Annotated in this window: 53 protein-coding genes, 1 tRNA gene and 1 pseudogene (2 of these 55 only partly in view); 36 read left to right on the top strand and 19 right to left on the bottom strand. The window is 62.8% G+C overall.

Annotated elements, in window-relative coordinates; all coding sequences use genetic code 11:
- On the bottom strand, positions 1-2499 hold the 5' portion of the coding sequence (locus GLL_RS03580; RefSeq protein WP_011140689.1) for a glycogen/starch/alpha-glucan phosphorylase. The gene continues 27 nt to the left of window position 1, outside the view; 2499 of the gene's 2526 nt are visible here — the first part of the coding sequence; the start codon lies at positions 2497-2499; its stop codon lies beyond the left edge, outside the window.
- Between the two features lie 436 nt (positions 2500-2935).
- The gene (locus GLL_RS03575; RefSeq protein WP_011140688.1) at positions 2936-3304 is read right to left on the bottom strand and encodes a PadR family transcriptional regulator; all 369 of its coding nucleotides are present in this window, start codon (positions 3302-3304) and stop codon (positions 2936-2938) included.
- Between the two features lie 22 nt (positions 3305-3326).
- Here GLL_RS03575 and GLL_RS03570 point away from each other — a divergent pair, with 22 nt between their 5' ends.
- Positions 3327-3671, top strand: coding sequence for a hypothetical protein (locus GLL_RS03570; protein WP_164928574.1), 345 nt, complete (start codon positions 3327-3329; stop codon positions 3669-3671).
- 182 nt (positions 3672-3853) lie between these two features.
- Here the strand turns inward: GLL_RS03570 and GLL_RS03565 are convergent, their stop codons facing one another.
- Positions 3854-4723, bottom strand: a complete 870-nt coding sequence (locus tag GLL_RS03565) for a CPBP family glutamic-type intramembrane protease (protein WP_164928573.1) — start codon at positions 4721-4723, stop codon at positions 3854-3856.
- A 93-nt stretch (positions 4724-4816) separates the two neighbouring features.
- Between GLL_RS03565 and GLL_RS03560 the strand changes: the two genes are divergently transcribed.
- From GLL_RS03560 to ggt, 5 genes are all read left to right on the top strand, one after another.
- A complete protein-coding gene (locus GLL_RS03560; protein ID WP_164928572.1) occupies positions 4817-5683 on the top strand; it encodes a DUF72 domain-containing protein in 867 nt (288 codons plus the stop codon).
- A 196-nt stretch (positions 5684-5879) separates the two neighbouring features.
- Positions 5880-6692, top strand: a complete 813-nt coding sequence (locus GLL_RS03555; protein ID WP_164928571.1) for a superoxide dismutase — start codon at positions 5880-5882, stop codon at positions 6690-6692.
- 71 nt (positions 6693-6763) lie between these two features.
- Positions 6764-8908: a prolyl oligopeptidase family serine peptidase gene (locus tag GLL_RS03550; protein WP_011140683.1), complete on the top strand. Its 2145-nt coding sequence runs from the start codon at positions 6764-6766 to the stop codon at positions 8906-8908.
- Positions 8909-9437: 529 nt separating this feature from the next.
- Positions 9438-9575 carry a hypothetical protein gene (locus tag GLL_RS03545; RefSeq protein WP_164928570.1) on the top strand — a complete coding sequence of 46 codons (138 nt, stop codon included), beginning with the start codon at positions 9438-9440 and terminating at the stop codon, positions 9573-9575.
- A 105-nt stretch (positions 9576-9680) separates the two neighbouring features.
- Entirely contained in the window at positions 9681-11417 is a 1737-nt protein-coding gene (gene ggt, locus GLL_RS03540; protein ID WP_011140682.1) for a gamma-glutamyltransferase, read from the top strand.
- Here ggt and GLL_RS03535 read toward each other — a convergent pair.
- Both GLL_RS03535 and tmk read right to left on the bottom strand, forming a co-directional pair.
- Complete coding sequence (locus tag GLL_RS03535; RefSeq protein WP_011140681.1) at positions 11414-11959, bottom strand: NADPH-dependent FMN reductase; 546 nt, start codon at positions 11957-11959, stop codon at positions 11414-11416. The two genes, ggt and GLL_RS03535, sit on opposite strands and share 4 nt — an antisense overlap.
- A gap of 25 nt (positions 11960-11984) precedes the next feature.
- Positions 11985-12623, bottom strand: a complete 639-nt coding sequence (tmk, locus tag GLL_RS03530; protein ID WP_011140680.1) for a dTMP kinase — start codon at positions 12621-12623, stop codon at positions 11985-11987.
- Between the two features lie 106 nt (positions 12624-12729).
- Here tmk and GLL_RS22885 point away from each other — a divergent pair, with 106 nt between their 5' ends.
- Positions 12730-12924 carry a hypothetical protein gene (locus tag GLL_RS22885; protein ID WP_011140679.1) on the top strand — a complete coding sequence of 65 codons (195 nt, stop codon included), beginning with the start codon at positions 12730-12732 and terminating at the stop codon, positions 12922-12924.
- Positions 12925-12984: 60 nt separating this feature from the next.
- Here the strand turns inward: GLL_RS22885 and GLL_RS03520 are convergent, their stop codons facing one another.
- A complete protein-coding gene (locus GLL_RS03520; protein WP_011140678.1) occupies positions 12985-13326 on the bottom strand; it encodes a hypothetical protein in 342 nt (113 codons plus the stop codon).
- Between the two features lie 103 nt (positions 13327-13429).
- Between GLL_RS03520 and GLL_RS03515 the strand changes: the two genes are divergently transcribed.
- Positions 13430-14350: an ABC transporter ATP-binding protein gene (locus tag GLL_RS03515; RefSeq protein ID WP_011140677.1), complete on the top strand. Its 921-nt coding sequence runs from the start codon at positions 13430-13432 to the stop codon at positions 14348-14350.
- Positions 14347-15138 (top strand): ABC transporter permease, encoded by a 792-nt coding sequence (locus GLL_RS03510; protein ID WP_011140676.1) that lies wholly within the window; start codon positions 14347-14349, stop codon positions 15136-15138. Before GLL_RS03515 ends, GLL_RS03510 begins: the two co-directional genes overlap by 4 nt.
- A 185-nt stretch (positions 15139-15323) precedes the next feature.
- Here GLL_RS03510 and GLL_RS23610 read toward each other — a convergent pair whose 3' ends face one another.
- Both GLL_RS23610 and GLL_RS03500 read right to left on the bottom strand, forming a co-directional pair.
- Positions 15324-15731 (bottom strand): pentapeptide repeat-containing protein, encoded by a 408-nt coding sequence (locus tag GLL_RS23610; RefSeq protein WP_407920011.1) that lies wholly within the window; start codon positions 15729-15731, stop codon positions 15324-15326.
- 249 nt (positions 15732-15980) lie between these two features.
- Entirely contained in the window at positions 15981-16511 is a 531-nt protein-coding gene (locus GLL_RS03500) for a hypothetical protein (protein ID WP_011140674.1), read from the bottom strand.
- A 93-nt stretch (positions 16512-16604) separates the two neighbouring features.
- On the opposite strand from GLL_RS03500, the gene GLL_RS03495 reads away from it, so the two are divergent.
- From GLL_RS03495 to GLL_RS03485, 3 genes are all read left to right on the top strand, one after another.
- A complete protein-coding gene (locus GLL_RS03495; RefSeq protein WP_011140673.1) occupies positions 16605-17219 on the top strand; it encodes a TetR/AcrR family transcriptional regulator in 615 nt (204 codons plus the stop codon).
- A gap of 101 nt (positions 17220-17320) precedes the next feature.
- Positions 17321-17821, top strand: coding sequence for a carboxymuconolactone decarboxylase family protein (locus tag GLL_RS03490; RefSeq protein ID WP_164928568.1), 501 nt, complete (start codon positions 17321-17323; stop codon positions 17819-17821).
- A gap of 1 nt (position 17822) precedes the next feature.
- The gene (locus tag GLL_RS03485; RefSeq protein ID WP_011140671.1) at positions 17823-18725 is read left to right on the top strand and encodes an RNA polymerase sigma-70 factor; all 903 of its coding nucleotides are present in this window, start codon (positions 17823-17825) and stop codon (positions 18723-18725) included.
- A gap of 86 nt (positions 18726-18811) precedes the next feature.
- On the opposite strand, the gene GLL_RS03480 is transcribed toward GLL_RS03485, so the two are convergent.
- From GLL_RS03480 to GLL_RS03465, 4 genes are all read right to left on the bottom strand, one after another.
- Positions 18812-19540, bottom strand: a complete 729-nt coding sequence (locus GLL_RS03480; protein ID WP_011140670.1) for a TIGR04283 family arsenosugar biosynthesis glycosyltransferase — start codon at positions 19538-19540, stop codon at positions 18812-18814.
- A gap of 56 nt (positions 19541-19596) precedes the next feature.
- Entirely contained in the window at positions 19597-19929 is a 333-nt protein-coding gene (locus tag GLL_RS03475; protein WP_011140669.1) for a TerB family tellurite resistance protein, read from the bottom strand.
- 81 nt (positions 19930-20010) lie between these two features.
- Positions 20011-20541 carry a molybdopterin adenylyltransferase gene (gene mog, locus GLL_RS03470; protein ID WP_011140668.1) on the bottom strand — a complete coding sequence of 177 codons (531 nt, stop codon included), beginning with the start codon at positions 20539-20541 and terminating at the stop codon, positions 20011-20013.
- Positions 20542-20563: 22 nt separating this feature from the next.
- Positions 20564-21724, bottom strand: coding sequence for a serine/threonine-protein kinase (locus GLL_RS03465; protein WP_011140667.1), 1161 nt, complete (start codon positions 21722-21724; stop codon positions 20564-20566).
- A gap of 164 nt (positions 21725-21888) precedes the next feature.
- On the opposite strand from GLL_RS03465, the gene GLL_RS03460 reads away from it, so the two are divergent.
- The 3 genes from GLL_RS03460 to GLL_RS03450 all read left to right on the top strand — a co-directional run bounded on the left by GLL_RS03460 (position 21889) and on the right by GLL_RS03450 (position 23298).
- Positions 21889-22302: a DUF3119 family protein gene (locus tag GLL_RS03460; protein ID WP_164928567.1), complete on the top strand. Its 414-nt coding sequence runs from the start codon at positions 21889-21891 to the stop codon at positions 22300-22302.
- A complete protein-coding gene (plsY, locus tag GLL_RS03455) occupies positions 22299-22916 on the top strand; it encodes a glycerol-3-phosphate 1-O-acyltransferase PlsY (protein WP_011140665.1) in 618 nt (205 codons plus the stop codon). The genes GLL_RS03460 and plsY overlap by 4 nt, the downstream gene beginning before the upstream one ends.
- A 130-nt stretch (positions 22917-23046) precedes the next feature.
- The gene (locus tag GLL_RS03450) at positions 23047-23298 is read left to right on the top strand and encodes a hypothetical protein (protein ID WP_011140664.1); all 252 of its coding nucleotides are present in this window, start codon (positions 23047-23049) and stop codon (positions 23296-23298) included.
- Between the two features lie 7 nt (positions 23299-23305).
- Here GLL_RS03450 and GLL_RS03445 read toward each other — a convergent pair whose 3' ends face one another.
- A complete protein-coding gene (locus GLL_RS03445; RefSeq protein WP_011140663.1) occupies positions 23306-24460 on the bottom strand; it encodes a hypothetical protein in 1155 nt (384 codons plus the stop codon).
- A 112-nt stretch (positions 24461-24572) separates the two neighbouring features.
- On the opposite strand from GLL_RS03445, the gene GLL_RS03440 reads away from it, so the two are divergent.
- Positions 24573-24645 (top strand) — tRNA-Pro (locus GLL_RS03440).
- A gap of 30 nt (positions 24646-24675) precedes the next feature.
- On the opposite strand, the gene GLL_RS03435 is transcribed toward GLL_RS03440, so the two are convergent.
- Positions 24676-25212, bottom strand: a complete 537-nt coding sequence (locus GLL_RS03435) for a general stress protein (RefSeq protein ID WP_011140662.1) — start codon at positions 25210-25212, stop codon at positions 24676-24678.
- A 104-nt stretch (positions 25213-25316) separates the two neighbouring features.
- Positions 25317-26249, bottom strand: a complete 933-nt coding sequence (locus tag GLL_RS03430) for a phosphate/phosphite/phosphonate ABC transporter substrate-binding protein (protein ID WP_011140661.1) — start codon at positions 26247-26249, stop codon at positions 25317-25319.
- 121 nt (positions 26250-26370) lie between these two features.
- On the opposite strand from GLL_RS03430, the gene GLL_RS03425 reads away from it, so the two are divergent.
- The gene (locus GLL_RS03425; RefSeq protein ID WP_011140660.1) at positions 26371-27273 is read left to right on the top strand and encodes a c-type heme family protein; all 903 of its coding nucleotides are present in this window, start codon (positions 26371-26373) and stop codon (positions 27271-27273) included.
- A 9-nt stretch (positions 27274-27282) separates the two neighbouring features.
- On the opposite strand, the gene GLL_RS03420 is transcribed toward GLL_RS03425, so the two are convergent.
- Positions 27283-28653, bottom strand: a complete 1371-nt coding sequence (locus GLL_RS03420; RefSeq protein ID WP_011140659.1) for a serine/threonine-protein kinase — start codon at positions 28651-28653, stop codon at positions 27283-27285.
- Positions 28654-28768: 115 nt separating this feature from the next.
- Between GLL_RS03420 and nth the strand changes: the two genes are divergently transcribed.
- Complete coding sequence (nth, locus tag GLL_RS03415; protein ID WP_011140658.1) at positions 28769-29467, top strand: endonuclease III domain-containing protein; 699 nt, start codon at positions 28769-28771, stop codon at positions 29465-29467.
- Between the two features lie 3 nt (positions 29468-29470).
- Here nth and GLL_RS03410 read toward each other — a convergent pair whose 3' ends face one another.
- Entirely contained in the window at positions 29471-31261 is a 1791-nt protein-coding gene (locus GLL_RS03410) for a PrsW family intramembrane metalloprotease (protein ID WP_011140657.1), read from the bottom strand.
- 133 nt (positions 31262-31394) lie between these two features.
- Between GLL_RS03410 and ndhI the strand changes: the two genes are divergently transcribed.
- The 15 genes from ndhI (at position 31395) to GLL_RS03335 (ending at position 48856) form a co-directional block, all read left to right on the top strand.
- Positions 31395-32024 (top strand): NAD(P)H-quinone oxidoreductase subunit I, encoded by a 630-nt coding sequence (gene ndhI, locus GLL_RS03405; protein ID WP_011140656.1) that lies wholly within the window; start codon positions 31395-31397, stop codon positions 32022-32024.
- Entirely contained in the window at positions 32021-32614 is a 594-nt protein-coding gene (locus GLL_RS03400; protein ID WP_011140655.1) for an NADH-quinone oxidoreductase subunit J, read from the top strand. The genes ndhI and GLL_RS03400 overlap by 4 nt, the downstream gene beginning before the upstream one ends.
- A gap of 16 nt (positions 32615-32630) precedes the next feature.
- The gene (nuoK, locus tag GLL_RS03395; RefSeq protein ID WP_011140654.1) at positions 32631-32939 is read left to right on the top strand and encodes an NADH-quinone oxidoreductase subunit NuoK; all 309 of its coding nucleotides are present in this window, start codon (positions 32631-32633) and stop codon (positions 32937-32939) included.
- Between the two features lie 68 nt (positions 32940-33007).
- Positions 33008-33526, top strand: a complete 519-nt coding sequence (locus tag GLL_RS03390) for a hypothetical protein (RefSeq protein ID WP_164928566.1) — start codon at positions 33008-33010, stop codon at positions 33524-33526.
- Between the two features lie 136 nt (positions 33527-33662).
- A complete protein-coding gene (locus GLL_RS03385; protein WP_011140652.1) occupies positions 33663-34388 on the top strand; it encodes a WecB/TagA/CpsF family glycosyltransferase in 726 nt (241 codons plus the stop codon).
- A complete protein-coding gene (gene ftsE, locus GLL_RS03380) occupies positions 34388-35116 on the top strand; it encodes a cell division ATP-binding protein FtsE (RefSeq protein WP_011140651.1) in 729 nt (242 codons plus the stop codon). Before GLL_RS03385 ends, ftsE begins: the two co-directional genes overlap by 1 nt.
- 13 nt (positions 35117-35129) lie before the next feature.
- On the top strand, positions 35130-36011 hold the full coding sequence (locus GLL_RS03375) for a cell division protein FtsX (RefSeq protein WP_011140650.1): 882 nt from the start codon (positions 35130-35132) through the stop codon (positions 36009-36011).
- Between the two features lie 946 nt (positions 36012-36957).
- Positions 36958-37977, top strand: coding sequence for a BPSS1187 family protein (locus tag GLL_RS03370; protein ID WP_011140649.1), 1020 nt, complete (start codon positions 36958-36960; stop codon positions 37975-37977).
- Entirely contained in the window at positions 37974-39521 is a 1548-nt protein-coding gene (locus GLL_RS03365; RefSeq protein WP_011140648.1) for a sulfatase family protein, read from the top strand. The genes GLL_RS03370 and GLL_RS03365 overlap by 4 nt, the downstream gene beginning before the upstream one ends.
- Positions 39522-39549: 28 nt before the next feature.
- Complete coding sequence (locus tag GLL_RS03360) at positions 39550-41079, top strand: hypothetical protein (RefSeq protein WP_011140647.1); 1530 nt, start codon at positions 39550-39552, stop codon at positions 41077-41079.
- 63 nt (positions 41080-41142) lie between these two features.
- Positions 41143-42318 (top strand): hypothetical protein, encoded by a 1176-nt coding sequence (locus GLL_RS03355; RefSeq protein WP_011140646.1) that lies wholly within the window; start codon positions 41143-41145, stop codon positions 42316-42318.
- Between the two features lie 30 nt (positions 42319-42348).
- Complete coding sequence (locus GLL_RS03350; protein WP_011140645.1) at positions 42349-43350, top strand: BPSS1187 family protein; 1002 nt, start codon at positions 42349-42351, stop codon at positions 43348-43350.
- Positions 43351-43388: 38 nt separating this feature from the next.
- Positions 43389-44795, top strand: coding sequence for an FG-GAP-like repeat-containing protein (locus GLL_RS03345; RefSeq protein ID WP_164928565.1), 1407 nt, complete (start codon positions 43389-43391; stop codon positions 44793-44795).
- 41 nt (positions 44796-44836) lie between these two features.
- A complete protein-coding gene (locus GLL_RS03340) occupies positions 44837-46294 on the top strand; it encodes an FG-GAP repeat domain-containing protein (protein ID WP_011140643.1) in 1458 nt (485 codons plus the stop codon).
- Positions 46295-46351: 57 nt separating this feature from the next.
- Complete coding sequence (locus GLL_RS03335) at positions 46352-48856, top strand: sulfatase family protein (protein ID WP_011140642.1); 2505 nt, start codon at positions 46352-46354, stop codon at positions 48854-48856.
- A gap of 10 nt (positions 48857-48866) precedes the next feature.
- Here the strand turns inward: GLL_RS03335 and GLL_RS03330 are convergent, their stop codons facing one another.
- Positions 48867-49193, bottom strand: a complete 327-nt coding sequence (locus GLL_RS03330) for a hypothetical protein (protein ID WP_011140641.1) — start codon at positions 49191-49193, stop codon at positions 48867-48869.
- A gap of 105 nt (positions 49194-49298) precedes the next feature.
- Entirely contained in the window at positions 49299-51053 is a 1755-nt protein-coding gene (locus GLL_RS03325; RefSeq protein ID WP_164928564.1) for an iron uptake porin, read from the bottom strand.
- Positions 51054-51286: 233 nt separating this feature from the next.
- Between GLL_RS03325 and GLL_RS03320 the strand changes: the two genes are divergently transcribed.
- From GLL_RS03320 to GLL_RS03310, 3 genes and pseudogenes are all read left to right on the top strand, one after another.
- On the top strand, positions 51287-52057 hold the full coding sequence (locus GLL_RS03320) for an LmeA family phospholipid-binding protein (protein WP_011140639.1): 771 nt from the start codon (positions 51287-51289) through the stop codon (positions 52055-52057).
- A 71-nt stretch (positions 52058-52128) separates the two neighbouring features.
- Positions 52129-54945 carry a DNA polymerase I gene (gene polA / locus GLL_RS03315; RefSeq protein ID WP_011140638.1) on the top strand — a complete coding sequence of 939 codons (2817 nt, stop codon included), beginning with the start codon at positions 52129-52131 and terminating at the stop codon, positions 54943-54945.
- 288 nt (positions 54946-55233) lie between these two features.
- Positions 55234-56000, top strand: a pseudogene (locus GLL_RS03310) (response regulator); its annotated part runs 3319 nt beyond the window's last position; the annotation flags it as partial.

The raw sequence follows: 56000 nt of genomic DNA, 5'->3' as shown, positions 1-56000 counted from the left end.
GATCACCTGCTGGCTGTAGGCATCGAGGTGGACTTTGACCGGTTGCAGCCGCCAGATGCGGCTGCAGTACTCCCGCGCCGTCCGGTCACAGCAGACGGCCCCGAGGCGGCTGACGCTCTCGATCGAGAGTCGCGTCCACAGGGCCAGGTCGCGGTAGGCGGCATCGACGCTCCCTTGACCGTCGACATAGGACTGGTAGTCGACCAGATTCAGCGCTTCGTCATCCTCTACCATTGCCGCGACAATGGGCTTGAACTGTTCGCTGTCGCCGTGGCTGAAGTAGCCGGTGGCGATCTGGTCGACTACCTGCCGCAGGAGCGGGTTGCTGTGGTAGAAAGCCATCGGCTGGTACTCGGTGAGTTTGAGCGCCTGACCCTCGCCGGTACTTAGACCGAACTCGAAGAAACGCTCGCGGCCGACGGTCCGTTCGATCTCGAGATTGATCCCGTCGGGGCTGCCCAACAGCAGGGCGCCGTTGAGGGCTGCGCAGAGGCTGCCGGTGTCGCCGGCCTGAAAGCCCGGCAGGGCGTCCTGCTCGGCCAGATCCGCCGCGGCGAAGATTTTTTGGGTCAGGGCGACGGTGGGTTCGGGCACGAAGACGACCCGGATCCGCCCGGCCACGATCGGATCGGCGTTGACGACCGCGCCGACGGCGTGGATGAGTTTGACAGTCAGGCGGCCGAGCGGATCGCCGGGCCGGGGCCATCCCGAAAAGATGAACGCGCGCGGGACGATATTAGCCCCGGGTTCGCTCTGGAGGCGATTGAAAAGGGTGACGATGTACAGCGCGCTGAGCAACTGTCGGCGACACCCCTCGAACGGTTCGAGCCGAATATCGAAAAGGGCCTCCGAAGAGAGGGCGACACCGCTCGTGGCGAGCAATTGAGCGGCAAGGGAACGCTTGTGGGCCTGCTTGATTTGCCGCCAGCTCCGTTGAAAGTCCGGGTCGGCGGCGTGCCGACGCAGGGCGTCGAGTCCCTCCGGGTGCGTCAGCCAGTGGGGGCCGATCCGCTCGCCGATCAGCCGGGCGAGGGGCGGATTGGCCAGCACCAACCAGCGGCGGGTCGAGACGCCCGCGCCGATGGTCTGAAATTTTTGCGGCCAGAGCCGGTGAAAATCGGCAAGTACGGTCTGCGCCAGCTGCCCGGTAGCGCTCTCGGAGGTGCCGACCACCGTGTGACAGGCAATGCAGGCCAGGTGAGCCAGGCGCACCTGATCGTCCGCAAAAAGCGACAGGCGGGCAATTTGCGCTTCGTCCACCAGAAGTGCTTGCAACTGCAGGCGGAATCGGCGGTCGATCTCGCGCAAAATCTCCAGGTGCCGGGGCAGCCAGCGCTCAACCAGCGCCACCGGCCAGCACTCAAGCGTCTCCACCGCCCAGGTGTGGGCGGTGGCCGAGAACATTCGGCCGGTCATCTCCCAGGCTTCCTCCCACCCCAGGTCGTGGCGATCGACCAGGATCCGCATCCATTCGGCAATGGCGATGGGCGGGTGGGAGTCGTCGATGTGGATGGCCGCGCGCTCGGGCAGCTCGCCGAGCGGGCGGCCCGTCTGGGTAAAAAGCCGCACGATGTCGTGCACGGAGCAGCAGGCGAGCAGATACTGCTGTTGCAGGCGCAGCCGCTGGTGGTGGGGACCGTCTCCCGCCGGGTAGGGTACCCGGGTGATCAGCTCGCAGTCGAGTTTCGCTTCGACGGCGCGGGCGTATTCTTCCGGATTGGCCACCGGCGCATCGAACTGCTCGCTGGCCCGGGCGCTCCAGAGACGCAGGGTATTGACGGTGTGGGTGCGGTAGCCGGGCACCAGCCGGTCGTAAGGTTCGCCTATCACGGCGCCTTCGGGCAGCCAGCGCACCCGGTAGCGGTTCTCGCCGTCGAGATGGGCCTCGGTCCGCCCACCCAGGGGGACTTCCACCCGGTACTCGGGTCGGGGGATCTCCCAGGGGTCATCCGCGAAGCGCCAGGGGACGGGGCGCTCGAAGGGCCAGCCGTCGCGGATCACTTGCTCTGAGCCGAATTCATAGCGCAGGCCGTAGCCAATCGCGGGCATCTGCTGGGTGGCGAGCGCCTCGGCAAGGCTCGCCGCCTGCCTCGAACCCTCCCGCCGCCCCAGCTGCGGCTCGCGCTCCAGCGCCAGCAGATCCTCCAGACGCACACCGAGCCCGGCGAGCGCCTCGACGGAGCGCGCGTAGAGGCCCGCGCTCACCAAATTGGCCACCAGTTGCGGTCCCGGGCGGTATTGCGAGGCCAGATAACACACCACCCGCGCTCCGCAATCGAAGTAAGCCTGGCGGGTATTGCGCCAGCGATGCAGCAGCGGGTCGCGCACGGTATGGGCGAGGGCGGCCAAAAAATCCTGGGCGCCGGCCTGGGAGGGATCTTTGCCCAGAACATAGCGGAGGTTATCGACGATGGCCTGGCGCAAAGCCTCGACGCCGGGGGCGGCACTCGGCTCCTCCAGCGGCATATCCGGCGGTGTTTGGGGTGGAGGCGGCTGCATGGGAAGAGGCCTCGTGCGATGGGAAAGTGCCTGTCCGGGCTCATATTGAAGCTAAGCAACAAAGGTGAAAAACCCGAGAAGCAACTTTGCAGGTTCATCCCAAGCCGCCCAAAAAAGCCCGGTTCCGCGCATTGGGAACCGGGTGCCAGCAGGCCGATTGGTGAGCAATTCCGCCGACATCGAAGCGGCTGGATGAAGGGGGACCGTCGGGGGGAAGGGCGAGGGCGGCGCTGCTGTCTTGGAAACTGGAAGTCGTTTATCGCGGAAGGGAAACGCTAGGAATCGATACCGCCTGCAAACTGGCCTCCGCCCGGTTAATCAATATTTTGAAGAACACTTTTGAGCGTAAAAGGTGATGGTGAAGAATTCGGGAAGGTCGGTCAAGATTTTCCACGGGCCTGCGAACCTCCCGTGTGCCTTGAGTCTGGTGAAGGTTCTAAGCCGGATCCGCACCAGGGAGCAGCCGGCGGGCGCGGGCCAGGTCGACTAGATCCGCAAGCCGGGCGGCCTCGGCGGCGGCGATGCGCCGCCCCAGAGGCGAAAGCCGGTAGTAGCGTCGGCGCTGATCGTCGAGATCCGGGTCAGCCCGCTCGTCGGACTCTTCGATCCACCCATCGCCCAACAGTTGCTTGATCGAACGGTAGAGCGTCCCCGGCCCCAGCCGCACTGCGCCGTCGGTACGATCTTTGACTTCTTTGCTGATGCCGTAGCCGTGGCGCTCGCCCTCGGCGAGGGCCAGCAGGATATGAAAGGCCGCCGGGGTCAGCGGCAAAAACGATCTCGGGTCCGGCGCAGGAATGCTCATGAATGCAGGAACTTTATCCGTTATGGATATATCTGATATGGACAATTTATCGGCTGAACGGTTTTCCGTCAACCGCTCCAACCTTGAGCAGGCTGAAGACGGCCGGCTACAAGGAATTTCCTTGGAAGCCTCCGAGGCGAGCCGGGGAGGCGCCTCGGGCCGGCGCGGGTGCACCCCGGCGGCGCTTGGCAGTGACGACGACTTCAGGAAGAGTATAGGTTTTTGTGGTCGCCGGTTGCGGGCGGGAGTCGAAGCGCGCCTGGCCTGCCGCCTGCTGCAAACCGAACGCGGCAGCAGCCAGGATAGCGAGGGCGAGGACGACCTGCAGCCCCCACCCAAGGGCGAACCGAACGCGGCGGGCCGGTGAAAAGACAGGCGCGACAAAACGGGAAGCACAGAGCATGGCACATCCTCCAGATTTAGTGAATTGGCAAACGATGGATTCCACGAGCCGGACTGTGGGAAGGCCCGAGGGCAGGAACCGACTCCAGAAACTATCCACATCGGATATATCCGATGTGGACACTCTATCCATTCTGGATAGAGATGTCAACGGTGCTTCGGCAATTTTTCTGGGGTGGGCAGCGGCAGACGGGCAAGCAGCAGGGCGACGGCGGCCAAAAGCAGCACCCCGGCGGCTCCGGCCAGGGGATGTCCCCCCAGGCCAGTGAGCCACTGGGGCACTTCGGGTCGGTCGTACAGGGCCATACCCTGGGTGCTCACGACGTAGTAGGTCCACACCCAGCCGGCGTGCAGTCCGACGGCAAGCCCCAGACGACCGGCGCTCCGCAGGCGGGCGAATGCGAGCAGCAGCCCGGCTGCGAACAGCGCCGGAAACTGCGGCCAGGTGGCGAGGATGATTTCGGGGGCTTTGATGAAGTGCGCAGCAGCAAACAGCGCCGCACTCGCTACCGCTCCCGCCCAGGCCCCATAGCGCTGGGCGAACGTTTGCAGCAAGAACCCCCGAAAGAGCAGCTCTTCGATAAAGCCGACCGCCAGGCCGACTGCGAGCCCCTCGGCAAGGGGAATAGCTAGCCCGGCGATTTTTTCGGGATGCCAGCTCACCCAGCCCAGGGCGGCTTCGGCCGCGACCAGTAGACTGAGTCCCACCACCCCGATGACAAGACCGATGCCTGCGAGGAGGAGATTGGCCCAATCGCGGGCCAGGCCGTACTGGGCGAGGGAGCGGCCGTCAAGGCGGTGAGCCAAAAGCCGCAACACCGCCAGAATAGCCGCGTACAAGATCACGGCTGCCCCAAGGGTCTGAGAGGTGCTGAGCGTCTCGAAGGGCATCCCCGGTCGCCACCCGGTCACAAAAAGCCACACCAACACCCCCGGCAGCCACAGCGCCAAAAGCCCGGCCAAAAACAGTGCAATGCGAACGAGTGGGCGTTCACTAAATCGCAGAACGGTCGCCATTATCCGACATGAATGGACCACAGGCGATCCTATCAGCCCGACGGCTAAGATCTGGGGCAAGGCAAGTGCACGTTCCACCGGGGCATGGCTTCGATGTCCGAGGACACACTCATTTACGTCGGCTGCCAGGGCTGGCGCTACCCGGATTGGCGGTTGGCTTCTGCGGAAGCGGTGGGCGATCTGAGTGCCCCGTTCTACCCGCCCAGGCTGCCCGCCGCCCGCGAACTGAAGCATTACGCCCGCACATTCGATCTGGTGGAGGTTGATTCGACCTTTTATGCGGTTCCTCAGATTCGGGTGGTCAAGAACTGGGCGACCCAGGTGCCTGAGACCTTTCGCTTTACCCTGAAGTTGCCCCGCACCCTTACCCACGAGTACCGTCTTGCGCGGGGAAGGGCGACCCTTTCGGCCTTTTGTGAATGCGCCCGCCCCTTGGGAGTCCAATTGGCAGCTATTCTCATCCAGTTGCCTCCGTCATTTGCAACGGACGAATTTGCGGCGCTGGAGCGCTTTTTGCCCCATCTGCCCGCGGATTTGCCTTTTGCCGTTGAATTTCGCGATCCTGCCTGGCTCAGTGAGCGCACGGTCGAACTGCTGGCGGCCCACCGGATCGCCCTGACCCTCGGGGATACCCCCTGGATACCGACACCACTGGCGCTCGCCTGGCTCGACAGGCTACCTACCGACTGGCTCTATCTACGGCTGATGGGATCCAAATCCAACGGTCTGGAGCACTTTACCCACCGGCAATTCGACCGCACGGACACCCTCGATGCGTGGGCGGCGGCCGTTTGGCGCCTGGCGGAAGGCGGCAAACGTGTCTATGTGCTGCTTGACAACCATTTCGAAGGTTTCTCGCCGGGGTCGGCGACGCTGCTTGTGCGCAAATTGGGGCTGGCAGAGCGCCCCTTTCCCCACGACTGCCCTGCCGAAAGCGAGCAACTCGGCCTCGAATGGTAGAGCGGTTCTCGAAGGACTAGACCAAAAGCCCGATCGATTCGCCGGGGGGAGGCGCAAGATGGTTTTGGGTGTTTTGCTTACAGGTAAGGCGCGATATTCTCCGTTACTAAAGGCTGCCTGCAATTTTCCAGCCGGGCGTGCCCCTTGCGGTTCACCTGAGGCAAAAACCGGTTCACTCTGCCAGGAGTTCGTCTCGATGAAATGCTCCGTATCCACGCTGGTCGGCACCCTTTGCCTTACCGCTGCCGCGTTGTTGTCCACAGCTGCCGAAGCCCAGATCAACATCCCGACACCGACGATTACCCCGCCCACCGTCACTGTACCGTCGGTGCAACCGCCTTCGGTCACGATGCCGTCCGCCACCCAGGCGTCGACAACGGCGTCGGGCTATCCCTACAAACTTGCTCCCCTCCCCTACGACTACAGCGCTCTTGAGCCTTATATCGACGCAGAAACCATGAAGCTTCACCACGACAAGCACCACCAGGCTTACGTGGACAATCTCAACAAAGCGCTCGAGAAGTATCCGGATCTCCAAAAAAAATCGCCCGAACAACTCCTGCGCGATCTTAAGCAAGTACCCGAGGACACCCGTGCCGCCGTGCGCGGCAATGGCGGCGGCCACGTCAACCACACGATGTTCTGGGAGATCATGAAGCCCAAAGGGGGCGGCGAGCCCGCCGGTCCGATCGCCGCCGCCATCCGCACCAACTTCGGCAGCTTCGACGCCTTCAAAACCCAGTTCAATGAAGCGGGCACCAAGCGCTTCGGCAGCGGTTGGGTGTGGCTTGTGAGCAATCCCGGCGGCAAGCTTGAGATCGTGAGCACCGCCAATCAGGATTCGCCCATTGCCGACGGCAAGTACCCGATCATGGGCAACGACGTCTGGGAGCACGCTTACTATCTCAAGTACCAGAACCGCCGGGCCGATTATCTGAGCGCCTGGTGGAACACGCTCAACTGGGATGAGATCAATCGTCGTTTCCAGAAAGCCTCCACCGGGTTGTAGGGCGGTTTTGCCGCCTGGCGGGGCGTTCGGTTAGCCTGGAGCGTAATCTTTACCGCGCTGGGGATCTGACCATGAACGCCCTGTTCGGATTGTGTGCTGTCGCTCTTGCGATATCGCTGGATGCTTCTTGTGCCCTTGCCCAGAATCTGGCGGCGAGCGCTCCGAGACTGACTTATCCGCCTACCGAGCGGGTCGAGCAATTTGACGACTACCACGGCACCCGCGTAGCCGACCCGTACCGCTGGCTTGAAGATCCCAATTCTCCCAAAACCAGAGCCTGGGTGGAGGCGCAAAACAAAGTCACCTTCGCTTACCTGGAAGGCATTCCCTACCGCGAACCCCTCAAAGAACGGCTCACCAAGATCTGGAACTACGAGAAGTACGGCATCCCCAACCGCGAAGGGGACCGGTTCTTCTTCACCCGCAACAGCGGCCTGCAAAATCAGAGCGTCCTGTACAATGCGGCGAAGTTGGGTGATGCGCCCCGGGTACTGCTTGATCCCAATACACTCTCCAAAGACGGCACGGTGGCGCTCACCGGCATCGACATCACCGACGACGGCAGGTACCTAGCCTATGGCACCGCTGCTTCCGGCTCCGATTGGCAGCAGTGGCACGTGCGCGAAGTGGCGACCGGCCGCGATCTGCCCGATGTAATTAAGTGGGTCAAATTCTCTGAGGCGTCCTGGCTTAAGGACGGCAAGGGCTTTTTCTACAGCCGCTACGACGAGCCGAACGCCGCCACCCAGTTTCAGGATGTCAATTATTTTCAGAAGCTCTACTTCCACCGCCTCAGCACCCCCCAGGCTCAAGACGTGCTGGTCTATGAGCGCAAAGATCAAAAAGAGTGGGGCTTCGGCGGCGAAGTCAGCGAAGACGGACGCTACCTCGTCATCAACGTCAGCCAGGGCACCGACCCCAAAAACCGGGTCTTCTACAAAGACCTGCAAAACAACTCAGGCAGGGTGATGGAGCTATTGCCCGACGCCGACGCCGCTTATACGTTTATCGGCAACGACGGGCCGCGCTTTTGGTTTGTTACCGACAAAGAGGCGCCCCGCGGTCGCCTGGTGCTTATCGACACGACGCGACCTTTGCAGTTGCAGGAGGTGGTTCCCCAGACCGACGCCACTTTGCAGAGCGCCGATATTGTGGGGGAACGGTTGTTCTTGCGTTACCTCAAAGACGCCCGCAGCCAGGTAAAAGTCTTCGATCTCAAAGGCAAGTTCCTGAGCGAAGTGGCCTTCCCCGGCCTTGGCACCGTCACGGGTTTTGGCGGCAAGCGCACGGACACCGAGACGTTTTACGCCTTTACCAGCTTCACCACCCCCACCACCATCTACCGCTACGACATCCCCACTGCCAAAAGCACCGTGCTCTTCCAGCCTAAAGTCGACTTCGACCCCACCGCCTACACCACCGAGCAGGTCTTCTTCAACAGCAAGGACGGCACCCGCATCCCGATGTTCATCACCTATAAAAAAGGCACCCCCCGCAACGCCCTCAACCCTACCTACCTCTATGGCTACGGCGGCTTCAACGTTTCTATTACCCCCACTTTTTCACCCGCCAACCTGCTGTGGTTGGAAATGGGCGGCCTCTACGCCGTCCCCAACCTGCGCGGCGGCGGCGAGTACGGCGAGGATTGGCATCAGGCGGGCACCAGGCTCAACAAGCAAAACGTCTTCGATGACTTTCTCGCCGCGGCCGAATACCTGATCGCCAATAAATACACCTCGCCGGAGAAATTGGCGATCGGCGGCGGCAGCAACGGTGGTTTGCTGGTGGGAGCTGCCATGACCCAGCGCCCGGAGTTGTTTGCTGCTGCGCTGCCCGCGGTCGGGGTGATGGACATGCTGCGCTTTGAGCAGTTCACGATTGGCTGGGCGTGGGTGTCCGATTACGGCTCTTCGCAAGACCCCGAGCAATTCCAGGCGTTGTATGCCTACTCGCCTTTGCACAACTTGAAGGCAGGGACACGCTACCCGGCGACGCTGGTGACGACGGCGGACACCGACGACCGGGTGGTGCCGGGACACAGTTACAAGTTCACAGCGGCGCTACAGGCGGCGCAGGCGGGCGAAGGACCGGTGTTGATCCGCATCGAGACGAAGGCGGGCCACGGAGCGGGCAAGCCGACCACCAAGCTGATCGAAGAAGCGGCGGACCGCTGGGCGTTTCTGGTGGCCAACCTCCGCATGCAACTGAAGTTTTGACCTCTCTCCCGCTTCTTTATCTTGGTGGGAAGCAGACCGGGAATCGGTACGTACTGCGGTACGATTCTGAATACCTGTTACAGAGTTTGCCGATAACATTGCAGCGCCCATGTCCAGCCCCACAAAGATAAAAGCTTACGCGGTTCTCGATGGCGGCGGCGTCAAAGGCGCGGCGCTGGCAGGTTGGAGACCGCTTGGCAGCCTGTCTCCGCGTTTTTCTACTGGCAGGTTTTTAACTCTTTCAAAAGGGAACTGGGTTTGTACAACGCCCAGAAGCTCAAAGAGTTTCTACTCCAAAAAATCAAATCCCAACTGCCTGCGCTATCGGCGTTCTATCGGTGGATACCGACGCTTCCCTTGATGCTACGAGTTGGGTGCGAGAGCATAAAAGGTATGTCAACGACACGGCCTGGAGCTGGTCGGCGATCCTGGCGAAGCTTTTGGACAAGGGGTAACGGCCACGTACAACCCGGGCGGCATTCGTCTTCCAAAGGGTGCAGATATCGAGATCAAGTCCCTGGGGGGCGGCATGTTTTCCTTTGCCAACGCCTACGACGGCAACTTCGAATACTTCGAGGGCCGGCCGTTGCACGCGGAAGACGGCCTCTGTGAAGTCCAAGTCCAGATCGAACTCGAAGAAGACGCCCCTGCTCCGCGCGAACCGTAGTTATTGAACTGCTGCAGGCGCATGGGCGATGTCTGTAACGCCCGGTGCAGTTACGCCACACCGACGGTGATATCTTTTTTAACTGCCGTTTCGGATGATTAGGCGATGAAATTGCACTCGGCCCTGCTGCTCGCTTCGCTGCTGGTGCTCAGTTGTGCCGCTACGGCGGCAGCCCTGCCCGGTGGAGATCGAGGCGGAACCTATTTTTCGACGCGCAGCCCGGTGATTGCCAAAAACGGCATGGCTGCCACCAGCCACCCGCTGGCCACCCAGATCGCCGTCGACGTGCTTAAAAAAGGCGGCAGCGCTGTCGACGCCGCCATCGCCGCCAACGCCGCCCTGGGATTGATGGAACCTACCGGCAACGGCATCGGTGGGGATCTATTCGCCATCGTCTGGGATCCGAGAGCGCGCAAACTCGCGGGCCTCAACGCCAGTGGCCGCTCGCCGCTGGGACTCGACTACGAACGACTCAAAAGCGCGGTTGGGGGGAGCCCGACGATCCCGATTTTTGGGCCGCTGCCCGTCACGGTGCCGGGGGCGGTGGACGGTTGGTTTATGCTGCACGGCCGCTACGGCCGATTGCCCATAGCCGAACTGCTTGCTCCTGCTGTCCGTTACGCCCGCGAGGGGGTGCCGGTGCCGCAGATGATCGCCGGTTACTGGCAGTCCAACCTCCGCCGCTTCGAGCGCGACAAAGACCAGATTCCCGAACTGGCCAATTTTCGCAAGACCTACTTGATAGCCGGCAACCCCCCCGCCGAGGGGGAAATCTTCCGCAACCCGGATCTGGCGCTCACACTCGAAAAAATCGGCAAAGGCGGCCGGGACGTATTCTACAAAGGCGAGATCGCCGACACCATCGACGCTTACATGCAGCGGGTAGGGGGGTATTTGCGCCGGACCGACTTCGAGCGGCACACCGGCACCTGGGTCGAGCCGGTGCGGGTCAATTACCGAGGCTATGACGTCTACGAACTGCCGCCCAACGGCCAGGGGATCGCGGCCCTACAGATGCTTAACATCCTCGAAGGCTTCGATCTCAAAAAAATGGGCCACAACAGCGCCGACTACCTGCACGCGCAGGTGGAAGCCAAAAAACTCGCCTTCGCCGACCGGGCGCGCTACTACGCCGACCCGGACTTCAGCAAGATGCCGGTGGCCGGGTTGCTCGACAAGACCTACGCAAGCGACCGGCGGCGGCTCATCGCCATGGACCGCGCCCAGTCGCGCCAGGCGGCGGGTCTGCCCCCCGCCGCCGATACGATCTACCTCACCACCGCCGACAAAGACGGCATGATGGTCTCGCTCATCCAGAGCAACTACGTGGGCATGGGCAGCGGCCTGGTTCCGGACGGCCTCGGCTTTATGCTCCAGGACCGCGGTGCACAATTTAGCCTCACCCCCGGCCACCCGAACGTCTATGCCCCCGGCAAGCGGCCCTTCCACACGATCATCCCGGCCTTTGTGAGCAAAGACGGTGAGCCGTTTATGAGTTTTGGGGTGATGGGGGGTGACATGCAGCCGCAGGGCCACGTCCAGATTCTATGCAACATCATCGACTTTGGTATGGACGTGCAGCAGGCCGGGGACGCGGCGCGCTACTACCACACTGGCGACAACGACCCGGACGGGCGGGTGATGGTCGATGGCGGCACCCTTAACCTCGAAAGCGGCGTGGGGGAGGATAGCCGTACCGAGCTTGCCCGCCGGGGCCACCGGCTTGCCGCCACCTCCCCGGGAGCCTACGGCGGCTACCAGGTCATCCAGTGGGACCAGGTCAACCGCGTGTACCGCGGTGCTTCCGAGATGCGCAAGGACGGCCAGGTGAGCGGATTTTAGGCGGTCGTGCGCAGCATACGGGCGGCTTTGACCAGGGCGTAGGCGAGTTTGTCGAGGCGATCTTTGAGCTTGGGATCGGTGAGGTTGCCCTCGGCGTCGAACTGCTTCCAGGCTTGGCCGATCGCCACCTGCTCAGGCACCACCCAGGCGTGCACCCAGCGGGCCACCGTGCGCAGATCGTTGAGGGCGTTGTTGTTCTGGCCGCCCCCCAGCACGCTCACCAGACCGAAGACTTTGTCGGAAAGCTCCTCGAAACTCATCAGATCCAGGGCGTTTTTGATCACGCCGCTGAAGCTGCCGTGGTACTCGGGTGTGGCGATCAGCAGTGCGTCCGCCTCTTTAACCTTGCGCTTGAGCACTTCCACGTCCGGGTGATCCGGGTACTCGTCGCCGCCGTGGCAGAAGGGCAGATTCAACTGCTTGAAATCGAGATACTCTACCTCGGCACCCGCCCCCGCCGCCGCCGCCAGAGCCAGCAGCAGCGCTTTTTCGGCATGGGAGCCCGGGCGCAAACTTCCGCATAGACCGACAACTTTGACCATCAGTACACTCTCCCGCCGAATTCGGCTACTTCTCTAGTTTAGATTGATTCTCATTCAAGAATACATCTACGGCAGAGCGGATCTGTTCGGCGGTCGCCTCGACGCTCAGACCGGCGTCGACGGGCCGGATGCGGCCCGGATAACGATTTGCCAGGGCCGCGAAGCCCATGTGCACCCGCTGGTGGAAGGCGAGCGTTTCCGCTTCGATGCGATCGGGGGTGTTGCCGTTGCTTGCGAGGCGCCGCACCAGTCCAGCCTGCGGATCGAGTTTCAGCCAGAAAGTCAGATCTGGGAGGAGCCCACCGGTGGCGATGGCGTTGAGTCGCTCGATGAGCCCCAGATCCAGACCACGGCCATAGCCCTGGTAAGCCACTGTCGAATCAGAGAAGCGGTCGCACAGCACTGCCGCACCCGAGGCAAGGGCGGGGCGGACGACCCGCGCCAGGTGCTCGGCCCGATCGGTCGCGTACAGAAGCAACTCGGCGGTGGGGGTGATTTCGCTCCGGGCATCGAGGAGCAGACCGCGCAGCGAGCGGCCCAGGGCGGTGCCGCCGGGTTCGCGGGTGCGCACGACCCGGTGGCACCGCTTTTCGAGCCAGTCGCCTAAAAGAGTAAGTTGCGTGGTCTTGCCGCAGCCTTCGCCGCCTTCAAAGGTGATGAACATGGGCCGAGCGTTGATTGTGTATTTTAATCGCAAAGCGGAAGCGAAATGGCCGAGCGATGCTAATTAATGAGTCTCGCGCCAAGATCATGCGATCAGGAGGCTTGTTATGCGGTGGTTTGCTCTGGTGGCCCAGTACGTTTCTGAGGCAATCTTGCAGATTTTCTTTCCCGATCGCGACGAATTCCCCAAGTACGGCTTCGAGGTCTTCAAGGGCGAGATTGCAGGCGACTTCGAGGGATGGCCCGAGCGGCCTTCCTGCCGGATTGACCGTCATCGGCCGGTCGCAAACGAAGCCACCTGACGGTAGGGTTGCACTGTGCCGGGGCGTGTTGTTGCCCCAGCACACCCACAAGCGGGGATTTCAGTCGTAGATGCCCTGGACGGTGTCGCTTTTGACCTTCAGGTCGTAGCCGCCGGGGACGCGCTTGGCCACCAGCACACCGGTCTTGCCGGCGTTGGATACGGTCGCCTCCCATGTCTCGGGCGAGTCGGAGACCTGGCGAAAGCCGCGAATGTCGCAGCCGGAGCCCATGGCTGCCTGGGCGTAGGCCGCCGCCGCCTGCAGCAGATCTTCGGGGGTAGGCTGGGTGTTGAGCGATTCCGGGGTCAGCTGGTAACCCAGGTCTTCTCCCTGGGACTGGATTTCCTGGGCAGGATTGGCCACTTCTTTTTGTTCGGGTTTGGGCGGTTCTGAGAATGTCATCTTGCTTATCCGATGCGCATCGACAGTCTCACGCTACCGGCTGGGCGAAGCCGCCGCAATCCGCCCCGGGGAGGAGTCGGGCCGGTGTTAGCCTGGAGACGCCGTGCAAAGCTCGACGCGCGTGGATCTCGTTGCCCAGCAACTACAAAAGCAATACGGCGATCGCGCGGTGGTGCGCGGCGTCAGTTTCGCCCTGCACCCCGGCGAGATCCTGGGCCTGTTGGGTCCCAACGGTGCCGGTAAAAGCACCACCCTGGGTATGCTCTACGGACTGGTAGTGCCCACGGCCGGCCAGGCGACGTTAGGACCCTTCGATGTGCGCCGCCAGGGCCGTGAGGCACGGCGGCTGATGGGCGTGGTCATGCAGGAAAACAACCTTGACCCGGACTTCGACGTGTTGGGCAATCTGCTCACCTTTGCCCGCTACTACCGTTTGGGCGCCGGCGAAGCGCGCGAGCGGGCGATGGCTTTGCTCGCACAGATGGGCCTGACCGAGCGCGCCAAAGATTCGACTGAGGCTCTCTCCGGGGGCATGAAGCGGCGATTGGTACTCGCCCGGGCGCTCATCAACGACCCGAAGGTGGTCTTCCTCGACGAACCGACCACGGGCCTCGACCCCGACGCCCGGCAGGATTTTTGGCGGCTGGTGGCCGGGCTGCGCGCCGCCGGGCGCGGTGTGCTCCTGACCACCCATTACATGGACGAGGCCGAAAGGCTGTGCGATCGGTTGCTGTTGATGAAAGAAGGCCAGGTGGTGGGCGAGGGCGAACCGCGCACGGTGATCGCCCGGGAGGTGGGTCATGAGGTGGCCGAGGTCGAAGGGGTCGATCCCCGGCTGCTGACGGATCTGGCGGCGCGCTCGGGCAGCTGGACACGCCCGTTTGGAGGGAGCACCCTGGTGCCGCTACCGGCGGACGGCGAAGCCCTCTGGCAGGCGATTGTCGAACTGAAGCCCGCCCGGCTCACCCGCAGGCGGGCCAATTTAGAAGATGTCTTCTTGCAGCTGACCGGAGGGAGACTGTGAAAGCACTCGCAACTGCCGCCGCCGTCTCACCGTGGGGAGTCTACTCGGTCTGGCGCCGCCACGCGGATGTCTATCGGATCACGTGGCTCTCCAACTTGCTGCCGCCGATGAGCGAGCCGATTCTGTATCTGTTTGCCTTCGGTGCCGGGCTCGGTCCCATGATTGGTTCGTTCGAGTACCTGGGCAGCACGCTCACCTATGCGCAGTTTCTGGGTCCGGGGATGATCGCGGTGGCGGTGTTGTTCCAGTCGTTTTTTGAAGGGGCCTACGCCAGTTTTATTCGTCTGAGTTTCCAGAAGACCTGGCAGGCATTGCTCACGGCACCCTTGAGCTATACCGACGTGTTTTTGGGCGATTGGCTGTGGGCGACCACCAAGGGGGTCATCGGGGGATCCGCCACCGGGCTGGTGGTCGTGCTGCTGGGGCTCTATCCGCCGGTGGGGCTGCTCTATTCGCTGCCGGTGATGGTGCTGGGCGGCATGCTCTTCGGCGCCTGCGGTCTGGTGACGGCGGGTACGGTGCGGATTATCGACCAGGTCAATTTGCCGACGTTTTTGTTCATCATCCCGATGTTTGCCTTGAGCGGGACGTATTTTCCGCGCACCAACCTGCCGGGGGTGAGCCGCTACTTTGCCGAAATTTTGCCCTTGGCGCCGGTGGTCGATTTTCTGCGCTGGCCCTACGGGTTACCCAGCTACTGGCCCTGGCAACTCGTGGGGCTCGTCGTGCTGATTGCCGTCGCCGGAAGCTGGGCTTGGTGGGCAATCCGGCAGCGCATTTATTTGTGAAGCAGTGATTGCTACCTGCGGCCATCCAGGTCGAAATGGCGCCATAGCAAATCTCGATTGAGCCTGACGGTTTCGGTCGCTTTATCAAGAGTGAGAATGGCATAGCCGTCGATATTCAGCAGTCGTTGTACCACTGCTAATTATTGTCTAGACTTCTAGTCTCGTGATTCGAAATAAAAATTGGCTCAACGGTAAGGGCATACGCCAGGACTGGTGGCAGGCGGACGGCAAATAGTACCATCTGGGAGGATGGCCCCTATGGTGCTCCTGGCAAGACCGCCAGCCCTGGCAAAATCCGTATTGGACAAATCAGCTCCGGTAAGATCGGCATTGGAAAGGGTCATCCCAGCCATTGTCGCCCCACGCAAGCTCGCACCACCGAGTTGACAGTTGAAGCATCCCACGCCTGTAAGGTTAGCTCCTTCGATCTTCGCCCCGCGTAAGTCGGCTCCGTTCAACAATGCACCTGTCAGATCACTGCCCCGAAGGTTTACCGCCCGAAGGCTTGCAAAACTCAGATCCACGCCGCTCAAATCCATATTGCTTAGATTTGCACCAGCCAAGTTACACGAGACGCACTGGCGAGAGCGCATTAATTCGGCAACGGCGGCTTTGCCTACTGGGCCACCCTTTGTTTGAGCCAACATGGGACAGGAAACCGGACCTGAGATTGCAAATACAAGCAATACTGCAGCAGGTGTCGAGATTACTCTGAACGAAACTCTTGACATTTCGTACCCACAAAGCGCTCAAGAACAGGTTATTTCTTCAACGGCGGCAAGTCAATACTATGATTGCCTGCCTTTCCCGGGTGACCCTGTCAGCTATCTGCATTATCGTCTTCAACGAATTCGACACCTCGCAGTACGCCCGATGAACGGCAGCAGCTCAAATTCCTGGCGAATATCGAGCAGCGTGCGAGCCAGCAGCGGTTCGAATTGTAGAAACGGCACAAAACGTTGCCGCCTGCGATTTCTCAACCACAGAGCTGTTAGTTCGGGTACCAACTTTGGAAATTCGACAAATATCGAGCTATACAACCACAGCGTCCCGTGCTGTTTGATCAAATCGCCGTACATGATCGCAACCGCTGGGCCGATTGTAGGATCTCGAAGCGTGCGCAAATGATCGCTGAAGTGATAATCGCTGGTCCACCAGGTCAAAGGCAACAACTTCAGTTCGTCGTACATGCCCGTGTCGCACCCATACACCACATGCGATACGTCGTGGGCCAGGATGATCCGGGCGAACGCCTCATTAAGCTCCCTCGGGTCGGTAAGATTCGGGTAGGCGGCGTAGTACTCCTTAAGCCCCTCCCGCAGCGTCTGGGTGCTGCCTTTGTCCAGGTAAAGCGGGCGGGCCTTGCCGTCCATAAGCTCTCCTTGCCACTCGAATAATAAAGATACGATACAGTATCGTAAATCGAGATCTGCTGGTCAAGTGCCCGCCGGTGCTTGGGGGAAGGTATGCTTTCTGGGGTGAGCGCCGAGAACGAACAGACCAAAAATCCACCGGGCCGACCGCGCAGTTCGCGGGCCGACCAGGCTATTCTTGGAGCGGCGGCCGAACTGTTGGCGGAGGTCGGCTACCAGGCGATGAGCATCGAAGCCGTTGCCCTTCGCGCCGGGGTGAGCAAGCCGACCATCTACCGGCGGTACGCCTCCAAGGAAGAACTGGTCGCCGATGCCATCGAGACGTTGCGCCAGGAAGTGGCGATCCCGGATACCGGCAGCCTGCAGACGGACATCGACAGCTTGCTGGCAGAAGCGATTCAGATGGTGCAGACCCCGCTTGCCCGCCAGACGATGGCAATGATTATCAGTTCGGCGACGAGCAGTCCCCAGTTCGCCCGCATCTACGCGACAAAGTACTTGATGCCCCGCCGCGAAGCTTTCGGCGCCATCCTGGAGCGCGCCAAAGCCAGAAATGAGATCCGTGCGGCCACCGACAACGATCTGTTCTTCGACTTCGTAAGCGGGATCATGTTCCACGCATTGATTTTCGAACCCACAGCAGAGCCCTACGAGGCTTACATCCGGCGGGCCGTGCGATTTCTGCTGGGTGGCGCCGCTGTCCGATGATCGACCACATCGGTATCGCTCAGAGCGATTCCAGGCCACCTGTCACATCCGGACCCGCCGTTTCGTCTTGTTTATACAAGCGATACAACCGGAGCTTCCAGATGGACAACCGCCTTGCCTTTGAGAACATCGAACCTGCCGCCTACCGCGCCCTGCTGGGGCTGGGAAGTTACGTCGAAAGCAGCGGCCTCGACCCGAAGGTCCTGGATCTGATCAAGATTCGCGCCTCCCAACTGAACGGCTGCGCCTTTTGCCTCGACATGCACACGACCGAGGCTAGAAAAGCCGGAGAGGCGGAGCAACGCCTCCACGCCCTCGCCGCCTGGCGGGAAGCACCGTTTTTCTCCCCAACCGAACGCGCCGCGTTGGCCTTCGGCGAAGCGCTCACCCAGATGGCCCAGGAACGTATCGCCGATGCTGTGTACACGGAACTGGCCCAGCATTTTTCACAGGAGGATGCAGGCAAACTCCTGATGGCCGTTATCGCCATCAATGCCTGGAATCGGCTGGCCGTTGCCACGGGCCTGGTTGCGGGCACCCAGGAGCAACACTTTCGCCAACTGCGACAAAGGGGCATCCTGGCGGGTGAGGCGGTGAAGTAGCATGGCCGCACAAAGGACAGCCATGGATGATCTGGAGACTTTCCAGCAGCATCGGGGAATGCTGTTCGCAATCGCCTACCGGATGCTCGGCACCGTCGCGGACGCCGAGGACATGGTGCAGGAGACATTCTTGCGCTGGCAGCAAGCATCCGCAGCAGGGGTGCAATCGCAAAAGTCTTACCTGGCCGCCGTCGTCACTCGCCTCAGTATCGACCACCTGCGCTCCGCCCGCGTTCGGCGCGAGCAGTATGTGGGACCGTGGCTGCCGGAACCGCTCGCGCAGACGGCCGCCGATCCGCTTCAGCAAAGCGAACTGGCCGATTCGCTGTCGATGGCGTTTCTGGTGCTGCTCGAAAGCCTTTCGCCGCTGGAGCGGGCGGTGTTCTTGCTCAGCGAGGTCTTCGAGTACGACCACGCTGAGATTGCCCGGATCGTGGATAAAAGCCCGGCCAACTGCCGCCAGATCCTCAGACGTGCCCGACGGCATCTGGCCGAGCGGCAGCCGCGCTTTCGATCGTCGCGCCCGCACAGCGAAAAGCTGGTGGCCCGGTTCCTCCAGGCCTGCTCCGGCGGGGATCTTGAAGGGCTGCTCGCGGTACTCGCCCCGGAGGTTACCCTGGTCGGGGATGGCGGCGGCAAAGTGGCAGCCACGATCCGGCCCCTGCAGGGAGCTGCCCGGGTGGCGCGGTTCTTCGTGGCCCTCAGGCGGCGGGTGGGCCACTTCACGCTCATGCCGACGGTGATCAACGGCCAGTCGGGGATCGCCTTTCTTGTCGCCGGAAATCTGCAGAGCGCCATGACTTTCGACATCACCGAAGCGGGTATCCAGACCATCTACAGCGTCCGCAATCCCGAGAAGCTGCAGCGGTTTGCCCAATCGCTGGGCATGCCGCTACCTCCCTGAGGTCGCGCCGCGAGATCGACAAACTCCGCCCGCACCGATCCTGCGGCGATCTGCAGCCTGGCCACAGTCGTTACCCATCGACTACCTCAGCGAATATCGGCATAAAAGCGCTTCAGATAGGCGGGCGAGGCGCCCAGACCCCACAAAAAACCAATGTACATGTAGACGGCCGTAGCCTTGAACGATCCCCAGCGGACCACACGCCGATCTGAAGAGTGCACCACCCGGTTTATTTGACGGATGCGGCCAAAGCGCACCATTTTCAAGCACAGATCTGCCTCTTCCAAGATCACCATTTTCGGGTCGAAGCCGCCGCACTCCAGAAACTGCGAACGGCGGCAGAAGATGACCTGATCACCAAACAGCAGCCGCAACCCTTTGAAGAACAGCCGCGGCCGAAACAGCAGCGGCGCGTAATAGGTTTTGAGGTAGTTGTGCAGCGAAATGCCCCAGCGGGTCGTCTCAGGCCCCGCCATCAGCGATACGAACCCGGCGCAGGCGGTACCCGGATCGGCCAGGGTACGCATCATTACTTCCACACAGTCGTCCGGAACCAACGTATCGGCGTGTAGAAAACACAAGATATCGCCGGTGGCAGCTTCCCCCCCCAGGTTCATCTGCACCGCCCGCCCTCGAGGACTCTCCAGCACCCGCAACCCGAAGGCACGGGCGACAGCGGCGGTCCCGTCGGCGCTGCCGCCGTCGACCACCAAAATCTCATGGGCAGGCGGGTCGAGCGCTTTTAGCAGCCGCAGAGTTCGACCGAGATTGGTCGCTTCGTTGAGTGCCGGAATCACAATCGAAACGCGAGACATGCACCATCTTCCGGGACCGGCACCGCCGACCCTAGCACAGGGCTCGGCCTGCCGCTTCAAGCACCTGGATTCGGCACCCGAAAAGCGGCTTCAATTTGATCGAGCATTGTCTGCTCCTCGGCGCTGCGCTCGCCGTCCACGGCGGACATCGAGGCGGCGGCTTTGAGTAGAGCAGTGCGGGCCTCGGGGCTTTGCACCTTGACGAGTAGTTCTTCGAAGCTGTCCTCTTTGACCATCAGCGTCTCGATGCTCAGCTCGTCGCGCAGGCCCATCGAACGACTGGCAAGCCCGATGGCGAGGCGTTCGTCCTCCTTGAGATAGCCGTCCGCCATCGCCACGCGCACCATGATCTTCAGGCAGGCCAATGCTTCCGGTTGGGTGATCTTCATCGCTTCTCCTTTGCTGGAAATCGCCGCGCCGCGGCAAGCCGGGCGCTTCCTCCATCAGAGATCCGACCGGTACCATTTGTCCTAAGACCTGGGACGGAAAGCGCGGATGATTTCGGGGTTGGTCTCCAGATAGGGGCCGCCGATCAGATCGATGCAGTAGGGCACCGCCGGAAAAACCGCCTCCAGGCACTCGCGAATCGACTTGGGCTTGCCGGGCAGGTTGACAATCAGGGCACCGCCGCGGATGCCGGCGGTTTGCCTCGAAAGGATGGCCGTGGGCACGTACTTGAGCGAGACGGCGCGCATCAGTTCGCCAAAACCCGGCAGCATCTTTTCGCAGACCGCCTCGGTGGCTTCAGGGGTGACGTCGCGGAGCGCCGGGCCGGTGCCGCCGGTGGTGACCACCAGGCAGCAACCTGCTTCGTCGATCAGGCAAATGAGTTCCGCTTCGATGAGCGCGCGCTCGTCGCCGATCAGCCGGTAGACCGGCTGCCAGGCACTCAGCAAAAAGCTATTTAAAGTCTCGACGATGGCCGGGCCGGAGAGATCCTCGTAGACACCGGCGCTCGCCCGGTCGGAGGCGGTGAGGATGCCGATTTTGATGGCGCTCATGGTCGCATTTGGAACGGTCGAGTCAATCGTCGCACTTTCGGCGGCCCGTCTTCAGGGCGAGGGCCGCCGCGAGCAGGCCCACACCCAGCCGGATGCGTCCCGGCAGCTTCTCAAGTCGATCGAGCGCCTGCGAACGCCAGCGCTCCATGCGCTCGCGCAGCACCGGCCAGGCGGCGGCAAGGGCGGCCCCGAGCGCTTCATCGGAAGCGGGCGGGGGCGCTTCGCGCTCAGGGGCGACCGGCGCGGGGGCGGCTTTGAGCAGCTCGTCCTGCAGCCTCTGGCTCAACTCCTGCATCGAGGCGGGGCGGCGGGCGGGCTCTTTTTCGAGGCAAGCCATCACAACGGCGGCCACTCGGGGGGGAATCGCTTGGCCGACCGCCAGTCTGGGGAGGGGAACAGGGCTTTCGTGGTTATGGGCCTGGTACCAGCCCGCGAAAGAGTGGGTCTTCGGCTGCAGAGGCAACTGGCCGGTGAGCATCTGATAGAGCACGATGCCCAGCGAATAGATGTCCGAGCGCGCGTCGAGTTCTTCACCGCGCAACTGCTCGGGAGAAGCATAGTCGCAGGTACCGACAAAACCCATATTGGTGCCCATGGCGATGGTCACATCGCTCACCGCCTTGGCGATGCCGAAGTCGAGTACCTTGGTAGTCTCGCCCACCAGAGCGCGGTCGATCACAAAAATGTTGCTGGGTTTGATGTCCCGGTGCACCACCCCGGTAATTTGCCGCCCCCCCAGGTGGGTGCGCACACCGTGGGCGTACTGAAGACTCTCGCAAATTTGCACCGCCAGGCGGACGGTGCGCTCAGGGGAAAGCGGCCCTTCGGCGCTCACCAGTTCTTTCAGGCTGCGACCCCTGGGGGCCGCCCCCAGGTACTCCATCACCAGATAAGGCTGCGGACCGTCCAGACCGTAGTCGCTCACCGCGATGATGCCGTGCTGGCCGCCCAGCAGGGCGCACAGTTGGGCCTCCTGCTCGAAGCGACGGCGCAATTGCTCGAAAAGCCGGTCATCGACGTTGAGATTCTGCTGCAGGAGCTTGACGGCAACGGCCTTATCCCCGAGGCGCGTATCGACAGCTTCGTAAACTTTGCCCATGCCGCCGCCGTCGATATAGCGCGTCAGGCGGTAACGCCCGTCGATGAGTGCACCTATCGAAATCGGTTGGGTCAACGATTCCATCGCGTCCGCCCTCGCATCAAGTCAAGGCCGCTTGCATCGCTTCAGTGGGGTGGCCGGTGGTCCTGCCCCCCGACTGGAAGGCGTCTAGGGAAGTTCCCCAACCGCACGAGGGGGCTTCCCCCAGGCGCGGTACGATGGGGACGGCCCTGCGCAGCGCACCGCCCGTGGACCGCCTCCGCTCCAATGACCCGTTCGCGCCCCCCGAGACGAGCAAGATCGTCGTCGCCCCGCGCCCCTGGCTGAGCCTGGCGGTGAGCGCCCTGGGCGTTCTGGCGACCGGCTGGGTGCTTGGGGTGGGAGTGGCTTTGATCGTATTTGGGCTTTTTCTCGGCTTTCAGACGGTCACCGTGCGCATTGTCTTTGGGGCGGAAGCCTTTGAAGTCTGGCAGTACCGCCGCCGGGTGGTGAGCTTCCCGTATAACGAATGGCTCAGCTGGCGGGTGTTCTGGCCGGGAGTGCCGATTTTGTTTTACTTTCGCGAGGTCTACAGCCCCCACTTCATCCCGATGCTCTTCAGCCACCGCCAACTGGTGGCGGGCCTCCAAAAATTCTTGCCGCCTGCGGTGCAACGGCGATGAACTGGCCCCTGGCGCTCGGCATCTGGGCGGCCTCCTACCTGGCCGGATCGCTGCCGGCGGGGTATCTGGCCGGCCGCCGGCTCAAAAATATCGACATCCGCGAATTCGGCTCCGGTTCGACCGGGGCTACCAACGTGCTGCGTACCCTGGGCCGGGGACCGGCGGCGGCAGTACTGCTGTTCGACGTCTTCAAGGGGCTTTTTGCCGTCTGGCTTGCCCGTACTCTGGCAGGCGGCGAAGACGCCGGGGCCTGGATCGTACTGGGAGCCGGCCTCGCGGCCATCGTCGGCCATAGTTGGCCGGTGTGGCTCGCCTTTCGGGGGGGCAAGTCGGTGGCGGTGAGCGTCGGTCTGCTGCTGGGCATGCACTGGCCGGTGGCGCTCACCGTGGCCGCCGTCTGGGGCGTCTGCTTCGCTGTGACCCGCATCGTCTCGTTCGCTTCCATAGTCGCCGCCGCCGCCACCCCCCTGTGCTTTTATCTGTGGCGGGCACCGCTGCCGTTTACCCTGTTCGGTCTTTTGGGCGGTATCTATATCGTCTGGCGCCACCGCGGCAATATCGAGCGGTTGCTCCAGGGCACCGAACCCAAAATCGGCGACCCGGCTGCACACTGAGCAGCGGCGGGTTCTTCCCCAAATCTTCACAATTAATTCTTAATCTGTTGCCCAGGGGTGCAGGAATTCTGACGGTGCGACACGGCCGCTCAGGGCTACCCCCTTCCGCAACCTCCGAGAGCTACCCCAAATGCCGACAATCCACTACAAAGGCTGGACCATCCGCGTGTACCCGGTGGCCGATGGCACCTTGGCCGAACTGACCGATCCGCAGGGCCGCACCTACCATGAACCGCGGATCCTGGTCTCGACACCGGAGCAAGCGAGCTTTTACGCCAAAAAGTGTATCAACTGGCTAAGCACTGCCGCTGCCCGCAAAGGCCGGCCCTCGGCCGCCAAGGAGACTGCCCGCCCCCAGGAGGCAGTGGGCAAGACCGGCTAAAAGCGATTTACCGGGCGGCCCCCAGCCCTGTGTCCGCCCGGTAGATCGTACTCGTCTGCGGATCCGGCAAAGCAAGGTAATAGATATACGGTCCCTGGGCGGTGATGAATACTTCCGGATCTTTGCGCACTTTGAGGGTCGTATCGCTTACCTGCCGGTAGAAGGGCGCATCCGGCTCGATACCCGCCATCCAGATATCGGTCGGCACAGTGCGGCTATTTTGATCGCGGCTGGTTGAAGTCACCATGAAAATGTAGGACTTGCCGTTGTGCACAAACACTTCCGGCGACCAGAGATACTGGCCCGCCGCGGGCGGCTTGAGCGTGTTGATCTTCGTCCAGGTGCCTTCGATTTTGCGGTATACCCCGATCGAGGTCTCGTCGGTCAGCGTAAAAAACACGTACTCATCGTCGAACTCCGGGGCCTGCCACATGAGGATATTGAATTTTTGGCCGGCGTCGTCAGTGAGCTGTTCGAGTTGTCGGCTATCGACGTCGTAGCGAAACGCCTGTCGGCCCCGGCCGGCTTTGCCGATGAAGACCAGTTCGCGCCTGCCGGGTACCCAGCGTCCGCCCGGCGGCAGGGCATTGGGAACCTCTACCTCGGAGGCGGCATCGTCGAGTTCGCGCCAGAGGGTCACCTGCTTGCCGGCACTGTTGCGTCCGACATAGGAAAGCCTGGGGGCCGGATCCCGGCGGTCCTGGCTGCCGATGGGAAAGGTGCGGTTCTCGCCGTTTTCGATGATCCCGCCCGCCCAGCCCGAGCCGTTCTCCTGGGCGCGGGCGACGGCAATGCGGCCGTTGGTTCCGTACTTGGTGTAGACGATTTGGGGACCGGCGGCGGTGTAAACCCACTCAGGACCGTTGCCGGAGACGGCGACCGGCACCGCGCCGGTGTCCACCAGAGTGTTGTTGCCGGCAGGCGGCAAAAAATCGCCCGTGGCCGGATCGACCGTGCCGATCCAGACGTTGCCCTTGTCGTCGTTCCAGGTGAAGCGCGCGAATTGTTGGTCGAATTCCGGATCGACCACTGCGCTCGGACCGGAGACCAGCACATCGGTCGGCCCGGTCTGGGCGGCGGCGGGCAGGGACAGGTGCCAGGCCCCTGCAAAGCTCAGGGGAGCCAGAAGGGTCAAGGCACACACACACAGCTTTTTATGCATGGAAGGATCCAAAAACGTAGAATCGTTTGAGCATAAAGTATTGCTATCACAACCGGGAAGGGGCGGCAGTCGCCAGGGCGACGTTCGTTCTGGCTATAGTGGTCTGGTCTGCCGGGATGTGGCGCAGGTGGTAGCGCGCGGAGTTTGGGACTCTGAGGTCGCAGGTTCGAATCCTGTCATCCCGATAGCTGTCAGGACACCTGACAAAGCGAAAATCAGGCTATCGCTTCCGCTGTGGCCAGGCCGGCCGCTGCGAGCGCCTGCTCGGCCCGCGCGCGGTCTTCCTCGCCGCCGGTGACCAGCACCAAAAATTTGCCCGCCTGGATGTCGCTGTCGTATTTGATCGCCTTGCCCTCGGGGATGCCCAGGCCGACCAACGCCCCCACCAGACCGCCCGCCGCCGCACCGCCCGCCGCGCCCAACAGCAATCCTTCGAGCCAACCGGCCAGTACCCCGGCGATGGGGCCTGCAATGACCACCTGGCCGACGCCGGGAATAAACAGCACCCCCGCCCCCACCAGAATGCCGAAGAGCCCTCCGAAGAAGCCGCCCCAGTAACCCGCCGAAATCGCCCCTTCTTTGGCGGTGTCCCGCCAGGTCACAAAGCCGCGCACCTGCTGGGTAGTCCGGTAGTCCTTGCCGATAATCGAGATCTTGTGCATGTCGAAACCGGCCTTCTCAAGGGCCAGCACGGCGGCTTCCGCGTCATCGTGGCTCGCAAAGGTGCCCACTACCGCGTGCTCATCTGCCATGGCAATGTTCTCCGTATACTTATATATCAAGTCTTGCTCTGCAATTTTAGATCATGGCCCTGCGCCCGGCCGGGTTGTTTATAAATCGCAGCGAAACCTCCGCACTAGCGGCTTTGCTGTTTAAAAAGCCGGGCAGGTTTGAGCTGGGCTGCATTGGGAGTATCAGGAAAGATTGAGCGCACCCGCTCGACGACCGAAAAGAGATAGCCGTAGTCGGGTAGGGGAGCGTTCGGGATAAAACCGGCCTCCTGGGCGAGAATGCCCGGAGTTTCGCGGAGGATTTTGCGCAGTTGTTCCTGGCGGTTGCGCTCGATGGCAGGGCTGACCAGCAGAGCGCCGGTTGGTACTACGTGGGAGTCGGCCGCCAGAATGCGAAAGGCTGCCCCGGCAATCTGGGCAGCCTGTTGATCGAACTCTTCTTTTGAGAGGGCGCCTGCGGCCGCTTTGCCGGAGGCGACCCACTCCAGCACCATCCTCGGGGTGGGGGCGAACATCAGTTCTGAGAGGGTGAGCCCGTAGAGGTTGTAGAGCGGAAAGTAATACCCGGTGATCGAGCCGACCTGGCCGAGGGCGACCGGCCGGTCGGCCAGATCGGCGATGGCGCGCACGGGGCTGTCTTTGCGCACCACCAAAATCGAGCGGCGGTTGTTGACGCCCTGCAGCGGAAAGAGCGGCTCGTACTGGGCCTGTTGGATGGCGAGGGCCGTCAGCCCCGGGGAGGCGAACACCAGCGACCAGGAGCGGCTGCGGATGCGCTCCAGGGCGCGCTGCTCGTTGTAGGCGGGTTCGACTTCGACGACGCTCTGGGTCTGTTGGGCCAGATAGTCCTTGAAACGCGCGTAGCGATCGAGGGTCTGCTGGCCCTCGTCGTAGCTGACGGTGCCGAGGGTGAGTTTGCCCATGCGTTCCACCGGCGCCTCGGAGCAGCCTGCTACCAGCCACAGCGGCAACAGCCACAGCAGCCACCACCGCCGCGACGGGGAGCTTTGGGTCGCTGCGCGGCTTTTTGCTTTGGAGTTGTTGTACAGCATTGCCATGGTAAGGCGCCCTGCGGCGCAGCCCGGGAGGATTATTTTGCGGCTTGCGTCGCCCCGCTTGGGGCCACGACGCCCTATTGAGCGTACCTAATAACAGACGAGCACGGAATGGGAGCGAGCCATGTTGAAAAATCTGAAGCTGAGGACCAAATTCAGCCTGGTGGCGATCGTCGTCTTCGCAGGCGGTCTGGTGGCGAGTGCTACGGTCCTGTCGCTGGTACTGGAGCAGCGTGCCCAGGATGAAGTGGCGGACAAGGCGGCGGCTCTGTTGCAGACGATTAACGCGGTGCGCAACTACACCGACGTCCGCATCAAACCCTTGCTGAAAGACAAAGCGGCGACCTCACCCGTGTTCATCTCCGAGACGGCTTCGGGCTTTGCTGCCAACGAGGTCTTTGAGGGTCTGCGCAAAAACAGCGACTACCGCAATTTTGTCTACAAAGAAGCCGCCCCCAACCCCACCAACCTGCGCGACAAGGCCGACGATTTTGAGGCGGCCCTGGTGGCCCGTTTCGCCGCCGACCCAACTATCAAAGAGTTGACCGGCTTTCGCAGCCAACCGGGCGGCGACGTTTTCTATATCGCCCGGCCGCTCAAGGTCGATTCTCCCAGTTGCCTGCAATGCCACAGCACCCCGCAAGTGGCCCCCAAGAATTTGATCATCACCTACGGCCCCGACAACGGCTTCGGCTGGAAGGTGGGCCAGGTGATTGCCGCCCAGGTGATCTCGGTACCGGTGGACGAGGTCTATGCAAGCGCCCAGCGTTCGTGGGTGCTGGTGGTGGGTGTGCTGGTGGGCATCTTCGCCGTGCTGGTGTTTCTGGTCAACGAACTGCTCAAGCGCACCGTCGTCTTGCGCATCAGCCGCATGGCCGCCACCGCCGACGCGGTGAGCACCGGCAAGACCGAGGCGGACTTTGCCGAAGATGCCGCCGATGAAATTGGTGTGCTCGCCTCCGCCTTCAACCGCATGAAGTCGAGCCTGGAGATTGCCCTCAAACTGCTCAACCAGCAGCCGCGCTGAGCCGGGCGCCTAGAGCAGCTTCCGGCGCAGCTGTTCGGCCTTGGCCTGATCGCCCACCAGGGCGGCAAGCCGCTCCACCAGTACCGCCGGGGTGGGCGGTGTTTCTTTAAGGGCACTCTGCAGCAAAAAAGCGGCGATGGGTCCCACCAACCGGCTCAGTTCGTGCCCGCAGCGCTCGACAAAGCGCGGATCGAGGCGCAGCACCGGGGGAACGCTACCCTCGCGCACCCCTGGGGAAGGGGCGGCAGATGTTTGCGCGGATAGATTTGCCAGTACCGTCCGGCTAAACTTTTCGCGCTGGGTAGCGGGCAGTTGGGCCGCCAATTGCTCCACCAGTTCGCCGGGGGTGTGGGAGGAACCCAGAGCCCGGCGCACCAGCGTCGGCGCAATCGGTCCGACCTGGGTGGCCAGTTGTTTTTCCAGGTGCGCCACTTGCTCTGCACTCAGGGTGATGGTAGGCGGCGGCGGGATGGCCGCGGCGGGCGGGGCAGGGGGCAGATGACCCATGACCAGCTCCAGCCGTTCGAGGATTTCGCTCACGCCTGCCGGGCGATCTGCCGGTTTTTTGGCCAGGCAGTGGAGCACCAGTTGCTCGATGGCCATGGGCACCGGTCGGCGGGGGTTGGCGGCGGCCATCGGCGACGGCTCGCCCTCGGTGTGCAGGACGTACCAGGTTTCGAAATTTTGATCTTCGACCGCAAACGGGCAGACCCCAGAAAAAAGCTCGTACAAGATCATCCCGAGGCTGTAAATGTCCGCTCGGGCGTCTACTTCCAGTCCCCGCAGCTGTTCGGGCGCAGAATACTGCGGGGTGCCCAGATACCCCTGGGTGAGCGGACCGCGCTGGGCGTCTCGCACCAACCGGGCGATCCCAAAATCGAGTAGTTTGACCTTCTCACCCAGTTGCAGGTCGGGGATCAGGTGGATATTGCTCGGCTTGAGGTCGCGGTGCACGACATTCATGTCGTGGGCGACCCGCAGGCCCAGACAGATCTGGCGGGCGATGGCCAGACCCTGATGCACGGGGGCGGCCACCTTGTGCATCAGGTGCTGCAGCGAGCGGCCCTGCAGATATTCCATCGTGAAGTACGGCAAGTCGAGATCTTCGAGGATACCGTAGTCGCGAATCTGAACAATGTGGGAGCTGCGTTCGCTCAGGCGCGCACAGATGGCCGCTTCGTCCTTGAAGCGGCGGCGCAGCGCTTCGTCGTCAATCAAACCGGGCAGGAGCAACTTGACGGCCACCACCAGATCTTCGATCTCGATGTGCACCGCCCGGTAAACCGAGCCCATGCCGCCCGCCCCGATTTTTTCCACCAGACGGTAGCGGCCGACCGTGCGGCCGACCAGGGTGTCGGGGCGGGCGAAAGATCCACTCACTGCCGGATGGTCCAAGGGGCTTGAGCCTATCGTAGCTGGGCACACTGCACGCTATGGATAAAACCGGCCACCCAGGATGTGGCATCTTTGAGAATGTCCCTCCACCCGGCAACCGATGAGTGCAATCCGGCAAGAGCGCCGCGCCCGGGCCGAGCGTCTGCTGGTAAAGCTGAAGGTGGCCTATCCCCGGGGCCTCACCCTGGGCCTCAGCAGCACCAACCCGTTCGAGTATCTGGTGGCGACGGTGCTTGCCACCCAGTGCAGAGACGAGCGGGTCAACAAAATCACCCCGGCGCTGTTCGCCCGCTATCCCGACCCGGCCGCCTTCGCCGCCGCCGATTACGAGGCGCTGTTGCCCCTGGTGCGCCCCACCGGTCTCGGTCCCACCAAGGCGCGCAACTTGACGGCCATCGGCCGGCTTTTGCTCGAACGCCACGCAGGCAAAGTGCCGGCCACGATGGCGGAACTGACCGCCCTGCCGGGGGTGGCCCGCAAGATCGCCAATCTGGTGCTTGCCGACTGCCACGGCATCGTCGAGGGCGTGGCGGTCGATACCCATGTGCGGCGCATCTCAAAACTGTTGGGGCTGACCGACTCGACCGACGCCGCCAAAATCGAGCGCGATCTGATGGACTGCCTGCCGCGCGACGCCTGGCGCAGCTGGAACAACTTGATGGTCGAGCACGGCCGCCAGTGTTGTGTGGCGGGTGCTCCCCGCTGTACGGCCTGCCCGCTGGTCGAAGATTGCCCCGGCGGCCGGGAACTGACGGCAGAACTGGAGAGGCGCGATGCGGCCGGTGCGGTTCTGCCTTGATCGCTAGGACTGCTCAGGCGGGTAAGGCATCACCTCGCGCCCGTCGGGCAGTTCGCTCAGGTGCTGCTCAAGGGAGCCGGGCGAGCCGATGGGCGAACCGTCCCAGAATAGTTCGGTGATCGTCACCGAGCGGATGCCCTTGGGCAAAGGCAAAGCCGGATCGAGGCGGCGCACGGTCTCAGCGGCCATTTCCGCCACGTCGCCCGGGGCGGTGGTGTGGTCGTAAAGCACCTGGACGTTGGTGACGTTGCCCACCGAGTCGATCTCGTACTGCACCACCGTGTACTGGCCGGTGCCCACCCGGTCGAAGTACAGGTCGTGGTAGCGGCGGATCTTCCAGGAGAGATATTCGTTGTAGGAGCGCGGCAGCCCCTTGGCCTCCTGCGCCTCCTGGGCCTTGGGAGCTTGCGGACCCGGCACGGGAACCGGGGCGCTTTTTTGGGCGACCACTTTAGGAGCGTTCTTCTTGGCGGTGCCCTTGGCGGTGCCCTCGGGTTTGCCGCTGAAGCCGTCGAGTTTTTTGGGCGTGGTCACCAGGTCAAATTCGATCGTGCCGATTTGCCCCGGCTGCTCCCCCTGGCCCTTGGGGCCGCCCCCGGCGATCACCGGCACCAGGACCGCGAAAAACAGCAACAGCACGTGGCCGACGTAGGAAGCACTGAATGTTTGCAAAAAACGGATGCGCTTTTCTGGCGCTTTTAGATAGTCGAATCGGCCCGAGCGGGCGGTGCGGTAGGCATCAAAAGCGCTCAATAGACAAAAGACGGCGTTGAGGGCAAGCAAAATCTGCAGCACCGGCGCCGCCGCGAGCGTCTGGATGAACTGCTCCGGCTTGATGGCGAGACTCAAACCGGCCAGCACGAACAGCGCCTCAATCGCGGCCTGGGGAGCGTTCAAGAGCAGCCACACCGAAGCGAGCAGCACCAGGTTGATGATCCCGGCCGCCAATAAAAAAAGGCCCTTCTGCCACTCGCGGTTGTAGAACTGACCCAGGCCCGGAACCAAACCCAAGATCCCCGCCAGCATCGGGTTGCGCGCCACGGCCGGGGGCGGCACGAAAGGGGTGGGGGCAGCCGGTTCGCACCCGCCCCAACTCGGGGAGAGCGCGCGCGTGGAAATCACTGTCCGCAGGCACCAGAGGGCCATGACTACCAGCAGGCCGTTCAGCAGCACCAGGGCTATCTGGCTTGCCTGAAAGGCAAAAAAGTCGTAGAGCCCATGGAGCAGCACCGCCCAAAAAAGCCCCAGCGCGTGCAGACCGCCCCAGCGCTCCCCGGCCAGTTGCCGCACCTTGGCCCGGCCCAAAAAATAGCCCATCACCAGCCCGAGCATGCCGTGGAAGGGGACGGCGGTGAGGGCGCGCACCATCGCGGTCTCCAGGCCCCCTTCGCTGACGTAGAACACATTCTCGAGCGCCCCGAAGCCGAGCCCCACCGCCCCGCCGTAGAGCAGGCCGTCGTAGCGCTCGCGAAATGGCGCGAGCCGCCAGCTGTAAAAGCGCACGACCAGATATTTGGCCCCCTCCTCCGCAAGCCCCGCCGCCACCAGGGCGAACACCGCGAGCACCCCAAGGTTGGTGATCCTCCAGGGGGTGGAGGTGAGCAGCATCTCGACCGGCAGGGCGATAAACGCCGAACCCACCCCGGTGAGGGTGGCGATGGCCACGGTCCACAGCGGGCGCGGCGCCGCCCAGCGCGTGACGCTCTTGGGAAGCAGGGCGAGCAGAGCCAGCAAAAACAGGGCTGGGGCGACGGCGGCTGCGATCAGCAAGAAGTTGGGCACCGCGAAAGTCATCGATTTGTACTCCCTGCTTTCATCTTAGGCGCTCGCTCCCGAGGCAGTCAGCCGCTCCCCCGCGCGCGGGCTTCTGGCCTGTGTAAACGAATGATCTTAAAATGAAGCGTGATCTCGAATGAGCATATTAGCAATGGTAAAGTTCCTGGAAAAAGTTGGTGGCTATGCCAGGGATGTGCTGGAATCGGCCAAGTATATCGGTCAGGGCATGGGGGTCGTCTTCGACCACATGCGCCGAAAACCGGTCACCGTCCAGTACCCATACGAAAAGCTCATCCCGTCGGAGCGCTTTCGCGGGCGCATCCACTTCGAGCGGCCCAAGTGCATTTCTTGCGAAGTGTGCGTGCGCGTCTGCCCGATCAACCTGCCCGTGGTCGATTACGAGTTCAACAAAGAGACCAAGAAAAAAGAACTCAACTCCTACTCGATCGATTTTGGCGTCTGCATCTTTTGCGGCAACTGTGTCGAGTACTGCCCCACCAGTTGCCTGTCGATGACCGAGGAGTACGAGCTTTCGGTCTACGACCGCCACGAACTCAACTACGACGATGTCGCCCTCGGACGGCTGCCCACCCGGGTCACCGACGACCCGGTGGTGCGCCCCATTCGCGAACTGGCCTATCTGCCCAAGGGAGTCATGGACGGCCACCTCGAGGATCCCGGCAGCCGCCGCGCCGGGGAATTGCCCGAGGAGATCGTCGCCCGGTTGCGCCCGGCCGACCACAGCAGCGGTACCGACGCCAACAAGAAGGAGGGCGAGTGACATTTTCTGAAGGGGTCCAACTGGTTTCGTTTATCATCCTCACCGCCATCGTGCTCGGTGGGGCGGCGGGGGTGGTGCTCCTGCGCAGCATGGTCCACTCCGCCTTTTTGTTGGGCCTGGTCTTTATTGGTGCTGCCGGGCTCTACGTGCTGCTCAACGCCGATTTTGTCGCCGCCGCCCAGATTTTGATTTACGTCGGCGCGGTCAACGTGCTTATCTTGTTCGCGATCATGCTTGTCAACAAGCGCATCCCCACCGACCGGCCGGCCTTCTCGCCGCGCAACGCCGTGACCGGTCTGGTCTGCGCGGGGCTTTTCGCGCTTTTGGCCGTCTGCATCTTTCAGGTTCCCTGGCAGATCCAGGAGCCGGTGGCGATGAACACCGTCGTCGAGATCGGCAAGCGCTTCTTCAGCGAATTTTTGCTGCCCTTTGAAGTGGCCTCGGTGCTGCTGCTGCTGGCCATGGTCGGTGCAATCATCCTCGCCCAGCGCGAGTACGTTCCCGACCGCGTCGAGGGGGAACCCGAGCCCCTCGCCCTGCCGGAGCGCCCCCGCGAAGAGGTCGATACCACCCCCACCGGCCGCCGCTAAGGAGACACCGCCCGCCATGCCCAGTCTCAACGCCTTTTTGCTCGTCGGCGCCGCCCTGTTCTGCATCGGCTTCTACGGCCTGGTCACCTCCCGCAACGCCGTGCGGGTGCTGATGTCCATCGAGCTGTTGCTCAACGCCGTCAACATCAACCTCATCGCCTTTTCGAACTTTCTCGATCCCAACAACATCCGCGGCCAACTGTTCGCCATCTTCGTGATCACCGTGGCGGCGGCGGAGGCGGCGGTGGGACTGGCCATCGTGCTCGCTATCTACCGCAACCGCGACACTATCGATATGGAAAACTTCAATTTGCTCAAGTGGTGAACTAAAGACCTGGACAAGCGTCCCAGTCGTGTGTAGGATATGGACAGTCGTTCATGGCCTGCAAGCCGATGGTAGCACTCCGCCCGTTGCCCGTTGCCGCGCCCGTCGCCCCGGTTGTTCTGCCGGAGCGCTCGCCGCAGCTGTTGCTCGACGTGTTTTTGCGCCGCTGGTCGTTGCGCTCCCCCCGCTCGCGCCTGCTGCGGCTGGTCAGCGAACTGAACCGCGCAGGCTGGAACTGTGCGGTGGTCGACGGCGGCAGCCACACAGCGTCCTGGCAATTGCTCACCGGCTCCGGGCGCAACCGGCGCGTGCAGGCAAGTTCGATTGCAGACGGCCTGCACCGGCTCGAAGCCCTGCAGCGCTGCGAACAGTTCGACCTGGTGATTCTGCACGAGATCCTGTGTTCGCCGGGTCGGGTGCGCGATTGGCTCGCCTGGACCCCCGGCCGCGGTGCGGTGCTCTGGATTCGCCGGGGGGAGGCGGTACTGCTCGAAGAGCACGACAACCGCACATACCCTCCCCGACTCGAGGCCTTCGGCCGACTGGTCGAAAAAGTTCTGCATCTGCTCGATCGCTGGGGCGGCTGAGACGGAGCGGTAGGCGTTTTTTGGGCGGTGTGCCCGTCGCCTGAGAAGTGCAAAGCCGTGGCAGACTCCCGTTGCGGTTGCCAAGCGGGGGGACGGAGTGGTTAGATTGTCATGATCCTGGCCGTCTGGACCCTTCGTGACTGCTTTGCCCACCGCACCGATTTTGGATCTGCCTGTACATCTGTCCGCAGACTATACCCGTTCGCTCGTCGAACTGGTGGAAGCGGCCCAGGGCGGCCATGTGATTACCCTCAACGCTGAGATGGCAATGCTCGCCCAGCGCGAGGAGAATCTGGCCCGTCTGATTCGCCGGGCCGATCTGGTGGTCCCCGACGGGGCGGGGGTGGTCTGGGCTTTGCAGCGGGTCGGACGCCGGGTGCGCCGTTGCGCGGGCATCGACCTGGTCGAATCGGCCCTCCGGCAATTGGCTCCCCGACACACCCGCATCTTTTTGCTGGGCGCGGCCCCTGGGGTGGCCGAGGCGGTAGGGGAGGGCTGGCGGCGGCAGTACCCAGGTTTGGTGGTGGCAGGTGCGCGCGACGGATTTTTTGGTCCGGATGAAGCATCGGCGGTTCTCGAAGGCATCGCCCGCAGCCGGCCGCAACTGGTGCTGGCCGGACTGGGAGTGCCTAAACAGGAATACTGGATAGAGCAGGCCCGCAGGCGGCTGACCGACGTGGTCTTTGTGGGTGTCGGGGGCAGCTTCGACATCTGGTCGGGGACCAAAGCGCGCGCCCCCCGCTGGCTGCGCGAGAACTATCTGGAGTGGCTCTACCGCCTTTACCGCGAACCCTGGCGGGCCAAACGCATGCTGGCCTTGCCCAAATTTGCCTTGGCCATCTTGAGAGGAGTGCGCCGTTGATGTTCGACCTCCCATCCACCCCGAGCGAGGCGGACAGCACCGGGTTTACCGGCGAGGCGATCGCCTGTTTGCACAACGTCAGCAAAATCTATCCCAACGGCTGCCGCGGTCTGCACAGCGTCAATCTCCAGATCCGCAAAGGCGATTTTTTGTTTATCACCGGCCCGTCCGGGGCGGGCAAATCGACCTTGCTCAAGTTGCTCTACGGGGCGGAGATGCCCACCGAGGGCCAGGTCGAAATCGAGGGCAATCTCTTCCACCGCCTGCGCGGCCGGGCGCTTGCCCACCTGCGCCGCCGCATCGGCGTCGTCTTCCAGGACTATCAACTAATTCCCACCAAGACCGTCGAGGAGAATGTCGCCGTCGTCCTGCACGCCCAGGGGGCCTGCAGGACCGAAATCCAGCGGCGGGTGGGGCCGACTTTGCGCATGGTCGGTTTGGCTCCGAAGGCCAAGTGCTTTCCAGACCAGCTCTCCGGCGGCGAGCAGCAACGGGTGAGCATCGCCCGGGCGGTGGTGCACACGCCGCCGCTGTTACTCGCCGACGAACCCACCGGTAACCTGGACGCCCACAACGCCTGGTCGGTACTGCAAATTCTCAAGCGCCTGCACGATCTGGGCGTCACGGTGATCGTCACCTGCCACAACGAACAACTCGTCGAGGCCTTTGCCCGGCGCGTCGTCCGTATCGAAGCCGGCATCCTGCGGGAACTGCCGGTGCTCACCTGAACGTCCCCACACCATGATTCAACGCGTCACAACCCAGGTAGACTATCTGTTGCGCGAGGCGTTTACCGGCCTGCGGCGCAACCTCTGGATGATCTGGTCCGCCGTGAGCACCCTGGCTGTGCTGCTGTTTTTGTTGGGGCTGGGACTGCGGGCTTCCTGGCAGTTGCAGGACGCGGTCTCCGATCTGGGCAGCCGCCTGGAAATCTCGATTTACTTGGATCCCGGTGTGCGTGCCGCTGCTGTGGAGCCGGATTTGCGCACGCTGGTGGGTGTCGACGAAATTAAAAGCGTCTCAAAGGAACAGGCCTGGGCGGCCCTGAAAAAAGACCTCGGAGTGCGAAGCGATCCGGGCGAAAGCCTGGGGGGCAACCCGCTGGTCGACAGCCTGCGGGTGCGCATCGCCCAGCCGGAGGCGGTGGCGCCCCTGGCCGCCCAGATCCAGCAGATCGAAGGGGTGGAGGAGGTGAGCTACGGCTCGGAGGCGGCCCAGAGGCTCGATCAGATCCAGCAGGCGATGCGCTGGGTGGGACTGGCCCTCACCGCCGTTCTCGGGGTGGCGACCGTGGCGGTGATCACTTCGACCATCCGGCTCATCGTCCAGTCGCGGCGCAAAGAAATCGAAGTGATGCAGTTGGTGGGGGCCACCCCCCTGCGCATTTCGATGCCGTTCATCCTCGAAGGGCTCGCCTTTGGAATTGCCGGGGCGCTGATCGCCTGGGGGTTGATCGAAGCCACCAGCCGTGTTGTCGCCCAAAAACAGCTCGAATTGCTGCCGTTTTTGCAATGGCAGCCCTCGGAGCCCGCTGCCTTCACCCTACCGCTCATCTTACTTGGTGTGGGCGTCGCCCTCGGCATGCTCGGCAGTCTGATCGCCGTGCGTCGGGCTATCCGTTGAAAGACCACGTAGCGGTTTGCATTCTGTTTCAGAAATAACAGAATAAGATCCATGCTTGCGCCCATTTATCCAGGTGGGCTGACATTATCAAAACATCACTTTACTAAACAGCTGCATAGTTGATTTGGGGTGTCTACTATAGGTTGGAGAGGTCAAGGTTAGGCTTTGGTGGAATTCTGGTTTCTGCTTTCTTTCGAAAACCCCTGAAAGTGCCGTGCGTACTTGCGCAAATCCAAAGTCCAGGGGTCGCCCGTGCAATGGCGAGTATCGCATCACCGGTTACTTAGTCCGCAATTCAAGCAACGCCTTTGGCTTTTTCTATTGCGCAAAGGCCAATTTTAGAGTGTCTACGCAAAACCATGGGTTCGCTTCCCTTTCAAGAGCCCACGGGGGGCCACCGAGAGAACTGCCCCGAGGTTGATGGTTATCCGTCTTTGTTCCTAAGCGATTAGACGCTAGCTGCATAGCCGGTTATGCATCAACCTATAAGTGAGAGAAGTGCCCAGATGGTTGCGGTTTCCCCAGGTTCATTCCCTTCCACGTTTGTGAGTGATGCATTATGTACAAAGATCTGTGTTTTTGGTTCCGTTGCAGTTCGGCTGCACCGAACGCAAAGAGTTTTTCCCCTGGAAAGCGCCGCCTGCCCTAAATTTAGGGCAGGCGTGCAGTGCCATTGCCAGGTACTGCAAGCTGCCATAGGTTCTGATTTTCGAGCGACTGTGATGTTCGCGGGTTGAGGCCTGACGGTTTGCGTAATCTCGGCCTTCCCTGCCCTGCACCCCACGTTGTGGTCGATTGCGGCTGAAGCCCGCACGGCCGTTATGGGTGGGCTCTAGGTTCGCATTTTACTCCGCCCCATTGGTTGGGAAGCGGGCGGATTCGCTTGGCTTGCTCTGTCACAGCCGCAACCTACGACCCGTTTTCGTCGGTTCTCAGGAGTTCGATTATGAATATCCGCACATGCCGCGTGCGCACTTTTGCATCGCTGGTCGGGGCCGCTCTGGCATGCTCCCTGCAGTCTATGTCGGCTCAGGCTGCTACCGCCCTGTGCCCGAGCGGGGCACACGCCCAACACGACACCGCCGCCGGGGTGGTCTGTGTCATTCGGCCCAGCCTCACCGATCCCGAGATTGCCGACCGGGGTACAACCAACCTGGGTTACGGCTATCACGTCGTCGGTCTGCCCAATGACATCGACGCCGCCCGGGGCGTGTTTTTCTACTTGATGGGCACCAACGGCAAGCCCTACGACCCGGTCAGCCAGAGCCTTCCCAGCCTTTCGATCGTCGAGGAGGGGATCGCCCAGGGCTTTGTGGTCCTGCAGCTTGCCTATCCCAACGATGTGGCGGTCGCCGAGCTGTGCGGCAATGACGGTGGGTGTTACGGTCCGGCCCGGCAGGAAATTATCTACGGCTTACCGATCTCGGCGGCAGTGGAAATTTCTCCTGAGCAGAGCATTATGCACCGCCTCTCGGCCCTTGTGGCCTACCTCAAAGCGAACATGCCCGGCGAGGTGGTCATGCCGCAGGCCATCCGCGGCGCCGCCATCGATTGGCAGGCGATGCGCCTGGGCGGCAGCAGCCAGGGGGGAGGACACGCCGGATACATCGCCCACGACTACCCCACCGGGGGAGTCTGCTTTCTGGCTTCGCCGGTGGACACCGTCGCTGTGACCACCGAGAGCACGACCCGTTACTCGGCTGTGGAATGGATCGCCCAGGAGGGTTGGCAGACCCCCTCCGAGCGGCTCAAAGGGGTGGTCCACCGCCAGGACGGCAGCTACGAGAGCATCACCACCAACTTCCGCGCCCTGGGGCTCAGGCGCTCCACCAGCACCCTCGCCCCCAACAACGACTGGTTGGTGGTGAACATACCGACCAACAAGCCCCACACCTCCCCCGCCAACCACCGGGATCTGGCCGATGCCCGCGCCTGGGCCTGTTTCGCTTCTGAGGATTCGCTATGAAAACAACCTGCACTTTTCAACACCGTCCAAAGCCGGGGTCGCTTGCCTGGGCCGGGCTTGCCCGGTTTGCCGTGTGCTTGTGGTTGGGCCTGGCACTGATGTCGACGGCGGCCGTTGCCCAGCAGCCCCCCAATGTCGTGGTGATCATGACCGACGATCTCTCTGAGCAGGTGTTCGACGAGGCATCGGGCCGGGGATTTTTGCCGACGATCGCCAGTCGGCTCGTCAATCAGGGCACCCGCTTCAGACAGTCCTTCACCACCCAGTCGCTGTGTTGTCCTTCGCGGGCGACTTTTTTGACCGGGCAGTACACCCACAACCATGGCGTCGAGAGCAATACCCCGCCGGACGGGTCTATTTCGGCCTTCGACGATCGCTCGACGCTCGCCACCTGGCTGGACGCGGCAGGCTACCGGACCGGGTATGTCGGCAAGTACCTGAACGGCTACGGGTCCGACCGCAACCGGCGCAGCCCCCTGGACGATCCGACCTATGTCCCGCCGGGCTGGGACGACTGGCAGGCACTGATCACCGGCACCATGTACAACTACGTGCTCAATGACAACGGCACGCTGATTGACTACGGCGAAGATCCGGCCGAACCGCCGGAGGAGTACCAGACGGACGTTCTAGCTGAGCGGGCGGTGGCGTTTGTCGATGCGGCCGCCACAGCACCCTTCTTTTTGACCGTGGCCCCCGTGGCCCCGCACTTTGAAGTTGCCCCCGGCGTTTCTTCCTGTCGTCTGTTTCCCAACAGCCTGCGCTCGATTCGCCCGGCACCGCGCCACCAGGGCAGCGCCGGCCAGGTACCGCTGCCCCAGGGGACGGCCTTCAATGAACAGGACGTCACAGACAAACCGACCTGGGTGCAGGCGGCCCCCCTGCTCAGCGAGCGCAGTATCGACTGTTTGGGCAACATCTACCGCGACCAGATCGAATCGCTGCGCGCCGTCGACGATCTGACGGCCTCGCTGATCGCCGCCCTCGAGCGCCGCGGCGTCCTGGGCAACACGATCGTGGTTTTTACTTCGGACAACGGCTACCTGTTCGGCCAGCACCGCCTGACCGGCAAGAACGTGATTTACGAGGAATCCATCCGGGTGCCTCTAGTCGTGCGGTTGCCGGGCAGCACGGCCCTGCGCCTTATCGAGCAACTGGCGGTCAACATCGATCTGGCCCCGACCATCGCCGCGTGGGCGGGGGCTACCCCGACGTTGACAGTGGACGGCCGGTCGCTGGTGCCGCTGTTGGCCAATCCCGAACTGCCGGGGTGGCGCAAGCGCTTTTTGCTGGAACACGGCGACGTACGCGGTTCCGGCAACAGCACCGGTGTGCGCACCGGCAGCCGCGACACCGAGTACCCCAATACGGTCTTTATCCAGTTCGACAACGGCGAGCGAGAACTGTACGCGCTAGACGCCGATCCCGCCCAACTCGAAAGCCGGCACCTTGACCAACCCGACACAGCCGCCGCCCTCGGTGCGCTCGCCTCTGAGCTGCGTCTGTGCAGCGGCACCACCTGCCGAGAACTCGAAGACCAATAAATTCAACGGACACACAGGAAATTTGATCATGCTGACACCCAAAATGCTGCGCCTTTCGTTGATCCTCTCCCTCGGCGGCACTTTGCTGCTGGGAGCGGCCATTTACGGCCCTCTGCACGCCCAGCCCACCACCTGGGCGCAACGGATGGGCAGCGCCACCTACCGGGAGGGGGGGATCCCCACCGAGATCTGGCGCGGGGTCGATACCGATGATGCCGGGAACATCTATCTGAGCGGCACCTTTGGCGACACCGCCACATTTTCAAACGCCAGCACGACGCTCACCAGTGCCGGTGAAGAGGACATCGCCGTGGCCAAATATAGCCCGGAGGGCACGCTGCTTTGGGCCAGGTCCTTCGGCTCCACCCTTCAAGATCAGGCGCTGGCCAACTGCGTGGATGCGGTGGGCAATGTCTACGTCACCGGCCTATTTACCGGCACCGTTCGCTTCGGCGGCACAACGCTCACCTCCAACCTGGTGCCGCCCCCCAACAGCCGCAGGCTGGCTCCCGACGCCTTCACCGTCAAACTCAACCCGGACGGCGAGGTGCTCTGGGCCAGGGCGAGCGGACGGTACATCTCCGGCAATGTGACGCCGGGGGCGCAGGTCGTCTCGAACCTGGCCATCCCGGTGCTGGGCTCGGAGTGTGTAGTCGATGCCACGGCTGTGATCATCTCCGGAACCTTTGGCGGCGACCAGACGACCCGGGTCAGTTTCGACGGCACCCCGCCGGTGGGGGTGACGGCCGATTTCGACGGATTTATCGTCAAGTACGACAGCGACGGCAACTTCCAGTGGGTGCAGCGCACCGAAGGGCAGACCCCCGGCGCGACCAATCAGGCGCGGGCGCTCGGCCTGGCCAGGGACGGCACCGGGGATATCTTTGTGGGCGGCCAGTTGGAGGGCACGACGCGCCACGGCTCGACGAGCCTGACCGCGGCGGGGGGGGCCGACGCGTTTATCGGTCGCCTCGGCCCCGGCGGCGACTGGCTGTGGGCGCGCTCCATCGGCGGCACCGGCGACGATGTCGTGCGCGGGGTGGCCGGGGCCGGCGGCGATCTCGTGCTTGGGGGCAAGTTTGAAAACAGTTTCAACGTCCTGGGCACCTCCACCGTCCTCACCTCCGCAGGCGGCGAGGATATCTTTGTCGCCCGGCTGACCGGCGGCGGCGATCTGGTGTGGGTCCGCAGCTTCGGCGGCCGTCGCGACGACGAGGGTACCGAAGTGGACTTCGACATCGGCGGCAATGTGATCATCGCCGGGGCCTATAGCGGCCGGTTCACCTTCGGTTCGACGCGGGTGCGTTCCCAGGGCGGCACCGACTTTTTGATCGGCTTACTCGACGGAGCGAGCGGTGCCCCGCTCTCGCTCAGCACGCCCACGGGCGGTTCGGGAAACGATTATTCCTACGCCGTGGCCGCCGACAACCTGGGCAACTATATCTACTGCGGATTTTTCGAGGGCACCGCCCAATGGGGCGATACCACCCTCACCAGCGCCGGCTTCGAGGACGCCGTGGTCGGCAAAATCGGCAACTCCCAGGGATTTGCCCGCTAGCCGGATTTGTCGTTCGGTTTGGATCGCCCCCGTTCGCTTCTTTCCCTCCAGGAGTCAGTAACGATGCATTTTCTGTTCACCGGATTTAGTGGGTACGCGATGTTCTGGCTGGTCCTCGGCTGCACGGTCCTGTCCTGGCAGCCGCCCACCCTGGCCCAGGTCGGTGAAGACGTGCTGATTGCAGGCCCGCAAGTGGGCATCAGCGATCCGGAGTTCGATCCGGCAGGGGGCCGCTTCTGCTGGATCGACGACGAGGGCAATGTCTGGATAGGCGAGGTCAGCCGCAGAAGCGGCCGATTCTCGCCGCGCAACGGCAAAGGCGTACTGGTGGACACCGGGGCGGTGCCGCCGAAACTGACCCGCAACGGACCCGAGTGGGCGTTTTCGAGCGCTGGAGCCCAGATCGTCTATACCAAATACGACAGCGAGGGTCGCTTTGCCCTCGGCCGCGCCCGCTTCGACGGCACCGACTGGATTGGCGAAGTCCTGCCCGGCGGCAGCAACCGCTATTTGCCCTTCGGCAGCTCCGACGCCGCTGATGCCGAACCGCGCATTTCCTACGCTTACCACTTCGATAGTGAGTCGATCGTCCAGGTGCGCAATTACTGGCGCAAACTCGACGACCCGGCCAGCGAGGAGGTTCTGACAGGCACCCTCTTTCCGGGCCGCTGGGTACCGGGGCTGCGCGCCATGCTGGTCAACAAGCTGGATGCCCAGGGCATCTCGCAGGTGCACCTGTACAACATCGACACCAAGGTGTACGAGCAACTCACCTTCGACCCCGTCTCCAAATCCGCCAGCATCATGTGGCAGGCACCGGAGTTCAACAACGAATACGTGTTGTTTGCCGTCGCGGCCGAACTGCGCATCGACGTTTACCGCAAGATCGATGGCCTCTGGCAGAAGATCCACGCGCTAAGGCCCCCATCAGCCGGACCGTACATCCTGTCTCCGGAAATCTTTGTGCACAACGGCAAATCGTACATTTCGATGGCGACTTCGACCGTGAGCGGCACCAGCGAGGAGAAGCTCATCACCCCTTCCGACCTCTGGCTTGTGGGTGTCGATCCGGCCACACCCCTCTACCGGCAGCTGAGCGCACCCGAGGTGCGGGTGCGCCTCGATCCAGAGGTGTTTATCACCGACAAAGGACCGTATATCTACTTCACGAGCATCTCCGTCCCCGGCACCACCTCGATCTACCGCGTCGACACCGGACTTGGGCCAACCCAGCCGTAGCTGATTCGTTTTATCCACCGAGGAGTATCTATGCAGCGCTGTATCCACCCGTGCGTTCAGTTTACTTTGAGCAGTTTATCGGTAGGCACCGTCCTATGGCTTGCCCCGGCGCAGGCGCAACCGGCGGCCGTCTGTCCGGATAGGACCGACAGCCGGCTCGACGTGCCCGCCGGTGTCGTCTGCGCCATTCAACCGAGCCTCACCGACCGTGCTATCGACGACGGTTCCGGCAGAGGCTACGGCTACCATGTCGTCGGCATTCCCGAACATCCCGACCAATTGCAAGGGGTGTTTGTGTACCTGTTGGGCTCGGGCGGCAAACCGTTCGATCCCGACCGGGGGGTGTTCACCCCCGGCCAGAGCATGGAGGAGGGGATGGCCCAAAATCATCTGGTCATCTCGCTTGCCCATGCCAACGCCGATCCGGTCGGCAGCCTCTGCAACAACCGCAGCAGCTGCTACGGACCGGTTCGCGAAGAGATTGTCTACGGCACACCGGTCGCTGCGGAGGTGCAGGTCGATCAGGCCAACAGCATCGTCTACCGCCTCGACGCGCTGATCCGCTTTCTCAAGCGTTACCTGCCTGCGGACTTTCCCTTTCCGGCCGCGATCAGCGGCAAGACCATCAACTGGCGCAAGCTGCGCCTCGGGGGCAGCAGCCAGGGCGGAGGACACGCCGGGTACCTCGCCCGCGATCAAACCGTCGAGCGTTTGTGTTTTCTGGCCTCCCCGGTCGATTCGACCACGCAGGCCGACCCACCCAGAGGCTCGGTCGAGACCGTCTCCGCCCACTGGGTGGGCGAGCAATCCTGGCAAACGCCCGTCGAGCACATTCGGGGGGTGGTGCACCAAGGTGATCAATACTACGCGGGAATCGTAGCCAACTACGCGACCCTCGGTCTGCAAAAATCCACGAGCGAATCGAATCCCAACCACCACTGGGTAGAACTCACCGCTCCTACCGATAAACCCCACACTGCTCCCGCCAACGAACGCGACTTTGCCTACGCGCGGGAGTGGGCCTGTTTTTAAGGCTCGGTTCACAACAGTCGTTTCATCGGGAATTTACTATGCTTCTCAAGATCTTTTCGAAGCTGCTCCCGACCCTGCGCAGCAGGGAGGTGCGGCTCGTCGGCTTCGGGTTGGCCGCGACGGTGGCGCTGAGCGCCGCACCGGTTCAGGCGCAGGTGGAATTCGCTCCTGCGCAAACTTTCAGCGTCGAGACGACGCCCCGCGCCCTGGCCATCGGTGACATCAACGGGGACGGCGACCTCGACCTGGTCACCGCCAATATCGGCAACAACACGCTCTCGGCACTGCTGGGCGGCGGTGACGGCACCTTCGCGGCGGCCCGGAACTTCGCCGCCGCCGGTGGTACCTGCGCGGTGGCCACGGGCGATTTCGACGGGGACGGCGATCTCGATCTGGCCGCGGCCAATCGATTCGCCGACAACATCTCGGTGCTGTCGGGCAACGGCAACGGCACCTTCGGTGCCGCCCGGAATTATCTGGTGGACGGCAGCTTTCCGACCGGCGTCGCAGCGGGCGATCTCGACGGCGACGGCGATCTCGATCTGGTGAGTGCCAACCGATACTCCGCAAACATCTCGCTATTTAAAAACAACGGCAACGGCACCTTCGGCATACCCAGGAGTCTTCCTCTGCCTGCCGGTCCCGCAGAAGTCATCTTCGCGGACATCGACGAGGATGGCGATCCGGACCTGGTGGTGGCCAACATCTTCTCAGCCAGCGTCTCGGTGCTGTTGAACGACGGCAAAGGCACCTTCGCCGCCGCCCGGAACTTCGCCGCCGCGGGCGGTACCTCCGGCGTTGTCGTGGGCGATTTCAACGGGGACGGCGATCTGGATATGGCTGCGACCAGCCGCATTGCCGATAAGGTCTCGGTGATGCTGGGCGACGGGACCGGCAGCTTCGGGCCGGCCCAGAACTTCGTGGTGGGCGATTATCCCGTGGCCATCGCCATGGGCGATCTCGACAAGGACGGCGATTTGGATCTGATCACCTCCAACCGCAGGCCCGCGAGCAACGTCGAGGTGCTCATCAACAATGGGAGCGCGAATTTTTCGGCTACCCAGATCTTCCCGGCCGGCGGCGAAGGGGCCACCTACATCGGGGTGGGCGATCTCGACGAGGACGGCGACCTGGACGTGGCCGTCGCCAACGGCACCGCCAGCAACGTCGGGGTGCTCCTCAACACCGGCGACGGGACGGCAGCACCTTCGATCGAATCGATAGCTCCCCGGAGCGGGTCGGTCGGCACCGAGGTGACAATCACCGGGACGGGCTTCACCGGCGCCACCGCTGTGACCTTTGGCGGCGTGAGTGCCGAATTCACCGTGGTCTCAGGCACACAGATCACCGCCATCGTGCCCGCCGGTGCCGCCAGCGGCCCGATCGCCGTCACCACTCCGGCCGGCACCAACACCAGCACCCGCCGCTTCCGGATCACCTCCTGAGCGGCCACCAACCGAAATTTCCCCACACAAGGTTCTTACCCATGAACGCTTCACTGCCCGCAGGCGCCTCTTCCGCTGCCTGCACCCCCTTCCAGAAAGTACTGCCCACGATTCTCAAAATGGTTTGCCTGCGTAGCCAGGCGGTCCGGCTCGTCGGCTTCGGATTGGCCGCGACGGTGGCGCTGAGCGCCGCACCGGTTCAGGCGCAGGTGGGGTTTGCCCCCGCGCAAACCTTTGGGGTGGGGACTACCCCCCGCGGTCTGGCTATCGGCGATCTCGATGGAGACGGCCGAATCGATATTGTGACCGCCAATATCGGTAACAACACGCTCTCGGCACTGCTGGGCGGCGGCGACGGCACCTTCGGCGACCTGCAAAACTATCCGGTGGGCAGCAGCCCCCGCGCCGCCACCCTCGCCGATCTCAACGGCGACGGCGACCTCGACGCGATCACCGCCAACGGCGGTTCGGGCAATCTCTCGGTGTTGCGGGGCAACGGCGACGGTACCTTTGCCGCCGCTGTGAACTATCCGGTGAACGGCACCTTTCCTGCTGCCGTGGCGGCGGGCGATCTCGACGGCGACGGCGATCTCGACCTGGTCAGCACCAACCGGTATTCCGAAAACATCTCGCTGCTGTCAAATAACGGCAACGGCACGTTCGGGGCTCCCCGCAACCTTGTGCTTCCCCCCGGCCCCTCGTCGGTTGTCATCGTGGACCTCGACGAGGACAGCGATCCGGACCTGGTGGTGGGCAACCTTTTCTCCGCCAACGTCTCGGTGCTTTTGAACAACGGCAACGGTACCTTCGCAGCACCCCGCAATTACGCCGCTGCGAGCGGTACCTCCGCGGTGGGCATGGGCGATCTCGATGGGGACGGCGACCTGGATCTGACCGCGGTCAACCGGTTTGCCGACAACGTCTCGGTGATGTTGGGCAACGGCAACGGCACCTTCGGCGCCACCCGCAACTTCGCGGTAGGCGATTATCCCGTGGCGCTTGCCATCGGCGATCTCGACGAGAACGGCGATTTGGATCTGGTCACCGCCAATCGTCGGGATGCCGGCAACGTCTCGGTGCTGCCGGGGAACGGCAGCGGCGGCTTCACCGCCGCCTTGACCTTTGCCACCGGTGGCGACGGTGCCACCGGTGTGGAGGCAGGCGACTTCGACGGGGACGGCGATCTCGACCTGGCGGTCGCCAACGGCTTTGCCAGCAACGTCGGGGTACTCATCAACACCGGCGACGGGGTGGTGCTGCCTGTAATCGACTCCATTACCCCCCGGCGCGGGCCGGTCGGCACCGAGGTGACAATTACCGGCACGGGCTTCACCGGCACCACCGCCGTGACCTTTGGCGGTGCGAGCGCCGCATTCACCGTGATCTCAGGCACACAGATCACGGCCATCGTGCCTGCGGGAGCGACCAGCGGTCCGATCGCCGTCACCACTCCGGCCGGCACAGCGACCAGCGCCCGCCGCTTCCGAGTGACATCTTAAATGCGCAAACACAAATCCGTTTGATCTGACCCTTCCATTGCAACGAGGTGACCACCGATGAACAGCAGCCCGCCCACCGCCGCGCCATCCGCCCTCGCTTCTGCCGCGACCGCCGCCATTGGGATTTTCTTCAGCACCGCCGCCGCCATCGCTGCCCCGCCGCCCAATGTCGTGCTCATCGTCACCGACGACCAGGCATGGAACACCCTCGCGTACATGCCCAAACTCCAGTCGCAGCTCGCTTCTCAGGGGGTCACCTTCACCAACGCCTTCGCAGGCCAATCGCTGTGCTGTCCCTCGCGCGCCACGATCCTGACCGGCCGCTACCCGCACAACCACGGTGTGCTGGGCAACGACGCGCCCTTTGGCGGAGCACTCGCCTTCTACGACGCTTCGACGCTCCCGGTCTGGCTGCAGGAGAGCGGCTACCGTACCGGTCTATTTGGTAAATACTTCAACGGCTACAGCTACTCGGCGTTCTACACGCCCCCCGGGTGGGACGAGTGGCAGACTTTTCAGTTGGCCGGTTACTACAATTACCGGATCAACGCCAACGGCACCATCGAAGACTACGGGCGCAGCGAATCCAACTACTCCACCGACGTGCTGACCCAGAAGGCCGTAGCCTTCATCACCAATTCGGCAGCAAGCGACAAACCTTTTTTCCTGTTTCTAGCACCGTTTGCTCCCCATGCTCCCTACACCCCCGCACCAAGGCACGCCGGGCGCTACGCCGATATCCCCCCCTGGCGCCCGCCCAACTACAACGAACAGGATGTCTTAGACAAGCCCACCTGGGTGCAGAAGCTGCGCCCGGCCAGCCCCCAGACCCAGACCGATTACGACAAAGAACGCCAGGCCTATCTGGAGATGCTGCTGGCGGTCGACGACGGCGTCGAATCGATCCTCCAGGCCCTCGAGAGCACCGGGCAGCGGGAGAACACCCTGGTCATCTTCACCTCGGACAACGGTTTGACCTGGGGAGAGCACCGCTGGTGGGAAAAAGGCTGCAGCTACGAGGAGAGCCTGCGCGTACCGATGGTCGTTTCCTTCCCGGGCGTGTCCACCGCGGCCAGGCAGGAGGAGTTGCTGGTGCTCAACATGGATCTGACCGCCACGATCGCCGAGGCGGCCGGTATCCCGATTCCCGCGACCGTGGACGGCCGCAGCCTGCTGCCGATTCTCAAAGGACAGGCAGTCTCCTGGCGCGAGCAGTTCTTGTTCGAGGGCTGGCAACTGACCCCCACCCACGCGGGCGTGCGCTCAACCGCCTGGAAATATATGGAAAACCTGGCGGGGGAGCAGGAACTCTATAACCTGATCGACGATCCTTACGAACTGGACAATGCCGTGGGTGTGGCGGATTACGGCGCGCAGGTGGCGGAACTGCAGGCGACCCTCGCTCAGATGCGCTACAGCGCCAAGGGCATGGCACCCTACCTGCTGGTGCACAGTCCCTCCTTCGGCAACAACTTGCTTGAAAAAGTGGGCGAGAACAACCCGGCCGTTTTGCGCACGGACATGACCGCCTGGCCCAACCGGTACCGCGTCTACCGCAAATCCGCTCGCGACGGTGGGTTGCTGGGCCAAATGACTTACCGGGAAGATCTCTTCCCGGAGGTCGAAGCGATTGCCCTGCCGGACATCAACGGCAACGGTGCCTACGAGGTGGCGGTGCAGAGCCTGAGCGCCGATAAGAGCGGTCGGCTCATCGAGGTGCGCGACTCCCTCAGTGGCGAGCTGATCCGCGAAGTGCGTCCGTCGAGCGATGTCGGCAAACTGGATGTCTATCCCGACCTCGGCGGCAACGGCTACCCCGAAATTGCCGTGCTCTCCGGCAAGGAGGGGCGCATCGAGTTGTTCGACACCAGAACGGGCCGCAAGACCACCGTTTCGCTCGGTGCGCCGCCTGCGGGAGGACTGGCTGCCCAGGAGCCGGCCACCTTCGGCTGGATACCGGACATCAACGACAACGGCAAACCCGAATTCGTAGTGCTCTGGCTTTCAAGGCTCAAGGAAGTGGCCGGTTCGCAGCAGCCCGCCGACCCGTACTATCAAGTGTTCGATCCGCTCAGCAAGCAAACCCTGAGTTCGGTTACCCTCCAGAGCGTGACGGGTGTGCCTGACCTGGTCGGCTTGCCGGACATCAGTGGCAACGGCGCCCCTGAAATCGCCGTCCTCCAGGGCAACGCGCCTGTAAGCGTCACGGTCAAAGACAGCAAGACCGGCACCACGGTTGCCACCCTCGATTATCCCGGCCTGGTGTACGCCCGGGCCATGGCGATGGTAGCAACCGAGGGCGGCCCCGAGATTGCCGTGCTCGGGACAGGCCAGGGGTGGTCCAATCAAGTGATTCTCAAGGGAGCAGCAAGCGGAACCAGCCGGCAGATCACCTTCGACAAAAACTTCCTGACCAGAGACCTGGAGGTCCTGGCCGACACCAACGGCAACGGCAGACCAGAGCTGGCCGTGCTGCTCGCCAACCCGGATAGCGGCGTGTTAAAGCTCCAGTTGCGCGACACCGGTACAGGAGAGCTGGTGCGCGATGTCCTCTACCCGTAGCCCAAATGGTTCAGATCTTGATCATGCGGCGGTCCACCACCCGCACCCGCTCGCCGCACTTGGGGCAGCGTCCGCCGCTGGGGGTGGCGATAAATACCGTGGCGCACTGGGGACAGGGTTCGCGCGCGGCGTTCCAGTGCAGCGAGATGCCCATCGCGATGGCAATCAGAATGATCAGCGCCAGCAAGATGCCCACGGTCAGGTTGGCGGCCACCAGCGGAAAAATCACCGCGGCGATCCCGCCTCCCCACAGGACACCCCAACCCACCCCGGCGAGGATACGGCGGGAAGCAGGGTAGTCGGTCGATTCGGGCGGCAGAGGTGTTTGTGTTGTCATAGTCCTTCATGATACCGGCCCCCCGGCGCCATGGCGCAGGAACCGGCGCATAGCAAAAACCGCCCGGCAGCAACGCCGGGCGGTTTTTTTGTGCCTTGGCGGCGACTAGAACGTGAAGGTGGCGCGGATGGTGCCTACCGTGATCCCGGCGTTGGAGTTGGAGTTGACCGGGTTGATGTAGAACTGCACATCCGGCGTCAGGCTCAGGCGGTCGCTGACCTGGAAGCGGTAGAAGACCTCGACGTTGCCCTCGGATGCAGTCGGCACGAAGGACAGGCCGGTAGCAAACTGGCCGCTGTTGACGCGGATGGGCTGGCCGTAAGCCGCGGCGAACGTGTTACCGGGACCGAAGAGGCCGGGCAACGCGAAACCAGCCTGCCAGGTGCTCGATTCGATCTCGGTAAAGGTGGTCGAGGCGGCACCGTTGATGCGGCTGTTGCCGTAGCCGTAGCGGCCGAAGATGGCGAGGCTGGGGAAGATCGCCCACTCGACGTTGGCCGCGTAGACGTCGGTCACACCGGAGGTGCCAGAGCCGTTAAGAAGCGTACCCAGCACCGCGCCCTGCTCCAGGAAGTGGGCGTACTGCAGCTTGATCGACGCGGTCCTGATCGGGTTGATTTCCAGTTCGCCCACGGCGGTGTAGGAGCCGCCGAACAGACCCGAGCCGCCGAAGGGAAGGCTCCCAGTTGCACGGGTACCGGACGCACCGCCGGTGGGGGCGATGTAGATGGCGCGGATGGCCAGGAAGTCGCCCAACTGGAAGTCGAAGCCACCGCCGGGACCGGCGAAGATAAAGGTCGTCAGCGGGTTATTGATGAAGAAGCCGCTGGAGAAATCCACTTCTTCGTTGTTGGCGAAGGAGTTGGTGTCGATAAATTCGAAGATGTCGATGCGCGGTCCGACGAAGATCCGGAACGAATCGCTAAACAGATTGGTTGTGTAGCGAATCTTATCGAAGGAGACCGGGGCGCGACCGTCCACGCCGCCACCGACGGTCGAACCGTCGTAGGCGTTGTTGTTTGGGCCGAGGGCATAGAATTGGGTGCCCAGGCCGCTGGCGATGCCCTGGAAAACTGCACCGAGGTCCTGGCCGGCGACGCCGCGCATGCGCACGAGCAATTCGTCGGTGCCGGTGAAGGTGGCGCGGACGTTGAGGCTGGTGCGGGCGGTAAAGCTGGCGTTGGCTTCACCGAGGGCGCGGGAGGGCAGCGAAGTTGCCGGAGCGTTGGCATCGCCGGTGGCGACGAAGCGGGAAAACTGCGAGTCGCCGTAGGAAGGACCCACACCCACCGGTACCGGCGTATAGAAGAACTTGCTGGTGTCGCCGCCGCCGATGGTGGCCGCCATGACCACCGAGGCGTCTAATTTGGAGTTGACGTTGAACAGCTTCGATTCGATGTCCTTGGTCTTGGCCTCCAGGGCATCGACGCGACCGCGCAGGGCGGCCAGTTCATTGCGGAATTCTTCCTGCAGGCGCTGCAGGGTGGCCAGATCTTCTTTGGTTGCCTTGTCGGCAGTCGCCGCGGTAATCAGTTCGTTGACCTTCTCAAGGCAGGCGTTGAGACCGGCGGCGAACTCGTAGCGCGAGGTTGGGCGGTTGCCCAGGAAAGTCTTATTGGGATAACCCTCGAGGCAACCGAAGCGCTCGACGACGGATTTGAGCGCCTGGAAGGCCCAGGAGTTGGGATCAACGTCGGTCAGTTCGGAGACCGAGTTGACTTGAGCGACCGAATCTCCCATACCCTGCTGCAGGTATTGGTCGATCTGTTGGGTGTCGGAAGGTTCCGCAAGCGCCGGACCGGCCAGACCCAGGAGGGTCAGAAGACCTATCGTTCCAGCAAGCAAGCTTGGCTTACGCATTTTCATAACTCCTCACAAAGCACAGAGCCAGAACACACCTTTCCAGCCTTCAACGATGCTACTACACAACGCCGATTCCGACGCAAGATCTCCCAAAGCTTTACAGGTGGAAGGCTCATAGGCATCATTACATCTGCAGGGGGAGAGTGCAACGGCGGTTTTGACGCCGTAAAGTTTTGTAATAGGATGCGTATGAGGGACTGCCGTCTTCCCTTGCCCTGTGACAGAGAACTATGATGCTCCCATTTCCGTTTCCGGCGGCCGGCGGCCGCGCCGACGCCGGCGAGCAGCTGATCAACTCGGTGGTGGCGGCAGCGATCCGCGCGCTTCTCAGCAAAGTCGAAGATCTGCAAATTGGCATCTATTGCCAGCCGATGTCCAAGCTCCTGCAGGGGGCGATAGACAGCTTTAACCTGCGCGGGCGGGGCATGGTGATCAAAAACCAGTTTCGCGTCGAGAGCCTGCGCGTCGACACCGACGCGATCGCCGTCGACCTGGGCGCGATGTTGGGGGGGCGGGTGCGCCTGCAACGGCCCACCGAGGCCATCGCTTCGGTGGTACTGCGCGAGGAGGACATCAACACCGCCTTTGAGGCGCCGCTGGTGCTCTCGAAGATGCGGGGCATGCGGGTCGAGGGCGGCGACGAGACGCTCGCCATCCGCCAGACGCGGGTGCAGTTGCTGGATGACAACTGGATGGATTTCAAGACCGAAATTGTCTTCGAGCAATCGGGGCGCAGCGAGCCGCTGCGCTTCAAGGCCCACCTCGCCACCGAAGAGCAGCGCCGCATCGTGCTCGATCAAACCGACTTTGAAGGCCAGAGCGAGGAGGCCTGTCAGTTGGGCCATCTGTTCGTAGCCCAGTTCAATCGGATCATGGACCTCGACAAGTTCAACCTGGATGGGGCGACCCTGCGCGTGCACCGCCTGCGCATCCGCAACCAGCAGCTTATCTTCGAGGGCCGGGCGCACATCGATCACTTTCCTGGGCAGCATCGTAAGTAGGTGTCAGTAAGTGCACCCTGGCACCTGGCACCTGATATGCCAGACTGGTTGGCGACACTTGTTCTCAAGCCATGCCAGATTCGAGCGCGCCGGTGTTGCTGTTGGTGGACGGTCACTCTTTGGCCTACCGTGCCTACTTCGCCTACGTGCGCGGCGGCGAGACCGGCCTGCGCACCTCCGGCGGCACCCCCACGAGTGTCTCGTTCGGTTTTTTGAAACTGTTGCTCGACGCCATCGAGCGCGACAGGCCGTCGATGGTGGCGGTGACCTTCGACACGCGCATGCCGACTTTTCGCCACGAAGTCGATGCCACCTACAAGTCCGGCCGCGCCGAGACCCCGGATGAATTTATCGACGATCTGCAGAATTTGCGCGAGATTCTTACCGCCCTCGACCTGCCCCAGTTCGAGTTGCCGGGCTACGAAGCGGACGATCTGATCGGGACTCTGGCGGTGCATGGAGCCGGCCAGGGTTATGACGTCAAGATCTTAAGCGGCGATCAAGATTTATTTCAGCTCATCACCGACGAGGGCGCTCCGGGTGGCTCGATCCGCGTACTGCACCAGAATACGCGCACCGGCACCGAAGAATTCGGCCCCGCCCAGGTCAAAGAGAAGCTCGGGATCGCCCCCCGGCAGGTGGTCGATTACAAGGCCCTGTGCGGCGACAGTTCCGACCGCATCCCCGGGGTACGCGGCATCGGTGCCAAGAGCGCCGTCAAGTTGCTCGAAGAGTACGGCTCGCTTGCCCAGCTCATCGAAGCGGTGGACACGATCCCCGGCGCGCTGGGCAAAAAGCTCAAAGAAGGGGTCGAGGACGCCCGCCACTCCTACTGGATGGCCACCATCGAGACGAACGTGCCGCTGGTCGTCGATTTTGAGGCCTGCCGGCTGGTCGGTTTCGACGCCGAGCGCGTGGCGCCGCTGCTCGAGAAACTCGAATTTCGGTCGTTTTTGCGCCAGTTGCAGCGGTTGCAGCGCAGTTTCGGCGGCACCCCGTCAGCGCGTCCGACCGCACTCAACGAAGATGCTGATAATCCGCTAGCCGGGATCGGCACCGCCAGCGAGGACGAGCTGTGGTTCGACTTTGCCCCGAGCGTCCCCATGGATCTGGAGGTGCGCGTCGTGCAGACTGCCGAAGACTTTCAGGCTTTTCTCGACGCGCTACTTGCCCAGGATGGGCTGGTGGCCTGGGATACCGAGACCAACAACCTCGATCCGCGCCACGCCCGATTGGTGGGGATCGGTTGCGCCTGGGAGCCGGGAGTGGCTTACTATTTGCCCCTAGCCCACCAGCAAGGCTCCAACCTCGAGACCGACGCGGTCGTGGCGGCGCTGACGCCTTACTGGCAGGACCGCGAGCGGCCCAAGGTGCTGCAGAACGCCAAGTACGACTGGCTGGTGCTGCGCAACTACGGGGTCGCCCTTGCGGGCATCGCCTTCGATCCGATGCTCGCCAGCTACGTCCTCGACCCGGAGGGCAAGCACAATCTTATGACCCTCGCCCAGAATCACTTGCAAATCACCATGGGCTCCTACGAGGCGCTCGTGCCCAAGGGCCAGACCATCGACGCGGTGGAGATCGCGGCGGTGAGCCGCTACTGCGGCGAGGACGCCGCCGTCACCCTGCGGCTGGTGCCGGTGCTGCAGGCGAAGCTCGACGAAGACCCGCGCCTGGCGGGCATCTTCAAGGAGATCGAGGTGCCCCTGGAGCCGGTGCTCGCGCGCATGGAGGAGCGGGGCATCCGCATCGACAAAGCCTACCTGGGCGAGTTGGCCCAAGAACTTGACCGCGACCTGGAGTCGCTTGAGCAGGAGGCTTACACCCTGGCGGGCAGCAAATTCAACCTCGGTTCTCCCAAACAACTGAGCGACTTGCTCTTTAACAAACTTGGCCTCAGTGCCAAAAAAAGCCGCAAGACCTCGCTGGGCTACTCCACCGACGCGGCGGTGCTCGAGAAGCTGCGCGACGACCACCCCATCGTCGAAGCAATTTTGAGCTATCGCACCCTCGCCAAGCTCAAATCTACCTACGTCGACGCCCTGCCTTTGCTGGTCGACCCGCGCACCGACCGGGTGCACACCGACTTCAACCAGACGGTGACTACCACCGGTCGCCTCTCCAGTTCCAACCCCAACTTGCAGAATATTCCGGTGCGCACGTCCTTTTCGCGGCGCATCCGCCGGGCGTTTGTCCCGGAGCCGGGGTGGCTGCTGGTGGCGGCCGACTACTCACAAATTGAGCTACGCATCCTGGCGCACCTGACGCAGGAGCCGGTGCTCCTCGAAGCGTTCCAGACCGGGGGCGACGTGCACACCCTCACCGCCCGGCTGCTGCTGGGCCGCGAGGAGGTCACCTCCGAAGAGCGGCGCCTCGCCAAGATCATCAACTACGGCGTCGTCTACGGGATGGGAGCGCGCCGCTTCGCCCGCGAGACAGGGGTGAGCGCCACCGAGGCGGAGGATTTTATCAAGGCTTTCTATCGGCGCTACCCGGCGGTGTTTGGCTTCATGGAGCAGACCCGCCGGATGGCCGTCGAGCAAGGCTACGTCGAGACTCTGTTGGGGCGGCGGCGCTATTTTCGAGGGCTCGGCCAACTCAATCAGCGCGACCGCGAGGGGGCTTTGCGCGCCGCCTTCAACGCCCCCATCCAGGGCACCGCCGCCGACATCATCAAAATCGCCATGGTGCGCCTTGAGCAAACCCTCGCAGGCCGCCGCACCCGGCTGCTACTGCAGGTGCACGACGAACTGGTCTTCGAGATGCCCCCCGAGGAGCGCCCCGAGGTCGAACCTTTGATCCGCTCCGGGATGGAAAATGCCCTCGATCTGCTGGTGCCGCTCAAAGTCGAACTCAACGCCGGTCCCAACTGGCTGGAGGCGAAGTAACATACGCGGCCCAAACGGCCGAATGTCTAAAATTTCTATCCAGGGACGGATTTCAGCCGGATCGATCGTCAGTAAGCTCTGTGAGCTTGTAGCGTTTTTCGCAACCTGGACGGTCGCCTGACTTCGGCACAACGCTCATAAGTCGCGGGTACTTTGCCGGCTTGCTACGCACTGTTGCTATTGGTCGCCTCAGGACGACGAAGGAGAGCCATGACCGCCGTCAGTCGCAAAAAAGCCAAGGCCGATGCGGCCTTCCTGGATCTCGATCAACTGCTCGAAACGCTTGCTGCGGTCAGAAGCGGCAATTTTTCGGTGCGCCTGCCCACAGCAGGGACAGGCATCGGCAGCGAAATCGCCGCCACACTCAATGGGATCATTGCCCTCAACGAGCACTTGAGCGTCGAATTGAGCCGGGTGGGCAATGCGGTCGGCAAGGAAGGCAAGGTCAACCAGCGCGTTGCTCTCGGTGATGCTGCGGGCGCCTGGACATTCTGCGTCGAGTCCATCAACACGCTGATTACCGATCTGGCCCAACCTACCACCGAGACCACCCGCGTCATCCGGGCGGTGGCCAACGGCGATCTCTCGCAGCGCATTCCTACCGAACTGGACGGCCGGCCGCTGCAGGGCGAGTTTTTGCAGACAGCGCAGATCGTCAATGTCATGGTTGAGCAACTTGGTTCTTTCGCTTCGGAGGTCACCCGCGTGGCGCGCGAGGTGGGCACCGAAGGCAAACTCGGCGTGCAGGCCGAAGTGCGCGGCGTGGCGGGCACCTGGAAGGATCTGACCGACAACGTCAACTCGATGGCCGGCTCGCTGACCGCCCAGGTGCGCAACATCGCAGAAGTGACCACGGCGGTGGCGAGCGGCGATCTATCCAAGAAAATCACCGTCGAGGTCAAAGGCGAGATCCTCGATCTCAAAAACACGATCAACACGATGGTCGACCAGCTCAATTCGTTTGCTTCAGAAGTCACCCGCGTGGCGCGCGAGGTGGGCTCCGAGGGCAAACTGGGCGGCCAGGCGCAGGTGACCGGCGTGGCGGGTACCTGGAA

This window comes from Gloeobacter violaceus PCC 7421 (genome assembly GCF_000011385.1).
GTDB classification, from domain to species: domain Bacteria; phylum Cyanobacteriota; class Cyanobacteriia; order Gloeobacterales; family Gloeobacteraceae; genus Gloeobacter; species Gloeobacter violaceus.
This window is presented reverse-complemented; position numbering and strand designations above follow the sequence as displayed.

Excerpts from the sequence above, each read along its gene's own strand:
- GLL_RS03550 (WP_011140683.1), top strand. The coding sequence starts at position 6,764 with ATGAACGCCCTGTTCGGATTGTGTGCTGTCGCTCTTGCGATATCGCTG.
- GLL_RS23610 (WP_407920011.1), bottom strand. The coding sequence starts at position 15,731 with ATGCGCTCTCGCCAGTGCGTCTCGTGTAACTTGGCTGGTGCAAATCTA.
- GLL_RS03330 (WP_011140641.1), bottom strand. The coding sequence starts at position 49,193 with ATGACAACACAAACACCTCTGCCGCCCGAATCGACCGACTACCCTGCT.
- GLL_RS03435 (WP_011140662.1), bottom strand. The coding sequence starts at position 25,212 with ATGGCAGATGAGCACGCGGTAGTGGGCACCTTTGCGAGCCACGATGAC.
- GLL_RS03445 (WP_011140663.1), bottom strand. The coding sequence starts at position 24,460 with ATGCATAAAAAGCTGTGTGTGTGTGCCTTGACCCTTCTGGCTCCCCTG.
- GLL_RS03450 (WP_011140664.1), top strand. The coding sequence starts at position 23,047 with ATGCCGACAATCCACTACAAAGGCTGGACCATCCGCGTGTACCCGGTG.
- GLL_RS03560 (WP_164928572.1), top strand. The coding sequence starts at position 4,817 with ATGTCCGAGGACACACTCATTTACGTCGGCTGCCAGGGCTGGCGCTAC.
- GLL_RS03465 (WP_011140667.1), bottom strand. The coding sequence starts at position 21,724 with ATGGAATCGTTGACCCAACCGATTTCGATAGGTGCACTCATCGACGGG.
- GLL_RS22885 (WP_011140679.1), top strand. The coding sequence starts at position 12,730 with ATGCGGTGGTTTGCTCTGGTGGCCCAGTACGTTTCTGAGGCAATCTTG.
- GLL_RS03565 (WP_164928573.1), bottom strand. The coding sequence starts at position 4,723 with ATGGCGACCGTTCTGCGATTTAGTGAACGCCCACTCGTTCGCATTGCA.
- ndhI (WP_011140656.1), top strand. The coding sequence starts at position 31,395 with ATGGTAAAGTTCCTGGAAAAAGTTGGTGGCTATGCCAGGGATGTGCTG.
- GLL_RS03575 (WP_011140688.1), bottom strand. The coding sequence starts at position 3,304 with ATGAGCATTCCTGCGCCGGACCCGAGATCGTTTTTGCCGCTGACCCCG.
- GLL_RS03325 (WP_164928564.1), bottom strand. The coding sequence starts at position 51,053 with ATGCGTAAGCCAAGCTTGCTTGCTGGAACGATAGGTCTTCTGACCCTC.
- GLL_RS03335 (WP_011140642.1), top strand. The coding sequence starts at position 46,352 with ATGAACAGCAGCCCGCCCACCGCCGCGCCATCCGCCCTCGCTTCTGCC.
- GLL_RS03500 (WP_011140674.1), bottom strand. The coding sequence starts at position 16,511 with ATGGACGGCAAGGCCCGCCCGCTTTACCTGGACAAAGGCAGCACCCAG.
- polA (WP_011140638.1), top strand. The coding sequence starts at position 52,129 with ATGCCAGATTCGAGCGCGCCGGTGTTGCTGTTGGTGGACGGTCACTCT.
- GLL_RS03490 (WP_164928568.1), top strand. The coding sequence starts at position 17,321 with ATGGACAACCGCCTTGCCTTTGAGAACATCGAACCTGCCGCCTACCGC.
- GLL_RS03370 (WP_011140649.1), top strand. The coding sequence starts at position 36,958 with ATGAATATCCGCACATGCCGCGTGCGCACTTTTGCATCGCTGGTCGGG.
- mog (WP_011140668.1), bottom strand. The coding sequence starts at position 20,541 with ATGAGCGCCATCAAAATCGGCATCCTCACCGCCTCCGACCGGGCGAGC.
- ftsE (WP_011140651.1), top strand. The coding sequence starts at position 34,388 with ATGTTCGACCTCCCATCCACCCCGAGCGAGGCGGACAGCACCGGGTTT.
- GLL_RS03345 (WP_164928565.1), top strand. The coding sequence starts at position 43,389 with ATGCTTCTCAAGATCTTTTCGAAGCTGCTCCCGACCCTGCGCAGCAGG.
- GLL_RS03570 (WP_164928574.1), top strand. The coding sequence starts at position 3,327 with ATGGATATATCTGATATGGACAATTTATCGGCTGAACGGTTTTCCGTC.
- GLL_RS03365 (WP_011140648.1), top strand. The coding sequence starts at position 37,974 with ATGAAAACAACCTGCACTTTTCAACACCGTCCAAAGCCGGGGTCGCTT.
- GLL_RS03410 (WP_011140657.1), bottom strand. The coding sequence starts at position 31,261 with ATGACTTTCGCGGTGCCCAACTTCTTGCTGATCGCAGCCGCCGTCGCC.
- GLL_RS03555 (WP_164928571.1), top strand. The coding sequence starts at position 5,880 with ATGAAATGCTCCGTATCCACGCTGGTCGGCACCCTTTGCCTTACCGCT.
- GLL_RS03425 (WP_011140660.1), top strand. The coding sequence starts at position 26,371 with ATGTTGAAAAATCTGAAGCTGAGGACCAAATTCAGCCTGGTGGCGATC.
- GLL_RS03480 (WP_011140670.1), bottom strand. The coding sequence starts at position 19,540 with ATGTCTCGCGTTTCGATTGTGATTCCGGCACTCAACGAAGCGACCAAT.
- tmk (WP_011140680.1), bottom strand. The coding sequence starts at position 12,623 with ATGTTCATCACCTTTGAAGGCGGCGAAGGCTGCGGCAAGACCACGCAA.
- GLL_RS03535 (WP_011140681.1), bottom strand. The coding sequence starts at position 11,959 with ATGGTCAAAGTTGTCGGTCTATGCGGAAGTTTGCGCCCGGGCTCCCAT.
- GLL_RS03485 (WP_011140671.1), top strand. The coding sequence starts at position 17,823 with ATGGCCGCACAAAGGACAGCCATGGATGATCTGGAGACTTTCCAGCAG.
- GLL_RS03430 (WP_011140661.1), bottom strand. The coding sequence starts at position 26,249 with ATGGCAATGCTGTACAACAACTCCAAAGCAAAAAGCCGCGCAGCGACC.
- ggt (WP_011140682.1), top strand. The coding sequence starts at position 9,681 with ATGAAATTGCACTCGGCCCTGCTGCTCGCTTCGCTGCTGGTGCTCAGT.
- GLL_RS03520 (WP_011140678.1), bottom strand. The coding sequence starts at position 13,326 with ATGACATTCTCAGAACCGCCCAAACCCGAACAAAAAGAAGTGGCCAAT.
- GLL_RS03475 (WP_011140669.1), bottom strand. The coding sequence starts at position 19,929 with ATGAAGATCACCCAACCGGAAGCATTGGCCTGCCTGAAGATCATGGTG.
- GLL_RS03350 (WP_011140645.1), top strand. The coding sequence starts at position 42,349 with ATGCAGCGCTGTATCCACCCGTGCGTTCAGTTTACTTTGAGCAGTTTA.
- nth (WP_011140658.1), top strand. The coding sequence starts at position 28,769 with ATGAGTGCAATCCGGCAAGAGCGCCGCGCCCGGGCCGAGCGTCTGCTG.
- GLL_RS03355 (WP_011140646.1), top strand. The coding sequence starts at position 41,143 with ATGCATTTTCTGTTCACCGGATTTAGTGGGTACGCGATGTTCTGGCTG.
- GLL_RS03495 (WP_011140673.1), top strand. The coding sequence starts at position 16,605 with ATGCTTTCTGGGGTGAGCGCCGAGAACGAACAGACCAAAAATCCACCG.
- GLL_RS03390 (WP_164928566.1), top strand. The coding sequence starts at position 33,008 with ATGGTAGCACTCCGCCCGTTGCCCGTTGCCGCGCCCGTCGCCCCGGTT.
- nuoK (WP_011140654.1), top strand. The coding sequence starts at position 32,631 with ATGCCCAGTCTCAACGCCTTTTTGCTCGTCGGCGCCGCCCTGTTCTGC.
- GLL_RS03340 (WP_011140643.1), top strand. The coding sequence starts at position 44,837 with ATGAACGCTTCACTGCCCGCAGGCGCCTCTTCCGCTGCCTGCACCCCC.
- GLL_RS03375 (WP_011140650.1), top strand. The coding sequence starts at position 35,130 with ATGATTCAACGCGTCACAACCCAGGTAGACTATCTGTTGCGCGAGGCG.
- plsY (WP_011140665.1), top strand. The coding sequence starts at position 22,299 with ATGAACTGGCCCCTGGCGCTCGGCATCTGGGCGGCCTCCTACCTGGCC.
- GLL_RS03545 (WP_164928570.1), top strand. The coding sequence starts at position 9,438 with ATGTTTTCCTTTGCCAACGCCTACGACGGCAACTTCGAATACTTCGAG.
- GLL_RS03360 (WP_011140647.1), top strand. The coding sequence starts at position 39,550 with ATGCTGACACCCAAAATGCTGCGCCTTTCGTTGATCCTCTCCCTCGGC.
- GLL_RS03320 (WP_011140639.1), top strand. The coding sequence starts at position 51,287 with ATGATGCTCCCATTTCCGTTTCCGGCGGCCGGCGGCCGCGCCGACGCC.